Below are 56762 nucleotides of genomic sequence, written 5' to 3' on the forward strand. Positions count from 1 at the left end.
GTAGCGTGGCTGTTCAGAAGCAAAGGTGCACAACCCCACGGCATCGCCCTGGCGCAAGGCCACGTAACTGAGCAGCAGGCAGGCATTGAGTGCGTGGTCGAAATGGGACAGCTCATCATCCTGGCTCCGCATGCGTCGGCCGCAATCGAGCATGAACACGATCTGCTGGTCGCGCTCGTCCTGATACTCCCTTGCGATGGGGGTACGTTGCCGCGCCGTGGCTTTCCAGTCGATCTGCCGCAGGCTGTCGCCCTCACGAAACTCGCGCAGCTGATGAAACTCCAGCCCCAAACCGCGACGCTGACGTTGACGCACTCCCAGTTGACTCAACCAGTTATCCACCCCCAGCAGTTGTGCCCCGTACAGGCGAGCGAAGTCTGGGTAGACGCGGGTGGCATCCTCGACTTCGATGAAGCGCCTGGCGGACCAGAGCCCCAATGGGCTGGGCAGATGGATTTCGCAGCGGCTGAACGTAAAATGCCCTCGCCGCAGGGGCCGCAGGCGATAGCCCATTTCACTGCGTGCACCGGGGCGCAACTCAATGGATTGGGGCATGTTCTCCATGCTCAACCCATCGGGGACGTGATCGAACACCTGAACCGTCAGCGCCTGCGAGGAGTCGTGTTCCAGGGCCAGACGTACTTCGCCCCAGCGACCCAGCGCCAGGCTGCCGGGCATATGCCGATGCACACGAGGCGACGGTCGACGGCGCAGTCGCGCGGCGTCCAGCAAGGCCAGCAGCAACAGCGCCAGGAGCAAGCCCCACGCCACCGAGTGCAAGGTGGCGGGCACCTTGAACTGCAAGGCGGTTGCAGTGCCTAGCAGGATGCTCAAGCCCAGCAGTACGCCAAGCCAAGCTGATAACAGACGGGTCGGTTTCATGGGCGATTCATTGCCGGGGAGCTGCAATCTGGTCGAGTAACTGTTTGAGTACCTGGTCGACCTCCAGCCCGTCGATGTCCAGTTCTGCCGCTATACGTACGCGATGACGGAGTACTGCAAGAGCGCAGCTCTTGACGTCATCCGGCGTGACGAACTGGCCCCCGCGCAACAATGCTCGAGCGCGGGCGCCGCGGACCAGTGCGATGGAAGCTCGCGGGCCTGCGCCGATGGCCAGACCTGGCCAACTGCGGGTGGCTCGTGCAAGGCGCACGGCATAGTCGAGTACGTGTTCATCCAGGGCTAGCTCACTGGCGATCTGTTGCAGTTGCAGCACATCTTCGGCCTGTAGCACGGTGCGCAACGGTTGCACATCCAGCATGTCGGCCCGTGAAGAGCGTGTCACTTCGCGCACCATATCCAGTTCCTGCTGCGCGTCGGGATAGTCCATGCGTACCTTGAGCATGAACCGGTCCAGCTCGGCTTCTGGCAGGGGGTAGGTGCCTTCCTGCTCGATAGGGTTCTGGGTGGCCAGCACCATGAAGGGTTGCCCGATGGGCAGCGCTTCACCTTCGAGGGTTACTTGTCGTTCCTGCATGGCTTCGAGCAGGGCGGCCTGGGTCTTGGCCGGGGCGCGGTTGATTTCGTCGGCCAGCAGCAGGTGGGTGAATACCGGTCCCTTGCGCAGCTTGAATTGCTCGGTGTGCAGATCGTACACGGCATGGCCAGTGACATCGCTGGGCATCAGGTCAGGGGTGAACTGGATCCGCGCGAAGTCGCCGTCAAAGCAGCGGGCCAAGGCGCGTACCAGCAAGGTCTTGCCCAGCCCGGGTACACCTTCAAGCAATACGTGGCCGCCGGCGATCAGTGCAGTCAGCACATCATCGATCACCTGATCCTGCCCGATCACCGCCTTGCGCAGTTCCATGCGCAAGGCCTGGGCTTGCTGGCTGGCGTGCTGTAAGGCTTCACCGGACAGGGTGTTAGCGCTGGGAATTTCGCTCATAGGGCATTCCTGAGAGTTTGCAGGCATGCCACCTGCCGGCTGAAATCGGCGCTGGAAAGCCGTTTTGCCGGGAGTGGGCCGAGGGCCTGGCTGATGACGTGAGAGGGTTGGCGCGTAAGGTGTTCCAGTACCCGCCATTGTTCTGAGTTGTCGAGATGTTCGAAGCCTGGATGGCGGCGTCGGGCCGCACGTAGGATGTCGTGCTGCAAAGCCTTCAGTAGCGTGCCTTGGCCGCTGCGGCGCAGCAGGAAGTCGGCGCTGGCTTTCAGGTGTTCGTGCAACTGCCGGCGCGCCTTCGAGGCGGGGGCTTGGATCGGGCCCTGGCGCATACCCGCCTGCCAGAGTACGAGGGTTATCAGCGCAATGAGTGCTACCACCGCCTGGGGGAAATATCGCAACAGCAGGGTGAACAGATCATCCACGTCGCTGTTGAACAACAAAGTCACGGCAGTCCCCTGGTTCAGGTGCCACAGCAGCCAGGCATTGTCGTGTTTGCCGATATCGGGTGTTTTCCACAGTTCGCTGTCGGTGATTACCGTAACGCGGCCTTGCCCGAGGTTAAGTTGCATCAGGTGGCTAGACCTGGCGCTATTGGCTGAAAATTGTGCCATGTGCTTGGGGTCGATGAGGTTGAAGTCAGTGTCGAAGCTGAAGTAGGCCGGAGCGGTGTCATTGTCGACATAGAGCTTGGTCAGGTCTGGCGTTTTGTTTTTACGGGCCGGTGCGGGTTCTTCGGGGTCGTCACTCAGCGTCTGGTGGATATGCAGGCGATCTAGCAACAGGTCGCCGCTCTTGCCGGTCTCTTCATCCCACAGCGCTTCGGCCACTAACAATAGATGTCCGCCGGATTTGGCCCAATCCAGCAGTTGCCCGACCTGGCGTGGCGACATGTTGCTACGTTCGCCCAGTAACAACAGGCTATTGCCGGCGGCGGGCAGGGTGGCCAGGCGTTCGAGGCTATTGGCATGTGCCACGGCCAGGCCTTGCTGGCGCAGAAAATATTCGGCAGCCAGATAGGGGTTGGCAAGGGCTTCCGGGGCGGGGCCGCGGTCCACCACTTTTTCATAGGGGGTCGCTTTGCTCCAGGCGTAAAATCCGCCCGCAGTAAGCAGGCATGCCAGGAGCAATCCTATCCCTAATAAAAAACGGTTCATCGGGCGCCCTCCGAGCTGAACAGGGCACGCCAATCGCTGCATAATTTTTGCTGTGCTGAGGCGGGTGGGAGTTGATGGCCGTAGGCTAGGTTTTGCCAGTGCCGAGTCAACTCTTCACTGAACGCCAGCAGTTGCGGTTGCTGCAGCAGGTAAACGCGTTGCAGCACCTGGCCTTCAGTGTCGGCGTTTTTAAGTGGCAGGTTGAAGTCATGCAACAAGCGGCTCAGAAGACCACGATACAAAAGACCCAGGGCTTCCCGTGGTTGGCTAGGCCAGAGTTGTTCTGCAGTGCTGGCGATATCCGTGGGCAAGGTCTCGGTGCCCAATTCGAGGCCGAAAAGTTGTGCGGGCACTGGCCTGGCTGCTTTGGGGCCGCGTGGTCCGCGCCGGGTGACAAAGGTGCGTAGCCAGTCACGATAGCGCCACACCAACAGGGCCAGGCCGCAGATAAGTACGCTCCACAGCAGCACTTCCAGGCCTTGGGCCACATGCTTGAAAGTATCGCTGTTGAGGTTATCCAAGAGTGTCTGCAGCCACGCCGGAAGTTTGCCGTCACCGTGTGCCTTGTTTTTAACGGCGGGCTTTTCCTCACCAAAGCGATAGCGGGTGACGGTTTCCGGGTTTTTGAACGGGGGCTTTTCCAGCAGCGAATGGATTGACTGGCTTGCGCTTTCAGGGCTCAGCGGTTTGCTTTCATCAGCCATGGCGGGTGGGGTGTATGGCAGTAATGTCAGCCCTAACGCCAGTAATAAAAGTGACGCCACATTGCTCAGGCGCTGGTGTAGGCGGCGGAATACCAGTTCCAGGTCCCAGGCTTCCAGCACGGTGCGACGATTGAGATAAAGGCTGAAGCCACAGGCGACATAGACAGGTTCCCAAAACACCAGAATCAAGGCGTAGAACGCGTTGCCCAGATGCTCCAGCCACACCGCTTCGGAGCCGGTCGCCAGCGCCAACCGCTGCCAATCCCAATCCAGTTCAAGTTGTTGCGGGATGAGCAGATAGAACAGCGCCATGCAGCCAAACCATAGGCCGATTTCCAGGTGCACCCCGACAGTGGTTAACCAGCGAGCGGCGCCGGCGTTGCGCTGCAGCAGTACACCCAGGCGTTGCTGACGCGCCTGGCCGTCCATGCCTTCAAGCTGACTGACCGGCATCACAAAACTGCGGCTGAGGCTGAGTCGGCGCCAGGTCAGGCTGGCCAGCAGTTGGTTGTTAAGCAGTTTTGGCCATTGGCGCAAAGCCTGCTTGAGGCTAGGCGCTTCGCCGAACAGGGCTGTGGAGAGGATATATAAAGGTAAGCGGTCGAAAGCCGGTTTCAACCACCAGAACAGGAACATAGCCATGGAGGGGTAATTCCATAGCAGTGCGGTGAGCAACGCAAAAACCGGAAGGGTCACCAGCGCCCAGCTCCCCATCAACAGCAAGCGATGTTCCTGGGCCATTAATACGCCAAGATCCATGGCCTCCCAAGCGGTGCGTGGGCGAATCACTACGCTGGCATCACTCAGACGCATGGCGAGCCCTTCCGGCAAAGGTCAGGTAAGCGCCCACCAACAGCCACAGTGCAGCGCCCACCAGGTATTTGATCCAAGGGGCTACCTGGGTGGTGGAAGACCAGTAGGCTTCGATAAAGGCTGCGATCAGTAGAAACACCATGACGCCGCACAGGAGTTGCACGCTCTCGCGAGCGGCAAGTCGCAAGGATTCGCTTCGTGTCAGTTGCCCAGGTGCAATCAGCGCCCAGCCCAGTTGCAAGCCTGCGGCGCCAGCGAGGGCGATAGCCGTCAACTCAAAGGCACCATGGCCGATGACAAATGACCAGAAGGTCTGCCCATAGCCGATTTCAGTCAGGTGCCCGGAAATCGCGCCGATGATCAGCCCGTTGAATATCAGGAAAAACACACTGCCCAAGCCGAACAGCAACCCGGCGGCGAATGTCTGGAAGGCGATGCCGATGTTGTGCATCACGTAGTAGCCAAACATCATCCAGTCTTCGCTCGATGCTCGCTCGGCGGCTCGACCCAAGCGGCTGGCATCGGGGTCATACATGCCCTGCATCTCCGCCACTTGCTGGGGGCTGACAATGCTGTAGATCAGGTCGGGAAACAGATAGACCAGCAAGGCAATGCTCAGCAGGCTGCCAAAGAACAGCAGGCTGGCAATCAACACGAAGCGCCACTGTTCCCGCACCTGTCGCGGAAAGTCGGCCAGCACAAAGCTCAGCACTTTCGCCGCCAATTGGCTGCGGTGGCGATAGAGTTGTTGATGTCCGCGCAACGCCAGTTGTTGCAGCGGGTCCACCAGGTAACTGCTGTAACCGCGCTCCTGGGCCAGGGCCAGGTGCTGGCATAGACGCCGGTATTGGTGAGGGAAATCGGCCATGTCACCGGCCTTGGCCTTGCCTTGTTCCAACTGTTTCAGTTGTTCGGCAAAGGCTTGCCATTGCGGTTGGTAACGGCTTTCGAAGAGGCTCTGTTTCATGTTGGCCCCAACAGGCCACGGGCCAAGCCATTGAGTTGCTCCACGGCACGGGCGGGGGAGACTTGAAGCGGCGTTGCGAGGATGGAAGCGAGTTCGTGTACCCGCTCGGCGGAGAGTTCGCCTTGGCGTTCCGCGAAACCCAGGATCGCCCGCTGTTCACTCAGGTCCAGGGCAAACGGTAAGCGCAGTGCTACAGCTTGAGGCACCTGGGGGCGTTTCAGGGGCTGTTCTCGGTAGATCACCAGGGTGCCGGCGGCCAGGTCACCAAGGCGTTTGAAGTGAGGGTGTTGCAGGCAACTGATCGCGCCAAGAAAGTAGCCGAACGGCAGCATGTCGACAAACCGCAGCAAGTTGCGGATCAGCGAGGCTGACCAACTGATGGGCGTGCCGTCGTCCTGCACGACCCGCAAGCCCATAACCTGTTTACCCGGTGAGCAGCCCTGATTGAGCACCTCGAACAGCACCATGTACCACCAACTGACCAGGAACAGCAGCAGCGAGCCCAGGCCGATACCAATATTGCCGAGCAGGGCCAGTGGCACCAGAAGTACGCCCATTATCACTGCGCGGGCGACGAGGTCGAAGGCAAATGCCAGCGCCCGTGGCACCAAGCCGGCGGGGCGCAGTGGCAGGTCGATTCCTTCTGGGGTCTCGATCTGGTAGCGGGTATCCAATGGGATTGATGGCATCGCGATCCTTGGCAGTGCAGAGCGGCTGGGTGGCACGGATGCTAACAGCGTCGGCGATGGAAGCAACTATTCAAGGTTTTGCTGGATGTTTGTACAGGTTATTTGGTGCTGGCCCCGAACAGGGCTCAACGCCTAGACTTTGTGGATCTTCAGCACAGGAATAGCCCGTGACCTCCATTTTCTGGTACGACTACGAAACCACCGGCATCAACCCGCGTAGCGATCGACCGCTCCAGGTAGCTGGCATTCGTACGGATCTCGAACTGAACGAGGTCGGCCCACCTGTCAACATTTACTGCCAGCCCAGCGACGATATCCTGCCCCATCCCGCCGCCTGTGCCATTACCGGGATCACCCCTGCCATTCTGGCCGAAAAGGGCCTGGCGGAGGCTGATTTCATGACTCGCGTACATGCCGAACTGGCGGCTCCGGGGACGTGCGGTGCCGGCTATAACACGTTGCGGTTTGACGATGAAATGACGCGCTACAGCCTGTATCGCAATTTTTTCGACCCTTATGCGCGCGAATGGCAGGGCGGTAATAGTCGTTGGGACTTGATCGACGTGGTTCGCACCGCTTATGCCCTGCGCCCGGAAGGTATCGAGTGGCCGCAGCAGGACGGGCGCGTGACCCTCAAGCTTGAGCGTCTGACTGCCGCCAATGGTATCGACCATGGTCAGGCCCACGATGCGTTATCCGACGTGCGCGCCACAATCGCCCTGGCTCGATTGGTGCGCGAGAAACAGCCCAAGCTCTATGATTGGCTGTTTCAACTACGCAGCAAACAACGGGTAATGGACCAAGTGCGATTGCTGCAACCGATGGTGCATATCTCCGGGCGGTTTTCCGCCGAACGTCATTACCTGGGCATTGTGCTGCCCCTGGCCTGGCACCCCCGCAACCGCAACGCGCTGATTGTCTGCGACCTTGGGCTCGATCCTCAGGGGCTGTTGGATATGGATGCCGACATTTTGCGTCGACGCTTGTACACCCGCCGTGATGAGCTCGCAGAAGGTGAGTTGCCGGTACCGCTCAAACTGGTGCATATCAACCGCTGCCCCGTGGTTGCGCCCTTGAACGTACTGCGGGTCGAAGATCGTGAGCGCCTGCAATTGGACATGAATGTTTTCCAGTCACGGGCTCTGCGGCTAACTGACGCACAGGAACTTTGGCTCGATAAATTGGCAGTTATTTACGGCGAGGAAGATTTTGCACCGAGTGTCGATCCCGAACAGCAGCTTTACGAGGGTTTTATCGGGGATCGTGATCGACGGTTATGTGAGCAAATTCGCGCGGCTGAACCTGCGCAATTAGCTCGTCAGCAGTGGCCTTTTGATGATCACCGTCTGCCTGAATTATTGTTTCGCTACCGGGCGCGTAACTTCCCCGATACGTTGAACAGCGAAGAGCTACAACGCTGGAAATTTTTCTGTCAGCAGCGTTTGTCAAATTCCGAATTTGGCGCACCGAATACCCTTGAGGCATTTAATCAAGCGCGACTGGAGTTGATGGTTAGTGCGACGCCGTTTCAGCAGCAGGTGCTGGAGCAATGGCAGGAATATGCCGACTCTTTAGCTGCTCGTATGGACCTGTGATAGAGGTTTGTAAAAAATACGATCAATAAAAAACGCCAGCAAGCTGGCGTTTTTAATGGGTCGCGCATCAGGCGCAGACCTGGTGAAGCTTAGCCCAGCAGGGTAGCCCAACCTTCAACCACGTCACCGCCCCACTTGGCTTTCCACTCTTTCAGAGTTTTGTGGTTGCCACCTTTGGTTTCAATCACTTCGCCGTTGTGCGGGTTTTTGTATTGTTTGACTTTGCGAGCACGTTTGGTGCCGGTAGTTTTCACAGCGCCACGTGGAGCTTTAACTTTCGACTCTGGGTCCAGCAGCGCGATGATGTCACGCAGGGATTTGGAGTACTCACCCATGAGGGTGCGCAGTTTGCCTTCGAATTCCAGCTCGGTTTTCAGTTTGTCGTCTTGGGACAGGTTCTTCAAACGAGCTTGCAGCTCTTTGATAGCTTCTTCGGTGGCGCGGTATTCGTTGATCAGAGACATGTGGACTACCTTATGTAGAACGCTGATTGACAGGGATAGTGGCCTAATAATAGTCAGGCGATTTGCTCAAGTAAACATTTAAGACTGCATTTAGGTGAATTACTTTGAATGTTTGTGAATGCGCTATGCAATCGAGTTAATTAAGTAGGTGATGCACCTGAAGATAATGCCGTTAATTTTTTGTATAACTGCGTCAGCCTGCGCTGTTCGTTCATATAGGGGTGGTAAAACCATACGCTATTAAGGGATGTGCCTCGGGGGCGGATCAGAATAAGGCTCATTGAATACTGCAGTTTTTCTGCACAATCGCTAGAATGGCGGCCTTTGCGAAGTTCTGGAGTTTCCCCCTAATGCGCACTTTTCGGCTGGTGATTGCTTGCCCGGACCGGGTCGGCATCGTTGCCAAGGTCAGTAATTTTCTGGCCTCCCATAACGGCTGGATTACTGAGGCGAGCCATCACTCGGACAATCTCAGCGGTTGGTTCTTCATGCGTCACGAAATTCGTGCCGACACACTGCCCTTTGGCCTTGAGGCTTTTCGCGAGGCATTTGCGCCAATCGCTGAAGAGTTCTCGATGACTTGGCATATCACCGACACCGAGCAGAAGAAGCGCGTGGTGTTGATGGCAAGCCGCGAATCTCACTGCCTGGCCGACTTGCTGCACCGCTGGCACAGTGACGAACTGGACTGCGAGATCGCGTGCGTAATCTCAAACCATGACGACCTGCGCAGCATGGTCGAGTGGCATGGCATCCCTTACTACCATGTGCCGGTCAACCCTCAGGACAAGGAGCCTGCATTCGCCGAGGTTTCTCGCCTGGTGAAGCAGCATGAGGCTGACGTGGTGGTGCTGGCGCGCTACATGCAGATCCTGCCGCCGGAACTGTGCCGCGAATACGCCGGCAAGGTGATCAACATTCACCATAGCTTCCTGCCGTCCTTTGTGGGGGCCAAGCCTTACCATCAGGCGTCTCTGCGTGGCGTGAAGTTGATTGGTGCAACTTGCCATTACGTCACCGAAGAGCTGGATGCCGGCCCGATTATCGAGCAGGACGTGGTGCGTGTCAGCCATAGCGACAGCATCGAGGACATGGTGCGCTTCGGTCGCGATGTCGAGAAGATGGTGCTGGCCCGTGGCCTGCGTTACCACCTGGAAGACCGCGTGCTGGTGCACGGCAACAAGACCGTCGTGTTCTGATCAAGCCGTTTTGATTGAAGAAAAAAGGGCCTGGGCGTTAAATCGTTGCAGGCCCTTTTTCTTTGTCTGTCGTTGAGGATTGATCGATGAGTGACCCACTGGAAAAAGCCACCTCCAAAGCACCGTCGACACTAGGTGAGGGGTGCTTGAGCCGTTACGACCCGGAAGATCTGGACAGTGAGGACGGCACCGAATTTCCCGGTGCCGCCGAGTTATGGGAACGCGAGCAGGCCAAGTCAGATCCCGCCGCAAAATAAAGCGAATCAGATCCGGAAGCTGCCCACCAATTGTTTCAACCGTGCCGCCTGCTGTTCCAGGTCGGAGCACGCGCGCAGGGTCGATTGCAGGTTTTCCACGCCTTCCTGATTGAGGGTGTTGATTTCAGTGATGTCCATGTTGATCGACTCTACGACCGAGGTCTGCTCCTCAGTAGCAGTCGCCACTGACTGGTTCATGCCGTCGATTTCCCCAATACGTTGGGTGACGCTGTTAAGACGCTCACCGGCCAGGTTAGCGATTTCCACGCTGTCATGACTGTGTCGCTGGCTTTCGCTCATGGTGCTGACCGACTCTCGGGCGCCGACTTGAAGTTCCTCAATCATCTTTTGTACTTGTTGCGCCGATTCCTGGGTGCGGTGTGCCAGGTTGCGCACTTCGTCGGCGACGACTGCAAACCCGCGTCCTGCTTCACCGGCACGTGCCGCTTCAATCGCAGCGTTCAGCGCCAGCAGGTTGGTTTGCTGGGAAATGCTGGTGATCACTTCGAGAATCTGGCCGATGTTCACTGTCTTGCTGTTAAGCGCTTCTATATTGCTGCTGGAGGCGCTGATCATCGCGGACAACTCAGTCATCGCCTTGATATTGCGCTCAACCACCTGTTGACCGTCTTCGGCCAAATGCCGCGCATCGCTGGCCTGGTTGGAGGCTTGCGCGGCATTACGCGCGATTTCCTGAGCTGCGGCGCCCAGTTCATTGATGGCAGCAGCCACGCTGTTGGTGCGGTTGGCCTGTTCGTCGGAGTTGACCATCGACGAGTTGGATGCGCTGACAACCCGCAGTGCTACTTCATTCACCTGCTCGGTGGCCGAGGACACTTCGCGGATGGACGTGTGAATACGCTCCACGAAGCTGTTGAAGGCATTACCCAGGATGCCGAACTCATCGTGGTTCTGGATGGTCAGGCGACGCGTCAGGTCACCTTCGCCGTCGGCGATGTCCTGCATGGCGCGGGTCATCACATGCAGCGGTTGCAGCAGGACGCGAATCAGCATGCCCAGCAGGGCAATGATGATCACTACAGCAATGATCGTGGCGATCACCGCTGAGGTGCGAAATTCGCTGAGCATGGCGAAGGATTTGTCTTTATCCACCGAAATACCCAGGTACCAGTTCACCGACGGCAGGCCTTTGATCGGTGTGAAGGTCACGATGTTGTCCTTGCCATTGGCTTGAACTTCACTGAAGTCGCCGCTGATCTTCGGCGTGCTTTTTGGATACATGTCGGCCAGGGTTTTCATCACCAGGCTTTTGTCCGGGTGTACCAGCACTTTGCCGTCGGCGCTGACCAGGAACGCGTAGCCCATGCCACCGAAGTTCAGCGCGCCAATGTTATCCACCAGGGTTTGCAGGCTCAGGTCGCCGCCCACCACGCCAATGCTCTGGCCGCCTTTGGCGCTGGGGGTGGCGATGGAAATGATCAATTGACCTGTAGCGGCGTCGATATACGGCTCGGTCAGGGTCGAGCCGTTGCTGCTCTGGGCGCCCTTGTACCAGGGGCGAACACGTGGGTCGAAGCCATCCGGCATCTTGGTGTCGGGGCGAATGGTGAAGGCCCCTTTGCTGTCACCAACGTAGGTTGCCATGAAGGACGACGTCAGGGTTTTCTGTTCCAGCAGGCTGGCAACGGTCGAAGGCTCAGGGTTGATAGCGATGTTTTGTGCAGCGTTTTCCACCAGCGCAATACGCCCGGTGAGCCAGGTTTGAATGTTGCTTGCGGTGACATCGCCCATTTCGTGCAGGTAGCTGTTGAGGTCTTCACGAATGGCGTTACGTTGCAGGTAGTCGTTGTAGAGGGTGAATAGAGCGAAGGCCGCGATGACGATAAGGGAGGCTGCAAGCAGGATCTTGTGGCTGAAACGCAGATTTTTATTCATAGCTTGAAGGGTCCGCTAAGGTCTTAATATCCAAAGCGCGTCCTTGTGGAACACGCGGAAGGGTAGCGTAAAAAAGTTTGATATTTCCGTTGGTCCCTGTAGGAGATATCTGAGCGATTTTTAGACTTTATGGGTCTCACATCTCTCTTATCGACCTGGCGGCACTAAAGATTAACCATGGGTGACGAAATGCCTGACTCCACACAACTTCTTATCGGTGCCGGTCTTGATGGCCAGCCAATTGCCCAGGCCATGCGCCTTGCCAACCGCCACGGGTTGATCGCCGGCGCCACGGGCACAGGCAAGACCGTCACGTTGCAACGCCTGGCCGAAGCCTTCAGTGATGCGGGCGTCGCAGTATTTGCGGCTGATATCAAAGGCGACCTCTGTGGCCTGGGTGCCGCCGCCAACCCTCAGGGCAAGGTGGCCGAGCGCATTGCCGGGATGCCTTTCCTTAATTACACGGCCAAGGCTTACCCCGTCACGCTGTGGGATATCCATGGGCAGTCCGGTCATCCGTTGCGCACCACCATCAGTGAGATGGGGCCGTTGTTGCTTGGCAGTTTGTTGGAGCTGACTGACAGCCAGCAGTCGGCCCTTTATGCCGCATTCAAGGTGGCGGATCGCGAAGGCCTATTGCTGCTGGATCTCAAGGATCTCAAGGCACTTCTCAATCACCTTCGCTACCACCCGGAACTGCTTGGCGAAGACGCGGCGCTGATGACCACAGGCTCCAGTCAGGCGCTGTTGCGGCGCTTGGCTGTCTTGGAACAGCAGGGTGCCGAGGCGTTGTTTGGTGAGCCGGCCTTGCAGCTTGAAGACATCTTGCAGCCCACAGGCGATGGGCGCGGACGTATTCACTTGTTGGACGCTAGCCGCCTGGTGCATGAAGCGCCGAAGGTGTATGCGACCTTCCTGTTGTGGCTGTTGGCAGAATTGTTCGAACAACTTCCGGAGCGCGGTGATGCGGACAAACCGCTGCTGGCGCTGTTCTTCGACGAAGCGCATCTCTTGTTTGCCGACACTCCCAAGGCTTTGCAAGATCGCTTGGAGCAAGTGGTGCGGCTGATTCGTTCCAAGGGGGTGGGGGTGTATTTCGTCACTCAATCGCCGGGCGACTTGCCGGATACCGTGCTGGCGCAACTCGGTTTACGGGTGCAGCACGGCCTGCGGGCGTTCACCACGAAAGAGCAGAAATCCTTGCGGGCGGTAGCGGACGGCTTCCGCCCCAACCCGACATTCGATGCGTTATCGGTTTTGACTGAGCTGGGCACCGGTGAGGCATTGGTGGGTACGCTGCAGGAAAAAGGCACGCCGGAGGTCGTTCAGCGCGTATTGGTCGCGCCGCCGCAATCGCGCATCGGGCCGCTCAGTGCGGCAGAGCGTGCCGCATTGGTGGCCACTTCACCGTTGCAGGGTCGCTATGACAAGCCGATTGATCGGGAGTCCGCCTATGAAGTGTTGATGGCGCGCAAGGAGCTTGGGCCTAACGAAGAGCCCCGGCAGGGCGCCGAGGAGCCCAGCTTCACGGACAAAGCTGGGGCGTTCCTTGGAACAACCGCAGGCAAGGCGCTGAAGTCAGCGATGCAGCAGGCGGCCAACCAGATGGGGCGTCAATTGGTGCGTGGTTTGTTGGGGTCTTTGCTGGGCGGCAGTAAGCGCAAGTAGTGCCTCAGGCCTTGGGCTTGCCATGGGCGGCCAAGCGCTCAAGCGCGGCGCGCAAGCCTGGATCGTTGATGCCGTCGGCCGTGGCCTGAATCGTCTCGGCCGCATGCTCCGACAGGTCCAGAGTGTGTCCGACTGCGCCTTGCTGGACGGTCGGTGGCTGTACCTTGAACTGGATACGCGTCAAGCTGGCGAACTCATCGAATGCCATCAATTGACGCTGCAGGCGTTTTTGCTGATAGCGCAAACGGGTCGCCCAATGACCGTCTGTGACAATCAATAGCAAATTACCTTCACGCCACGACGCCACGTGGCAATGCTCGCGGGCGGCGGGTTGTAGTTGGCTTTCGAGCATGCGTTGCAAATGGCCCAAGCGTTGCGCATGGCCAAAGATGGCTTTCAGCGGCTTGGCTTCGCGAAGCAACACGCTGGGCGCGCGGGCTGTAAGAGGGCGAAATGCCATGATTGGACACCTTAAGTAACAGAGCGGCCATCTTAGCAGAATGCGTCTGCGCGGCCCCTGACAATGCATTGCCGGGCGGTTTCCCAGGAAATCAATCGGCTCCATGGGTTGAAGTTCGCGCAAAAGCCCTTATTTTAAACAAGCCCTCTCACAGCACCATGCCAGCATCGGGGAACAACGCCACTTTCCTCACCCACGATTCCGGGTAGAATGCGCGTTCGCATGCGGCCGTGAGGGCTGCTCGGGCCACTCACGGTGCGCCCTCCATCCCTATGTGTGGAAGAACCTGCCGATATGTTTGCGCCTTTGTTAAAGAAACTTTTTGGAAGCAAGAATGAGCGCGAAGTCAAACGCATGCTCAAGACGGTGCAGCTGGTCAATGCCTTCGAAGAGCAGATGGTTGCCCTGTCGGACGAGCAATTGCGCGCCAAGACCCAAGAGTTCAAGGCCCGCATAGCCAAAGGTGAAACCCTCGACAAGCTGCTTCCCGAAGCCTTTGCGGTTGCCCGTGAAGCCGGTAAGCGTGTCATGGGCATGCGCCACTTCGACGTCCAGTTGATCGGCGGCATGACCTTGCATGAAGGCATGATTGCCGAAATGCGTACCGGTGAAGGCAAGACCCTGGTAGCTACTCTGGGTGTTTACCTCAACGCACTGTCCGGCAAGGGCGTGCACGTTGTGACGGTGAACGACTACCTGGCTCGCCGGGACGCCAACTGGATGCGCCCGCTGTATGAATATCTCGGCCTGGCCGTCGGCGTAGTAACGCCGTTCCAGCCGCCGGAAGAGAAGCGCGCTGCTTACGCGTGCGACATTACCTACGGCACCAACAACGAATTCGGTTTCGACTACTTGCGCGACAACATGGCGTTCAGCATGGATGAAAAATTCCAGCGTGAACTCAACTTTGCCGTGATCGACGAAGTCGACTCCATTCTCATCGACGAAGCCCGTACCCCACTGATCATCTCCGGCCAGGCCGAAGACAGCTCGCGCCTGTACACAGAGATCAACAAGTTGATCCCGCGTCTGGAGCAGCACATCGAAGAAGTGGAAGGCGTTGTGACCAAAGAAGGTCACTTCTCCATCGACGAGAAGACCCGCCAGGTCGAACTCAACGAAGCCGGTCACCAGTTCGTCGAAGACATGCTGACCCAGATCGGCCTGCTGGCTGAGGGCGAGAGCCTGTACTCGGCGCACAACCTGGGCCTGTTGACCCACGTGTATGCGGGCCTGCGCGCCCACAAGCTGTTCCATCGCAACGTCGAATACATCGTGCAAGATGGCCAAGTGGTATTGGTTGACGAACACACCGGCCGTACCATGCCGGGTCGTCGTCTGTCCGAAGGCCTGCACCAGGCCATCGAAGCCAAGGAAATGCTCAACATTCAGGCCGAAAGCCAGACGTTGGGCCTCCACCACCTTCCAGAACTACTTCCGTCTGTATAACAAACTGTCCGGCATGACCGGTACTGCGGACACCGAAGCGTTCGAATTCCACCAGATCTACAACCTGGCCGTGATGGTGATCCCACCGAACAAGCCGCTGGCGCGTAAAGATTTCAATGACCTGGTGTTCCTGACCGCCGAAGAGAAGTACGCGGCGATCATCAACGACATCAAGGACGGCATGGCCCAGGGCCGCCCGATCCTGGTGGGTACCGCCACCATCGAGACTTCCGAGCACGTGTCTAACCTGCTCAACAAGGAAGGTATCGAGCACAAGGTTCTTAACGCCAAGTTCCACGAAAAAGAAGCTGAGATCATTGCCCAGGCCGGTCGCCCAGGCGCACTGACTATCGCCACCAACATGGCCGGTCGTGGTACTGACATCCTGTTGGGCGGTAACTGGGAAGTGGAAGTCGCCTCCCTGGACAACCCTACCCCTGAGCAGATCGCCCAGATCAAGGCTGACTGGCAGAAACGCCACCAGGCCGTGCTCGAATCCGGTGGTTTGCAGGTGATCGCGTCCGAGCGTCACGAATCGCGCCGTATCGACAACCAACTGCGTGGTCGTGCCGGCCGTCAGGGTGACGCCGGTTCCAGCCGCTTCTACCTGTCTCTGGAAGACAGCCTGATGCGCATCTTCGCCTCGGATCGGGTGAAGAACTTCATGAAAGCCTTGGGTATGCAGTCCGGTGAAGCGATCGAGCACCGTATGGTGACCAACGCCATCGAGAAGGCCCAGCGCAAGGTTGAAGGCCGTAACTTCGATATTCGTAAGCAACTGCTTGAGTTCGACGACGTCAACAACGAACAGCGTAAAGTGATTTATCACATGCGTAACACGTTGCTGGCCGCTGACAACATTGGCGAGACCATCGCCGATTTCCGTCAGGACGTGCTCAACGCGACCGTCAGTGCACACATCCCGCCACAGTCCCTGCCAGAGCAGTGGGATGTTGCTGGTCTGGAAGCCGCGTTGAAGAGCGACTTCGGTGTCGACTTGCCGGTCCAGCGATGGCTCGACGAAGACGATCACCTGTACGAGGAGACGCTGCGCGAGAAGCTGATGGCCGAGCTGCTGGCCGCGTACAACGAGAAAGAAGAGCAGGCGAGTGCCGAAGCACTGCGCACCTTCGAGAAACAAATCGTACTGCGCGTGCTGGACGACCTGTGGAAAGACCACCTGTCGACCATGGACCACCTGCGTCACGGCATCCACCTGCGTGGTTACGCCCAGAAGAACCCGAAGCAAGAGTACAAGCGCGAGTCTTTCACGCTGTTCTCCGAGTTGCTGGATTCGATCAAGCGCGATTCGATTCGCGTGCTGTCCCACGTTCAGGTGCGCCGCGAAGACCCGATCGAGGAAGAGGCTCGCCTGCGTCAGGAGGCCGAGGCACTGGCTGCGCGCATGCAGTTCCAGCACGACGAAGCGCCGGGTCTGGAAGCGCCTGAGGTGTTGGGCGAAGAGGTCGATGTGGCCTTGGCTCAGGCGCCGGTTCGCAATGACCAGAAGCTGGGCCGCAACGAACTGTGCTACTGCGGTTCGGGCAAGAAATTCAAACACTGCCACGGCCAGATCGAATAAGATTTTCGCCTGACGCTGCAATACCTAGCGCCGCGACCGGCCTCTGCCGTCGCGGCGTTTTGCCATTAATTTCACCGTCGATCACGACGGCACAGACATCATTTATCTTTAAGGAGCGCGTTCATGGCTGTTGGTCTTGGTCCTTTGCCCACATTGCACCCGGTTGCCGGTTTTGAGCTCGGTATCGCGTCGGCCGGCATCAAGCGCCCGGGGCGCAAGGATGTGGTGGTGATGCGCTGTGCCGAAGGTTCGACCGTCGCCGGTGTTTTCACCCTCAACGCCTTCTGTGCCGCTCCGGTGATCCTGGCCAAGCAGCGCGTTGCCGGCTCCATCCGTTACCTGCTGACTAACACTGGCAATGCCAACGCAGGCACCGGTGAGCCTGGTCTGGTCGCTGCTGCGCGTACCTGCGCCAAGCTGGCCCAGTTGACTGGCGTGGATGCCAGCCAAGTGTTGCCTTACTCCACCGGTGTCATCGGCGAGCCGCTGCCGGTTGAGAAAATCGAAGGCGCCTTGCAGGCCGCGTTGGACGACCTGTCTGTGGATAACTGGGCGGCCGCCGCCACTGGCATCATGACCACGGACACCCTGCCGAAAGGCGCGAGCCGTCAGTTCGTGCACGACGGCGTGACCGTCACCGTGACCGGTATCAGTAAAGGCGCGGGCATGATCCGCCCGAACATGGCAACCATGCTCGGCTACATTGCTACCGACGCCAAAGTTTCCCGCGACGTGCTGCACAGCCTGATCCTCGACGGCGCCAACAAGTCGTTTAACCGCATTACCATCGATGGCGATACCTCGACCAATGACTGCTGCATGCTGATCGCTACCGGCAAAGCTGATCTGCCGGAAATTACCGAGGCCAGCGGCCCGCTGTTCGCGGCATTGAAGCAGGCTGTGTTCGAAGTGTGCATGGACGTGGCCCAGGCCATCGTGCGTGACGGCGAAGGCGCCACCAAGTTCGTGACGGTTGAAGTCAACGGCGGCGGCAATCACCAGGAATGCCTGGATGTCGGCTACACCGTGGCCCACTCGCCGCTGATCAAGACGGCACTGTTCGCCTCCGACCCCAACTGGGGCCGCATCCTCGCCGCCGTTGGCCGTGCTGGTGTGCCGGATCTGGACGTGAGCAAGATCGACGTGTTCCTCGGTGACGTGTGCATCGCCAGCCGTGGCGCCCGTGCAGAGAGCTATACCGAAGCACAGGGCTCGGCGGTGATGCAGCAGGAAGAAATCACCATCCGCATCGAGTTGGGCCGCGGCGATTGCAGCGAAACCATCTGGACCACCGACCTGTCCCACGAGTACGTGAAGATCAACGCGGAATACCGTACCTGATAGAAGAGGATAACCGCGGTGAAACGAGTGCATGTAGCAGCAGCGGTGATCCGCGGTGTCGACGGCAGGATCCTGCTGGCGCGCCGCGCGGATACCCAGCATCAGGGCGGTCTCTGGGAGTTTCCCGGTGGCAAGGTGGAGGCCGGTGAGTCGGTCGCCTCGGCCCTGTCCCGTGAATTACAGGAAGAACTGGGTATCCAGGTCGCCAAGGCTCGGCCGTTGATCAAGGTGCAGCATGACTATCCGGACAAGCAGATCTTGCTGGATGTCTGGGAAGTCTCGGCTTTTACCGGCGAGCCCCACGGTGTCGAAGGGCAACCCCTGGAATGGGTGGCGCCTCGGGATTTGCTCAACTACGAGTTCCCGGCCGCTAACGCTCCAATCGTTGCCGCCGCGCGCTTGCCTGCCGATTACCTGATCACCCCCGGCGAACTCGAAACCCCGACGCTGTTACGCGGGATTCAGAAGGCTGTCGCGGGCGGCATCAAGCTGGTCCAACTGCGTGCGCCGAACGGTTACGATCCCAAATACCGCGACCTCGCGGTAGATGCGGTGGGTCTGTGCGCTGGCAAGGCGCAGTTGATGCTTAAAGGACCGTTTGAATGGCTGGGGGATTTTCCTGCCGCCGGTTGGCACATGACCTCGGCGCAACTGCGCAAATACGCGAGCAAGGGCCGGCCGCTGCCGAAAGACCGTTGGTTGGCTGCTTCCTGCCACAACGCTGAAGAACTGGCGCTGGCAGAAATGATGGACGTGGATTTTGTCACGCTGTCGCCGGTGCAGCCGACCCAAACCCACCCTGATGCCATGCCTTTGGGTTGGGAGCAGGCGGCAGAGTTGATCCGTGGCTTCAGCAAACCGGTGTTTCTGTTGGGTGGGGTTGGACCTGCTGATCGGGAACAGGCTTGGGAAGTTGGGGCTCAGGGTGTAGCGGGTATCAGGGCGTTCTGGCCACAAGTTTGAAGCTGCTCTGGCGGGCCTCATCGGGTGCGACGATTCGACTTGCCCCCGATCAGGCCCTGTCAGTCAGCGAATCATCATCAGTGTGGCTTAGCCGCCGCCTGCCACAAAATCTCCGCAACCCCCTGGCGCCTGGCAATCACCCGCGCCGCCACAAACAGCAAATCCGACAGCCGATTGATATACGCCAACCCCACTCCCTCTAACGGCTCCACCGCGTTGAGGTGCTGACAGCGCCGCTCCGCACTGCGCGCCAGGCTGCGACACACATGGGCCTGGGCGATCAACGCCGAGCCACCGGGCAGGATGAAGTTTTCCAGCGGCCCGACCTCTTCATTCCAGCGATCAATCGCGGCCTCCAGCCGATCCACTTCCGCTGCGTTCAGCGCCTTGTACACCGGCATCGCCAGCTCACCGCCGAGGTCGAATAATCGATGTTGGCATGGGGTCAGTACCTCGATCACATCTTTGAGTTCCGGATGCTTGCCACTCTGCTCTTCCAGGCCCGCCAGTAATAATCCCAGTTGGCTGTTCAGCGAATCGACTTCACCGATGGCCTCAACTCGCGGGTGGTCCTTGGGTACACGGCGACCGTCGCCGAGGCCGGTTTCGCCTGTGTCTCCAGTACGGGTGTAAATCTTCGACAGGCGAAAGCCCATGGTCAGTGCTCCAGTTGGGTCAGTTCATTGGGCGGCAGTTGGCTGCCCGCCAAGGGTAAGCGCAGGGTAAAACAGGTGCCTTGACCGAGGGTGGAATGCACCTCCATCTGCCCTTTGTGGTTGTTGGTGACGATGAAGTAAGAAACCGAAAGCCCAAGCCCAGTGCCCTGGCCGATCTCTTTGGTGGTGAAGAACGGCTCGAAAGTGCGTTTACGTACGTTCTCACTCATGCCGATACCATTGTCTTCCACCTGAATCTCTGCCCACGGCGGGTTAAGACGTGTGCGCAGGATGATGCGCCCCGGTTCGCGATCGTCTTCACGCAGATGAATGGCCTGGGCTGCGTTTTTTAGCAGGTTGAGCAGTACTTGTTCCAGCTCGTTGGCAGTGCCGGGCACCGGGCCCAGTTGGGGGTCGAACTGACGAATGATCGCCTGGCCCTTGAAGTCGAAACCGATGGCCAGATCGAAGTCGTTACCGGCAATTTCCACGGCCTGGTCGATCAGCGCCGGCAGGTCGCAAGGCGCCATCTGCCGGTTGCTGCGGCGGCTGAAGCTGAGCATGTGAGTGACGATCTTGGCCGCTCGCGCACCGGCTTGCTGGATGCCATCCAGCAGTTGTGGCACCTCACGGCCTTCCAGGTAGCGGTTGATCTTTTCCAGTTCGATACCTGCCTGCTCGGCGAATTCCAGGTTTTTGGGAAGGTCGGACGACAGCCGGCGCCGGATGTTCTGCACGTTATGCAGGATCGCCCCCAGCGGATTGTTGATCTCGTGAGCCATACCGGCGGCAAGCCCACCGACCGAGAGCATTTTTTCCGACTGCACCATCATTTCTTCCAGGGACAGACGCTGAGTGATGTCGTCGATACGGATCACCACGCCCCGCCCGGCACCGCCCATTAGCGGGTAGAAGGTCAGGGCGTAATGCTTGGGTTCATCATCCTTGATCCAGGTGACACGCTCGATGCGTTCTACCGTGTGCTGCTCCACCGTAGCCTTGATCTGCGGCAGGTACGGCTTGAGCGGTTGAAAAGCGAGGTAGATCGGCTGATTCAGCGCTTCATCCAGGCGCGTACCGGAAAGCGCGCTGGCCTCCTGATTCCACTGGGTGACGTAGAGTTGTTCGTCCAGGGCGATCAGCGCCGAGGGCATCGAGTCGATGATGCTGTTCAGGTAGTTTTGAAAACCGGTGAGTTTTTTCTCGATCTTGCTGCGAACCTGGACTTCCAGCTCCAACTTTCGGTTGGTATGGCGTGTTTCTTCGGCCAGGCCTTGGGCTTGGTCGTAAGCGGCCTGGGAGTCGTCCCGTGCGCGCTTGAGCTGCTGTTCGCGAGCTTCGATACGCGACAGCATGGTGTTGAAGGCTTCGGCCAGGCTGCCGATTTCATCGCGGTTACCACGGCCGGCGCGCAGGGCGTAGTTCTCTTCGCGGGTTACTTGGCGCGACAGTTCTTCCAATTCGTGGATCGGCCGGGTAATCAGGCGCTTGATCTGCCGGGCGATGATCAGCCATAGCAGCACACTGAAAATCAGGATACCCAGGCTGGCCGTCAGCGTGCCGGTGTAGAAGGCCACCGGCAGTTCGCTGCTGGCCACCAGCAGCAAATGCCCGGAAGGCTGGCCTGCCCGGGGCAGGGTGATGATCTGGTTACTGCGAAACTCGGTAACACGCCACGCCTCGATATGCCGATAGTTGTCCGGCAAGTGCAGGCGATCACCGTGTTGCATCTGCGCCAGGCGGTTGCCTTCGCCGTCATACAGGGCAGCGGCGCGTAATGGCGAATAGCTGGTCAGCTCACTGAGCAGGGCATCGGCTTGGGCGGGGGATTCGAGCGCTTCGGCGGCGAGGCCCGGGTTGGATACCAGGCGACCGATGGCCTGCAACGCCTGAGGTGCCATGCTTTCCTGGGAAATCCAGTACGCGGCGCTGATAAAGGTCAGGTTGGCCACCAGCAATACGGTGGTCAACAACACCAACAGGGCGGCCAGCAGTTTCTGCCCAACCGGTAGATTTTCGAGGCGCTGGCGCAGCGGCATCAGGGTTATCCCAGGTGATAGACAGGCGGGCAGGGTAGCGCGTGGCTCAGTCGCGGGGCAATCCGCGTGCAACTAACTGATCAATCAAACGCACCTGCAACTGCTGCAAATGCGGCAGGTTCAATTGGTGGCGTGCGGCCGCCTGGCAAGCATAGCCCAACAGGTAACTGATTTCGGTGCGGCGGGCGTTGGCGACGTCCTGGTACATGGAAGAGTAGTTAGCGGCTGTGGCGTGGATCACCCGTTCCACTTCGTGTTGCAGGTCCAGCGCGGCGGCGGGTTGGCCACAACATTCCAGCAGCTCACCGAGTTCAGCGCACAGGGTTGCCACTTCACATTGATGGGTTTGCAGTTCGCCGTTGCGGCACTGGTAAAGCACGGTCAGCGGGTTGATCGCGCAATTGAGCGCTAGCTTGCGCCATAGCCGGGTCAGAATGTCGGTGCTCCATTCGTGGGGGATCCCGGCGGCGTGAAGGTCGTTCAGCCACAGCGGTGGGGCAGGGTGGGCTGCATCTCCCAGCCAGGTGTAGCCATGGCCTGCAAACACTACGCGCCAGTCACGGTCGCGAAACGCGCCTTCGGTGCTGGAGGCGAAGATGCAGCGTGCTTGGGGGAACTGAGCAACCACTGCGTCCTGGCTGCCAAGGCCGTTTTGCAAAAGGACCAGCTCGGCGTGTGGCGACAGGCGATGCTGCAAATGTGCGACGGCGCTCTGGGCGTCGTAGGCTTTGCACGCAACCAGCAGGCGATGAATCGGCTCGGGGTTGTCAGGCGTTTCGCCAATCACCGGATAAGTCTTTTCTATACCGTGTTCGACCAACGTCAGCCCCTTACCGGCCTGATAGCTGGCAAGGCGCGCCTTATCGCGCAGGATCATCCTCACAGGCAGGCCGGCGCGAGCCAAGCGCGTGGCCCAGAGTGTGCCAAGGCTGCCGGCGCCGAGAATATGCCAGGTGGTCGACATCAGTTTGTGCTCCGTAGGGTCGCCTGCGGTGAACGGGGCGAAAGAACCGCTATAATGCCCCGGCATTTTAGCTCGGGCGCGCTCCATCTCTACTGAACCCGCCCCTTATATTGGAGAAATCACATGCCTTCGTTCGACGTGGTATCTGAACTGGACAAACACGAAGTCACCAACGCCGTCGAGAACGCCGTCAAGGAGCTGGACCGTCGCTATGACCTGAAGGGCAAGGGCAGCTTCGAGTTCAAGGAAAAGGAACTGACCGTCAACCTGACCGCTGAAGCCGATTTCCAGCTGGAAGCGATGATCGAGATCCTCAAGCTGTCGTTGGTCAAGCGCAAGATCGACGCGCAATGCCTTGAAATCAAGGACGCCTACGCTTCCGGCAAGCTGATGAAGCAGGAAGCAGTGTTAAAGGAAGGCATCGACAAGGAGCTGGCGAAGAAGATCGTCGCCCATATCAAGGACGCCAAGCTGAAAGTCCAGGCGGCCATCCAGGGTGAGCAGGTTCGCGTCACTGGCAAGAAACGTGATGACCTGCAAGAGGCCATCGCTGCCCTGCGCGCCAAAACCTTTGACATGCCGCTGCAGTTCAATAACTTCCGCGACTGATGGCATTTTGGGGAACCAGCGGGCGATTTTGACGTCCCACGCCCCATAACCTGTGCCTGCACTTGAGCCCTACGGGGCTCATTTGCGTTTTTAGGCCGTCAATAAAGCCGCACATCCGCCAAACAGGAGACGATAGATGGATTTCAATGCTGAAGTGGATCACCTGATCAAGACCTCACAGTCGTGGATCCCGATGATCATGGAATACGGCAGCCGAGTACTACTGGCAGTGATCACCCTGGCCATTGGCTGGTGGCTGATCAACGTATTGACCCACCGTGTAGGTCGCTTGCTGGCTCTGCGTAACGCGGACCTGGCGCTGCAACACTTCATCACCAGCCTGGCGAACATTGCGCTGAAGGTCATGCTGATTGTCAGTGTCGCGTCGATGATCGGCGTGGCGACTACCTCGTTCGTGGCGGCCATCGGTGCCGCGACCCTGGCCATTGGCCTGGCATTGCAGGGCAGCCTGGCCAACTTCGCCGGTGGCGTGCTGATTCTGTTGTTCCGCCCATTCCGCATTGGTGACTGGATCGAAGCCCAAGGCACCTCGGGCACTGTCGACAGCATCCAGATCTTCCACACCGTGCTGCGCACTGGCGACAACAAGACCGTGATCGTACCTAACGGCATCCTGTCCAACGGCATCATCACCAACACCAACCGTCAGCCGACCCGCAAGGTGGTGTTTGATGTGGGCGTGGATTATGACGCCGACCTGCAAAAAGCCCGTGACGTGCTTCTGGAACTGTCAAAAGATCCCCGTGTACTGACTGATCCTGCAGCGGTTGCGGTGGTCTCGACCTTGGGCGATAGCTCTATCACGGTTTCCCTGCGTTGCTGGACCAAAACCCCGGATTATTGGGATGTAGTCTTCATGCTCAATGAACTGGCGCGTGATCGTTTAAAGGCGGCGGGGATTGATATTCCGTTTCCGCAACGGGTTATTCGTGTGGTTCAGGAAGCGGCTGTGTAATCAGTTGCTTTATTAACTTGGCCGCTTGGTCAGCTATTGCTGTTAAAGACAAGGGGCTTCATGCCCCTTGTTTTTTGTCACTCCCCTTTGGCAACTATCAAGTTTTAATCGACGCCGAGTAACACAACTAGTAAGCCTAGGTTTTCTTAGTTAGCTTGCTATGTAAAATTGAAGCGCTTTTTGTAGGTCATAAAAAAACCGGCGACCTGATTAAGGGCGCCGGTTTTTATTAGCGTTACGCGTTAGCGCAATCAGCTGACCACTGAAATTACAAGATGCTCAGTGGGTATTCTACGATCACACGGGTGTCGACCAGGTTGTCGTAGTTGGTCGCGCGGTAATCGCTATTGGTGCCGCTGTAGATTGCGTTACGAACGCGGAAGGACAGACCTTTGGCCGGGCCTTCTTGCAGTACGTACTTGGCTTCCACGTCCCACTCGTGCTCTTTACCATCGCTGGAATCTGCAACGGTAACGTTGCTACCGCGAGTGTAACGGGTCATGAAGCTCAGACCTGGCACGCCGAACGAGGCCATGTTCAGGTCGTAGCGAGCCTGCCAGGACTTCTCGTCTTCGCCAACGAAGTCGGAGATTTGCACGGAGTTGGCCAGGTAAACGGTACCGCCACCGTCGACACCGTAGTTGTAACCGGTTTTACCAGAGGACTGCTGGTAAGCCAGGGTGAACTTGTGTGCGTCGATGCTATACGCAGCTGCCAGGCTCCAGACGCGGTTGTCCAGGTCGCCGTTCAGCTTTTTGCCGTCGTCCTTGCTGCGGTAGCCGTTGAAGTCGAAACTCAACGATTGCTTGTCGCTCAGCGGCAGGGTGTAGAAGACGTTGACGTACTGCTTCTTCCAGTAGTCTTCAACATCGGAGGCGTGGAACGCGAAAATGAAGTTCTCAAGGCCCGAGTAGGTAAAGCCAGCGATATTCGCTGCACTCAGCCCTGGGTTTTGCTTGCCGGTAACACGGCTGCGACCGTTGATGCTGTCACGGCCCATGCCGGTTTGCGCGCTCAGTGCGGTGAAGCGGCCAGCGGTCAATTCCAGACCTTTGATCTCGTTGCTGGTGATCAAGGTGCCGGTGGCGACTTCAGGCAGCAGACGGCCGTCGTCGGTAGTGAAAACCGGGCTGGATACGAACTGGTTACCATATTTCAGCACGGTGTCGGAGATGCGGAGTTTCGCTGCCCCAGCCACTTTGGACTGAGTGGATTCTGGCTCGCCAGCGCCATTGGTTGCGAACAGACCGTTACCGGCACGGCCCGCACCGCCATCAAGCTTATAGCTGCCCATGGCCATGGCATCGACGCCGAAGCCGACGGTGCCTTGGGTGAAGCCGGATTGGTAGGTGAGCAACTCGCTGATACCGGTGTCTTGACGGTAGCCGCTGACTTTGTCGTCGGTGCCGGTGGTGTAGGTACCGTTACCACGACGCACGTTACCCACGCCGTCCTTGTAGTCACGGTTCATGTACATTGCACGGGTTTTCGCGGTCAGGGTGCTATCTTCGATAAAGCCCTTTGCGTCGTCCTGAGAGGACGCGATTGCGAACTGCGAGGTGCCTGCAGAAACAGCCAGGGCGATCATGCTCCACTTCATCACGCGCATCGTGATTTGCTCCTTTGGTTTTCGGAAGAGTACTGCCGTCCCACCTGTATTTTTATCTGGGCGGCTCTTTCTTTTTTGTGTCGGCGCAAAGTTATATCACGCAGACTCTAATGACGATACTTACCAAACTTTCCTTTCAGCTTCTTTACGAGGCTGTCGTAAATTGCTAGCTCCATGTCGCAAATTCACAGTCCTGAATGTTACGGGACTGACAACTTCAATGCTGTTTTCAGACCTCTTTCGAAGTTTGAAACCTTCCGTGGGGCGCATCGAAACGCTGCTGTTCTTTTATCGCGAAACACCTGCTTCCAAACGGGTGTCGTTGCCGACGATGTGAGTGTGAATGCAACAAGCGCGCCCAAACCGGTAACCGAATGTCATTTTTTCGTGAAAAGCGTGGTGGGCGTGTAAAAACCTCATAAGTACGGGGTTTTTACGCCGTTTTGTTTGGGCTTGACGTGCATGGGTTACGCCTGTTCGGTGGTACTAAAACACTGTGCCAGAGAAAAACGTTACCGGTTCACCCTACAAGTGGGTAGTCGGCGGATCCCTTTGATGCACAAGTGGGTCATTTTGGTGCGCCCTTGAAAGGCCCGGATTAGCGTAGCTCAAATATTTGCCTGCCTCTTAAGAGTGCAGGTTTTTATCGGTTTGCGTTACGTTGCTGCCATTCGCCGTGAAGCCTGGCGCGTTCATAGGTATGCTGGCGCCTGAAACTGACCTTCCGAACGGAGTGCCCGTGGTGTTCGCCTTAGATCAACGTTTGCAACAAGACACACTGGTCATCGGGGACTTCCCGCTGTGCCGCCTGCTGCTGTCCAATGATTCGAACTACCCCTGGTTCATCCTGGTGCCGCGTATCAACGGTATCAGCGAAGTGTTTCAGCTGGATGTCGCAGATCAACATACCCTGTGGCAAGAGACCACGGCCTTGGCGCAGTGGCTGAACGAAGGGTTGGCCGCCGACAAGATGAACATTGGCGCGCTGGGCAACGTCGTCAGCCAATTGCATGTGCATGTGATCGTACGCAAGCGTGATGACGCTGCCTGGCCTGCTCCAGTGTGGGGCAAGCATCCGGCCCAGCCGTACACTGAAGAGCAACTGGCCGCCATTCGTTCGCGTCTGCGCGAGCTGCTGCCCGCCGACTTTATCTTTACCCAGGGCTGAACCATGGATCTGCAAGACCGCGTCACTGAACTGGAAAGCCGCCTGGCCTTCCAGGACGACACCATCGAAACCCTGAATGACATCCTGGTCACCCAGCAGCGGGCCGTCGAACGGCTGCAGTTGCAGATGACCGCGCTGCTTAAGCGCCAGGAAGAAATGGGCGGGCAATTCGAGTCATCCGAAGAAGAAGCGCCGCCGCCTCACTACTGATCGACAGGCAATAAAAAAACCGCGACCCAGCCAGGCTGGATCGCGGTTTTTTTGCTGCGACGGCTGGAATCAGCGACGCGGCAATGCAGCGATCACGTCTTCGGCTTGTAGGCCTTTGTCGCGATTCATCACGGAAAACTCCACGCGCTGGCCTTCAACCAGAACACGATGGCCTTCGCCGCGAATGGCCCGGAAGTGGACGAAGATATCGTCGCCCGAATCACGGGAAATAAAGCCGAAGCCTTTGGATGTGTTGAACCACTTGACGGTACCGGTATCCCGATTGGTCATGTCGTAGTTTTGCGACGCGGCCGCGGGGGACGAGCGGTAGAAGCTGATAGCCAGGTGAAGAGCGATGGCGACCACAGCAATTACCAGGCTGAGCAGGATGGCCGGGTGGCCGCCGACTTCAGGCATGGGTGCCAGGAGGGTGAGGGTTTGTACGACAACGGTCAGTACCAGCAGCGCGCTGACCAGGTTTTGCAGTTGATGGCGCGTGCCTTTGTTCCAGTAAGGGATTACTGGGGCGAGCGTCAGGTTAAGAAGGCCGAACAAGGCCAGGTACAGAGCGTCATGTTGTTGCAGGTAGGGCAGGCTTTCAGGCTGCAGGCTCGGGATAAAGGACAGCAGCAACGCTGCAACGCCCGTTAGCAGGTGGACGATTTTCAACATTTTGATTAACTCACGTTAAGACGGATCACAAGGAAGAGCTGACTGGCACGGTTCGCTTCTGAACAATGGGAGGCGTTGGGCACGTGCACGGGTATCAGCCTATGCCGCTCGCCGTGAAAAAACGGCGGCGACACGCTGCCTATTTAACAGCAAAGGCTGTGCCTACTCAAATCAAGCATTTTCGTGCTTTGCAGGGTGCGGGGCATTTCTGCGTGAAACGCTGGTCCTAGACAGGTGCAGGTGTTTTTTGGGCGGTTGGCGGGAATTTTCCTGCGTAGCTCAAAGGGCTTGGTTGCCGCCGAAGAGGGCGTAAAGCGCAGGACCATTTGCCGCACCGTGTCCTTGGCGGGCTGCGCGTCAGCAGCACTCTTGCTACAGTGGTCCTGCACCTGATCAATGAATGCTTGTCAATTGAAGGGGATAAACATGGCAATCGATATCGGTATCAGTGAAGAAGATCGTAAATCCATCGTCGATGGGCTTTCACGGCTGCTTTCCGATACCTATGTACTGTACCTGAAGACCCACAACTTCCATTGGAACGTCACGGGCCCCATGTTTCGGACGCTGCACTTGATGTTCGAAGAGCAGTACAACGAGCTGGCGCTGGCGGTTGACTCTATTGCCGAGCGTATCCGTGCCCTGGGTTTTCCGGCGCCGGGCGCCTATTCGATCTATGCCCGTCTGTCTTCCATCAAGGAAGAAGAGGGCGTACCCAGCGCAGAAGAGATGATCAAGCAGTTGGTGGCGGGCCAGGAAGCTGTCACACGGACCGCGCGGGGTATTTTCCCGCTGCTTGATAAAGTCAGCGATGAGCCGACTGCAGACTTGTTGACTCAGCGTATGCAGGTTCACGAGAAAACCGCGTGGATGCTGCGCTCTCTTCTCGAAAATCAGTAGTCGTTGACCCGGAGTGGCGCCATCGCGGCGCCACTTGCTTGTTTCCATGCATTTCCTGGCGTTGTCCTACGCCTTTCAACGTCCCGTCTTCTGGCTGCCTGCCTCGTCCTGCTGTTTTATAGGGTCACTGCCCAATGGGAGGACCCGTGGGCTGCTGTTTGGCAATGGAGTGTCAGGTGTATGTCACGTGGAGTGGATATTGGAGTAATGGAAACCGGTGGTTTTCATAAGATAAACGTCGACCCCTTCGCCAAGGGGTTCGATATGGGGCTGGCCAAGCCAATGTCCCGATCGGTACGGCTCAATGGGTTTTCCACTTGTCTGCGGCTCGAGCAGATCTATTGGAACATCCTCACGGAAATAGCCAGGATCAATGCCTGCTCTGTCAGTGCGCTGCTGTCCTATGTCGATCGGGAAGTGCACTTGCGGTATGGAGGTGTGAAGAACTTCAGTGGCTTGGTCAGGGTTGTGTGCGTGGTTCATCTATTAAAAGGCCGTGTTGCCTCGCCAAACCCTGAGTGATCGGTCGGCTTTGGGGCCGGTCCGCCGTCGAAGTGGACCAGGCTCCGGGCAGAAAGCCGGCTGCGCTGCCTCGATTTACCAGATATAATCTCGCGCTTTGCTGCTGCCGGGGCTTTCTCCCTCTGCTCTACTCCAAGAGCGGGCGCGGCACAGTAACGATCGATCGCCGAGACATCGCCATGCCCATGTACGACTATCAATGTGCTTCCTGTGGACATCAGTTGGAAGCCATCCAGAAGATCAGCGCCGCGCCGTTGGTCGATTGCCCGGCCTGCCAGGCACCCGAGCTCAAGAAGATGTTGTCCATGCCAGGCTTCCGCCTGAGCGGCAGCGGCTGGTACGAGACCGATTTCAAGACCGGCTCGAAGAAGAATCTGGCCGGCGGCGACAAAACAGACTGAGTTGAACTCCACGCGCAGGCTACTGCATTATCCGTCCCCTGCTTAACTGTGCGGTGACGAGGCAAGCCTCCACCGAATTTCGAATTACGAGAAGTGAAACCACGACCATGATGCGCAGCCACTATTGCGGCCAACTGAACGAGACCCTGGAAGGTCAGGAAATTACCCTTTGCGGATGGGTTCACCGTCGCCGCGACCACGGCGGGGTGATCTTCCTCGATATCCGTGATCGTGATGGTCTGGCCCAAGTGGTATTTGACCCGGACCGCGCCGAGAGCTTCGCCGCCGCTGACCGTGTGCGCAGCGAATACGTCGTGAAGATCACCGGCAAGGTTCGCCTGCGTCCGGCCGGTGCCGTGAACGCGAACATGGCGTCCGGTGCGATCGAAGTGCTGGGTTATGAGCTGGAAGTGCTGAACGAGTCGGAAACTCCGCCGTTTCCACTGAATGAATATTCCGACGTCGGCGAAGAAACCCGCCTGCGCTACCGCTTCCTCGACTTGCGTCGTCCGGAAATGGCCGAGAAGCTGCGTCTGCGTTCGCGCATGACCACCAGCATCCGCCGCTTCCTCGACGAAAACGGCTTCCTTGACGTAGAAACGCCGATCCTTACCCGGGCCACCCCGGAAGGCGCGCGTGACTACCTGGTGCCTAGCCGTACCCACGCCGGTTCGTTCTTCGCTCTGCCGCAATCGCCGCAGTTGTTCAAGCAACTGCTGATGGTGGCCGGCTTCGACCGTTACTACCAGATCGCCAAGTGCTTCCGCGACGAAGACCTGCGCGCCGACCGCCAGCCGGAATTCACCCAGATCGACATCGAGACCAGTTTCCTCGATGAAAAAGAGATCATTGGGCCTGACCGAGCAGATGATCCGCAACCTGTTCAAGGAAGTGCTGGACCTGGAGTTCGGCGAATTCCCGCACATGACCTTCGAAGAAGCCATGCGCCGCTACGGCTCCGACAAGCCAGACCTGCGTAACCCGTTGGAACTGGTGGACGTTGCCGACCAACTGAAAGAAGTTGATTTCAAAGTTTTCAGCGGCCCGGCCAACGACCCTAAATGCCGCATCGCGGCCCTGCGCGTGCCTGGCGGCGCGAGCATGCCGCGCAAGCAGATCGACGACTACACCAAGTTTGTCGGCATCTACGGTGCCAAGGGCCTGGCGTACATCAAGGTCAACGAGCGCGCCAACGGTGTTGACGGTCTGCAATCGCCGATCGTGAAAAACATTCCGCTGGACAACCTCAACGCGATTCTTGATCGCGTGGGCGCGGTCGACGGCGACATCGTGTTCTTCGGTGCAGACAAAGCCAAGATCGTCAGCGAAGCCTTGGGCGCGCTGCGCATCAAGCTGGGCCACGACCTGGACCTGCTGACTTGCAAGTGGGCACCGATGTGGGTTGTCGACTTCCCGATGTTCGAAGAGAACGACGACGGCAGCTTCAGCGCCTTGCACCATCCGTTCACCGCGCCGAAGTGCTCGCCTGAGGAATTGGAAGCCAACCCGGCTGGCGCACTGTCCCGTGCCTACGACATGGTGCTCAACGGCACCGAACTGGGTGGCGGTTCGATCCGTATCCATCGCAAAGAGATGCAACAAGCGGTATTCCGCCTGTTGGGCATCAACGAAGCGGAGCAGGAAGAGAAGTTCGGCTTCCTTCTCGACGCCCTGAAGTACGGCGCGCCGCCTCACGGTGGCCTGGCGTTCGGTCTCGACCGTCTGGTGATGCTGATGACCGGTGCCCAGTCGATCCGTGAAGTGATCGCCTTCCCGAAAACCCAGAGTGCTGCGGACGTCATGACCCAGGCTCCGGGTGTGGTGGATGCCAAGGCGCTGCGCGAACTGCACATCCGTCTGCGCGAGACGCCAAAGGCTGAGTAAGGCTGCTGCGTGAAAGCGCTATAGGGTTTTACGCAGTCAAAAAGGCGCATCTTCGGATGCGCCTTTGCGTTAAAGAGCTGTATCCCGCCTGGGGCGGGGTTGATCAAGGTTTCTAGAGAATTTCGGAGTTGTGTTATGGCTGGCCATTCCAAGTGGGCGAACATCAAGCACCGCAAAGAGCGTCAGGATGCCAAGAAAGGCAAGATTTTCACCAAGTGGATTCGCGAGCTGACCGTCGCTGCCCGTCAAGGCGGTGGTGATCCGGGCTCCAACCCGCGTCTGCGCCTGGCACTCGACAAAGCGCTCGGCGCCAACATGAGCCGCGACATTATCGACCGCGCTGTGGCCCGTGGTGCCGGCGCTGCCGATACCGACGACATGGTTGAGCTGACCTACGAAGGCTATGGCCCAGGCGGCGTGGCGGTGATGGTCGAGTGCATGACCGATAACCGCAACCGCACAGCCGCCGCTGTGCGTCACGCGTTCAGCAAGTGTGGCGGCAACCTCGGGACTGACGGTTCGGTGGCCTATCTGTTCGAGCGCAAGGGCCAGATTTCCTTTGCGCCTGGCACGGATGAAGATGCGCTGATGGAAGCCGCGATGGAAGCGGATGCCGACGACGTGGTGACCAACGAAGACGGTTCCATCGATGTATTCACCTCGTTTGCCAGCTTCTATGCCGTGCGCAACGCCCTAGAAGCTGCTGGTTTCAAAGGCACCGACGCGGAAATCGTGATGCTGCCGACCACCAGCGCCGAGTTGGACTTGGATGGCGCGCAGAAGGTGCTGAAGCTGCTGGATATGCTGGAAGACCTGGATGATGTGCAAAACGTGTATTCCAACGCCGATATTCCGGAATCCGTGGCCGAACAGCTAGGCTGAGGAATGACGTAGATCCAAATGTGGGAGGGGGCTTGCTCCCGATGGCGGTTGTCCAGTTAGACATAAGCTGACTGACACACTGCTATCGGGAGCAAGCCCCCTCCCACATTGGAACTACGGTGTATCAAAAAATGTGTTTATCCAACCTGCAGGCGTTATGACTTTAATCCTAGGTATCGACCCCGGTTCGCGCATCACCGGCTTTGGTGTGGTGCAACACACCCCGCGCGGCTGCGTCTATGTCGCCTCGGGCTGCATCCGCACCGGCGCGGGCGAGTTAGCCGAGCGCCTGCAGATTGTTTATCGCGGCGTGCGCGAAGTGATCCAGACCTACGGGCCGGTGACCATGGGCATTGAAAAGGTGTTCATGGCAAAAAACGCTGACTCGGCGTTGAAGCTCGGCCAAGCCCGTGGCGCTGCCATCGTCGCCGGCGCCGAAGAGAGCCTGGAAATCGCGGAATACACTGCTACTCAGGTCAAGCAGGCCGTGGTCGGCACCGGCGCCGCTAATAAAGAGCAGGTTCAGATGATGGTCATGCACATGCTCAAGCTCACCTCAAAACCGCAGATTGATGCCTCTGACGCCCTGGCTATTGCCATTTGCCATGCACACACTCGTTCCAGCCTGCTGCCCCACGGGTTGGGCACAGCACGCAGTCGTGGCGGGCGGCTGCGTCTCTGATAGCATCAGCGCAATCGAAATTTGCGGTCAGGCCTCGATCTGACCCCCACGCTTTAAGGATTTGAACCGTGATTGGACGCTTGCGCGGCACCCTGGCTGAGAAACAGCCGCCGCATCTGATTCTGGATGTAAACGGGTTGGGGTATGAACTCGAAGTGCCCATGACCACACTCTATCGCCTACCGTCGGTCGGTGAGCCGATAACGCTGCATACCCATTTGGTGGTGCGCGAAGACGCGCAACTACTCTATGGTTTCATCGGCAAGCGTGACCGAGACTTTTTTCGCGAACTGATTCGCCTCAATGGCGTAGGGCCGAAACTGGCGCTGGCCTTGATGTCGAGCCTGGAAGTAGACGAGTTGGTGCGTGCCGTTTCGGCCCAGGACACCTCGGCTTTGACCAAGGTACCGGGTGTGGGCAAGAAAACCGCCGAGCGCCTGTTGGTCGAGCTCAAAGACCGCTTCAAGGCCTGGGAGGTTGTGCCGAGCATGTTCGCCCTGGTGCCGAACCAACCGGATATGCCGGCGGGCCAAGTAGCGAGCGCCGAAAGCGATGCGGTCAGCGCGCTTATCTCTCTGGGCTATAAGCCGCAGGAGGCAAGCAAGGCGGTGTCGGCGATTAAAGACAAGAACCTGAGCAGCGAAGACATGATCCGCCGAGCCCTGAAGGGAATGATTTAAGTGATTGAAGCTGATCGTCTGATTGCGGCCACTGGTCCGCGCGACCGTGAAGAAGTTCAGGATCGGGCCATCCGCCCCCTGAGCCTGGCCGACTACATCGGCCAGCCCACCGTGCGTGAGCAAATGGAGTTGTTTATCCAGGCCGCGCGCGGGCGCAGTGAGTCCCTGGATCACACATTGATTTTCGGTCCACCGGGGCTGGGTAAAACCACCCTGGCCAATATCATTGCGCAGGAAATGGGGGTGTCGATCAAATCCACCTCCGGCCCGGTGTTGGAGCGTCCGGGTGATCTTGCGGCGCTGCTCACCAACCTTGAACCTCACGACGTACTGTTTATCGACGAGATTCACCGGTTGTCGCCCATCGTTGAGGAAGTGCTGTACCCGGCGATGGAGGACTTTCAGCTCGACATCATGATCGGCGAAGGTCCGGCGGCGCGCTCGATCAAGCTCGACCTGCCACCGTTCACCCTGGTGGGGGCGACGACTCGTGCGGGCATGCTCACCAACCCATTGCGAGACCGTTTCGGCATTGTTCAACGTCTTGAGTTCTATAGCACGGCGGATCTGGCGACCATCGTCAGCCGTTCGGCGAGCATACTTGGCTTGCCCCTGGACCCGGAAGGCGCGTTTGAGATTGCGCGTCGTGCCCGCGGCACGCCACGGATCGCCAACCGATTGCTGCGTCGTGTGCGCGATTTTGCTGAAGTGCGGGCCAAGGGGCATATCACCAAGGCAGTGGCTGACCTGGCGCTGAACTTGCTGGACGTGGACGAGCATGGTTTCGATCACCAGGATCGACGTCTACTCTTGACCATGATCGAGAAATTCGACGGCGGCCCGGTGGGCGTTGACAGCCTGGCTGCGGCCATCAGTGAAGAGCGGCATACGATTGAGGATGTTCTTGAGCCGTACCTGATCCAGCAGGGCTACATCATGCGTACGCCAAGGGGGCGGGTGGTGACGCGTCACGCTTATCTGCACTTTGGGTTAAACATTCCGTCACGATTGGGTGAGATGCCCGTGGTAGACGAATTCCTCGATGCAGTGGACGATTAAAAGCTTCATGGGAGTCGATTTATTCGATGTTTGTGCTGTCCCAGTGTCTGGCGTCGTCATTCAGTCACTGCAAATGTTTCAAAGAATGAAAAAACAGTTGCCCAGCCGGATTGGCAACCTCAGGAGTAAGCACTAGAGTATGCGCGCGCAAAACGGGGATCAGTCGTTCGCACATCGCTGTCGCGTTTATTACGAGGACACCGATGCCGGCGGCATCGTTTATTACGTCAATTACCTCAAGTTCATGGAGCGGGCTCGAACCGAGCGGCTACGGGAGCTGGGCTTTGCCCAATCCCAGCTGGCAGGGGAGGACCTGTTATTCGTCGTGCATTCCAGCGAGGCGCGTTACCACGCGCCGGCGCGACTGGACGACGAGCTTCTGGTTAGCGCTGAAGTAATCGAATTGAACCGTGCCAGCCTGCGTTTCAAGCAGCAGGTCAGGCGGGCAACGGATGCAACGCTGCTCTGTGAGGGGCAGTTCCTGGTGGCGTGTGTACGCACCAACAGTTTGAAACCTCGGGCCATTCCCGAAACTCTACGTGCGGCCTTTGCCGCCGTGAGCGGCGCGGGTAAACAATCAAAGCAGGAGATTTAGCGTGGAACCTACCGTCGTCGACCATTCCTCCATGTGGAGCCTGGTCAGCAATGCCAGTGTTGTGGTTCAACTGGTGATGCTGATCCTGGTAGCCGCATCGGTTACCTCTTGGGTCATGATTTTTCAGCGCAGCAACCTGCTGCGTGCCGGTCGACGTGCCCTGGAGAGCTTTGAAGAGCGCTTCTGGTCGGGTATCGACCTGTCCAAGCTCTACCGCCAGGCCGGCAGCAACCCGGACCCGGATTCGGGTGTGGAGCAAATCTTCCGTGCCGGCTTCAAGGAATTCTCGCGTCTGCGTCAGCAGCCGGGTGTTGATCCGGAAGCAGTGATGGAAGGTGTGGCTCGTGCCATGCGCGTCGCCATCTCCCGTGAAGAAGAGAAGCTGGAGCAGAGCCTGCCGTTTCTCGCCACCGTTGGTTCCGTCAGCCCTTACATCGGCCTGTTCGGTACCGTGTGGGGGATCATGAACTCCTTCCGAGGCCTGGCCCAGGCCCAGCAAGCTACCCTGGCCACAGTGGCCCCAGGTATCGCCGAAGCTCTGATCGCTACCGCGATCGGCCTGTTCGCCGCTATCCCCGCTGTTATCGCCTACAACCGTTTTGCCGCGCGCGGCGAGAACCTGATTGGCCGTTACTACACCTTCGCCGATGAATTCCAGGCGATCCTGCACCGTAAAGTGCACACCAGCGAAGAATAAGCAGGTACTCCCCGATGGCTTTAATCACTCGAGCTCGAACCAAGCGCAAGCCGGTCGCCGAGATGAACGTAGTCCCTTACATCGACGTGATGCTGGTGCTGCTGGTGATCTTCATGGTGACCGCGCCGATGCTCAACCAGGGTGTGAAGGTTGATCTGCCCAAGGTTTCCAGCGAAGCCTTGCCTCAGGACAACAATACCCAGGTCTTGACCATCTCGATCAAGGCTGACAAGACCTATTACTGGAACCTTGGCAGCGAAGTCGACACCCAGAAGCAGCAGGACAAGGCTCTGACCCTGCCGGCGATGACTGATGCTGTGACCAAGATCATTCGCTCCGGCAACGAAGGCGGCAAGCACACCCAGGTCTTCATTCGCGGCGACAAGTCGGTCGACTACGGCTCCGTCATGGGCGCCATGGGCGGGCTGCAGAAGGCCGGCGTCGGTAACGTTGGCTTGATTACCGAGGCGCCCTGATGCAGCAACAGCGAGAGCCGTCCGCCTCGGAAAGCTACTTCTGGCCTAGCGTCTGGGCAATTGCCCTGCACGTCCTGGTGTTTGGCATGTTGTTCGTCAGCTTTGCCATGACCCCGGACTTGCCGCCAGCCAAGCCGATCGTGCAGGCGACCCTGTATCAGCTGAAATCGAAAAGTCAGGCCACCACCCAGACCAATCAGAAGATTGCGGGTGAGGCCCAGAAGTCGGCTGCGCGCCAGACTGAAGTCGAACAGATGGAACAGAAGAAGGTCGAGCAGGAAGCGGTGAAGGCTGCTGCGGAACAAAAGAAAGAAGAGGCGGCTCAAAAGGCCGAGGAATCGAAAAAGGCTGACGAAGCGAAGAAGGCCGACGAGGCGAAAAAGGCTGATGAAGCCAAGAAGTCCGAGAAAGCTGCCGAAGCTAAAAAGGCTGAAGAGAAACAATTGGCTGATATAGCCAAGAAGAAATCTGAAGAAGAAGCGAAAAAAGCTGCCGAAGAAGAGGCCAAGAAAAAGGCCGCTGAAGAGGCCAAGAAAAAGATAGTCGAAGACGCGAAGAAGAAAGCCGCCGAAGACGCCAAGAAAAAAGCTGAAGCAGACGAGGCGAAGAAGAAGATCGCCGACGACGCGAAGAAGAAAGCTGCCGCCGACGCCACCAAGAAAAAGGCCCAGGAAGCAGCGCGTAAATCCGCCGAAGAGAAAAAGGCCCAGGCCTTGGCAGATTTGCTCTCCGACACGCCGCAGCGTCAGCAAGCCTTGGCCGATGAGCGTGGTGATGAAGTCGCGGGCAGTTTCGACGACCTGATTCGGGCACGGGCAGCAGAAGGCTGGACACGTCCACCTTCGGCGCGCAAAGGCATGACAGTAGTGCTGCAGATCGGCATGTTGCCGGACGGTACGGTGACTTCGGTCAGCGTGGCCAAGTCCAGTGGTGATGGTTCGTTCGACAGTTCGGCGGTTGCCGCAGTCAAGAACATTGGCCGGTTGACCGAGATGCAGGGAATGAAACCAAGCGACTTCGCTCCCTATCGTTCATTCAAGATGACATTCACACCTGAGGATCTAGCCTTGTGAGAAACCTTCTTCGAGGAATGCTTGTCGTTATTTGCTGTATGGCAGGGATAGCGGCGGCGGATGAAAAGAACATCCTGGTAACCAGCGGTAGCGACCGGGCCACCCCGATCGCTGTTGTACCGTTCGGTTGGCAGGGCGGCAGTGTGCTGCCGGACGACATGGCCCAGATCGTCAGCGACGACCTGCGCAACTCCGGTTACTACGCGCCGATTCCGAAAGGCAACATGATCAGCCAGCCGAACCAGGCCAGCGAAGTCGTGTTCCGTGACTGGAAAGCCGTTGGCGCCCAGTACCTGATGGTCGGCAACATCGTGCCGGCCGGCGGTCGCCTGCAAATCCAATACACCTTGTTCAACGTGGCCACCGAGCAACAGGTCCTGACCGGCAGCGTTTCGGGCACCACCGAACAACTGCGGGACATGGCCCACTACATCTCGGACCAGTCGTTTGAAAAACTCACCGGTATCAAAGGGGCGTTCTCGACACGCCTGCTTTACGTAACGGCTGAGCGTTTCTCTGTAGATAACACTCGCTACACTCTGCAGCGCTCGGACTACGACGGCGCACGTGCCGTGACGTTGCTGCAATCGCGTGAGCCAATCCTGTCGCCGCGCTTTGCGCCGGACGGCAAGCGCATTGCCTACGTGTCGTTCGAACAGAAGCGTCCGCGCATTTTCGTCCAGCACATCGATACTGGTCGTCGTGAGCAGATCACCAACTTCGAAGGCCTCAACGGCGCGCCAGCCTGGTCGCCGGATGGTTCGCGCCTGGCATTCGTGCTGTCTAAAGACGGCAACCCGGATATCTACGTGATGAACATGGCTTCGCGCCAGATCAATCGTGTTACCAGTGGCCCGGGTATCAATACTGAACCGTTCTGGGGCAAGGATGGTTCGACCATCTATTTCACCTCTGACCGGGGCGGCAAGCCACAAATCTACAAATCGAGCATTAGTGGTGGCGGCGCGGAACGAGTGACCTTTATTGGTAACTACAACGCTAACCCTAAGCTTTCGGCTGATGAAAAGACGTTGGTGATGATTCACCGTCAGGATGGCTTCACTAATTTCCGGGTTGCGGCCCAGGATTTGCAGCGTGGAACCGTAAAAATCCTCACAGATACCAACCTTGATGAGTCAGCTACTGTTGCGCCCAACGGCACCATGGTAATCTACGCCACCCGCCAGCAGGGCCGGGGAGTCTTGATGCTCGTGTCCATTAATGGACGCGTGAGGCTCCCGCTTCCTACCGCTCAAGGCGAAGTCAGAGAACCGTCCTGGTCCCCTTACCTGAACTGACGCGGCGCTACAAAAAGAAGTACTTAACACACTGGGGTTCATTAGGAGTTTCACGATGGAAATGCTGAAGTTTGGTAAGTTTGCTGCTCTGGCTCTGGCTCTGTCCGTAGCCGTTGGTTGCTCGTCTAAAGGCGGCGACAATGCCGGTGAAGGCGCAGCTGTTGATCCAAACGCTGGTTACGGCGCTAACACTGGTGCAGTTGACGGCTCCCTGAGCGAAGAAGCTGCTCTGCGCGCTATCACCACTTTCTACTTCGAATACGACAGTTCGGACCTGAAACCAGAAGCCATGCGCGCTCTGGACGTTCACGCGAAGGACCTGAAAGCTAACGGCGCTCGCGTTGTTCTGGAAGGTAACACCGACGAACGTGGTACTCGTGAGTACAACATGGCACTGGGCGAGCGTCGTGCGAAAGCCGTTCAGCGCTACCTGGTACTGCAAGGTGTTGCTCCAGGCCAACTGGAACTGGTTTCCTACGGTAAAGAGCGTCCAGTTGCTACTGGCCACGACGAGCAGTCCTGGGCTCAAAACCGTCGCGTCGAACTGCGTAAGTAATTCGTCATGCGAACGTGCCGTCGTGCTCTAACTGTATTGGCTCTCAGCTTCGCACCGCTTGCGGTGTGGGCTGCGGTTCCTGTGGAAGATAGCAACTCTGGCTATAACAATAGCGGGAGCAGCTATCCGCCAGCAGGTTATGGCACGAACGGCGCCTATGCTGGGGGGGCGGCTACGTCCGCCCCTTCGGCACAGGGCGAACTGTTCAACCAGCTGCAACGCATGCAGGATCAATTGGCGCAGCAACAAGGCACCATTGAAGTTCTGCAGAATGAAGTGCGTCAGCTGAAGCAAGAAGGCCTGGAGCGTTACCAGGATCTTGATCGACGCATAGGAGCCGGCGTTACACCTGCCGCTACTCCTGATAATTCTTCTGCCGGTGGCGCGCCAAGCGCCGCTGCCGGTGGTGCAGCAGTAGGGGCCGCGGCCGCGAGCCAAGCCCCTGCCGCCAGCAGTGAACCGGGTGATCCTGCGAAGGAAAAGCTGTATTACGATGCAGCCTTCGACCTGATCAAAGCCAAGGATTTCGATAAGGCCAGCCAGGCGTTTACCGCCTTCCTGCGCAAATACCCAAACAGCCAGTACGCGGGCAACGCCCAGTACTGGTTGGGCGAGGTGAACCTGGCAAAGGGTGATTTGCAGGGGGCGGGCCAGGCATTTGCCAAGGTCAGCCAGCTGTACCCCAAGCACGCCAAGGTGCCGGATTCGCTGTACAAACTCGCTGACGTAGAGCGCCGCCTGGGTCATACCGACAAGGTCAAAGGCATTCTGCAGCAGGTCGTTGCCCAATATCCGGGCACTTCTGCTGCACAGTTGGCTCAACGGGATCTGCAACGCTTGTAAGCGATGCTGCCCGTTTAGAAGAAACCCGCGCCTGGCGCGGGTTTTTTCGTTAGAATCCACCCCCTTTTATGACACCCGCTTCCTGGGGCCTACGCGTTGGCGGGGTTCCTTGAAGTGCCTGACGGAGGCGGACAGCCTGTTTAGCTGTTACGCCCGTGGCGACTATGCAAGACACATTACGCATCACCGAAGTTTTTTACTCGTTACAGGGTGAAACGCGCACCGCCGGCCTGCCCACAGTATTTGTGCGCCTGACCGGCTGCCCGTTACGTTGCCAATACTGTGACAGCGCCTATGCCTTCAGTGGCGGCACCGTTCGAACCCTTGAAGACATTCTGGAGCAGGTTGCCGGCTACCGGCCGCGTTACGTCTGTGTGACAGGCGGCGAGCCCCTGGCCCAGCCCAACGCCATTCCTTTGCTCAAGCAGTTGTGTGATGCCGGTTACGAAGTCTCCCTGGAAACCAGCGGTGCTTTGGATATCTCCGCGGTAGACCCGCGTGTGAGCCGAGTGCTAGACCTCAAAACCCCAGGCTCCAAGGAAGCGCACCGCAACCTTTACGAGAACATCGAACTGCTGACGCCCAACGATCAGGTCAAGTTTGTCATCTGTTCTCGTGAGGATTACGACTGGGCTAACTCCAAGTTGATCCAGTACGGCCTCGAACGCCGTGCCGGTGAAGTGCTGTTCTCCCCCAGCCACCATGACCTGAACGCACGCGATCTGGCCGACTGGGTGGTTGCCGATAACTTGCCCGTACGCCTGCAATTGCAGCTGCATAAATACCTGTGGAACGACGAGCCGGGGCGCTGAGATGACTGATCAAAAGCGCGCAGTCATTCTGCTATCCGGTGGTCTCGACTCCGCCACATTGGTGGCCATGGTGCGAGCGCAAGGCTATAGCTGTTACACCATGAGCTTCGATTATGGCCAACGTCACCGCGCCGAGTTGAACGCGGCTGCGCGTGTCGCCCGCGACCTCGGTGTGATCGAGCACAAGGTGGTTGGCCTGAATCTAGGCGGCATGGGTGGTTCGGCGTTGACCGACAACACCATCGACCTGCCAGAAGCGCCCTCGGAAGGCATCCCGGTCACTTACGTACCGGCACGCAACACAGTGTTCCTGTCCCTGGCCCTTGGCTGGGCCGAAGTGCTTAACGCCCGCGACATCTTTATCGGCGTCAATGCGCTGGATTATTCCGGTTACCCGGACTGCCGTCCGGAGTTCGTCGAATCCTTCGAGCGCATGGCCAACCTGGCGACCAAGGCCGGCGTAGAAGGGCAGGGGTTTCGTATTCAGGCGCCGCTGCAAAACATGAGCAAGGCCGATATCGTGAAGGCTGGCGTAGGACTTGGCGTCGATTACGCGCTGACTGTTTCCTGCTATCAGGCAGACGAAGGCGGTAGTGCCTGTGGGAAATGTGACAGCTGCCGGCTGCGTGCAGAGGGCTTCAAAATGGCCGGAATTACGGACCCAACGCGTTATTTCTGATTTATTTCAAATAAGGTGTTGAATAATCCTTAGAAATCAGTATTATACGCGCCACCACACAGCGGGTCGTTAGCTCAGTTGGTAGAGCAGTTGGCTTTTAACCAATTGGTCGTAGGTTCGAATCCCACACGACCCACCATTTTTGGCGGTTTAGAAAATCCGGAAGGCCCACGTAAGTGAGGATTTCCGGGTTTTTTTTTGCCTGCGATTTGGAGCTTACCTGCCGGTGCGCAATGCACCCGGCTATACCAGCATTTGGCAAACCTCCCTGTTGACTCTCCCGTTACGGGCACACCCTATTCTGAACGCTCAACTTTCAGGATGAAGTGATGATGAGTAAGCGAGTTCTGGTGATTTTGGGGCATCCCTCAACCGACAGTTTCTGTGGAGCACTGACCGACACTTATGTGGAGGCGGCTACACGTGCGGGGCATGAGGTGCGTCTGTTACGGCTGGATGCGCTGCGCTTCGATCCCGTGCTGCACGATGGCTACAAGCAGGTTCAGCTCTTGGAGCCTGATCTGCTCAAGGCGCAGGCCGATATCACATGGGCTGAGCACCTGGCGTTTGTGTATCCCATCTGGTGGGGAGGGATTCCGGCCTTGATGAAAGGCTTTTTCGATCGGATATTCCTTCCCGGTTTCGCCTTCAAGTACCGCGAAGGCAAAGCCTTTCCCGACAAGCTCTTGAAGGGGCGCACCGCTCACCTGCTGGTCACGATGGATACCCCGCCGTGGTACTACAAATGGTTCTATCGCATGCCGGGGCTGCACCAGATGCGCAAGACCACGTTGGAGTTCTGCGGCATCAAACCGTTGAAGACCCTCACGTTCGGGCCGATCCTCGGTTCCGGCGATTCCCAGCGGCAAGCCTGGCTCAAGCAAGCTCAGGAGATCGCTGCTCGTTGACACACCGCTGTACAGCATCGCCTTGCAACAGGCGATGCCTGCTTCATCTCTGCCACTGCATAGCCTTTTGACACTGTCGGGTTTCAGACGCCGCACACATGTGTGAAGATGCGGCGCGCCAAAGTGCGCACCCCGCGTCTGTGCCATAAAAAAGGACTTTTACATGTATATCGGCAAAGCAGCCCAGCTGTCGGGCACGACAGTCAAGACCATCCGCCACTATGAAGACATTGGTTTGCTGCCACCGCCTGCGCGCGAAGGTAAGTACCGGGTCTATAGCCAGCAAAGCGTTGAACTGCTGACGTTCATCAAATGCGCGCAGCAGCTTGGCTTCAAACTCAAGGAAATGCAGGCGATCCTTCAGGATCACCGCGGCCAGGAGTTGCCGTGGGATTTGGCCAACCAGGCCATTGCGGATAAAAAGCTGGAACTGAAGACTCAGATCGAAGGGTTGCAAAGCATCTACGACGGCCTTGAACAGTTCGAAAGCAGCCTCAAGGACGCCCAGTACCAGTGCCAGTTTGAACATCTGTCCAAAACGGCCTGAACGAACGTGCTGCACAATCTCATGAAGCGGTGTGTGCGCTTCGCAAACGCCGGCAATCCGTGGTTGCTCAATGGATATGGCCGGCGTCGTCCTCTTCAGCGTCTATCCCAAAGCGCCCTGGCGTTCTGGGTGTTCGCGTTCATCTCCCCGTTGCTCGGGCACAATGGCTGCGAAGAACCACGGAGATATCAGCGTTACTAACAAAATGGTCATCACACCGCTGGAGAACAGAGCCAGCGCGACCAGCGTGCCCAAGTCAATGACCGGCTTGTAGGCGGAAAACAGCAGGGCCAGGAAACCTACGGAGAAAATCACCACGTTGACCACCGTCGAACGCCCGACACTGTGCATAGCCGTCAAAATCGCCTCGTCCACGTGGATACCTTCCTGGACCAGCAACTTGATACGCGACAGCAGATGCACCGCGTAATCCACCACGCCCACTACAAGGAACGTTACCAGTGTCGTGCCAATGTTCAGCTCAATGTTCAGCAGGTACATAAAGCCGTACACCGTCACCGAGGTGGTCAGCAGCGTCAGCATGCCCAGAATCCCCAGCCGGACGGATTTCAACCAGAACATCATCATCAGCGTGACCACCAGCAGCGCGAGCGAGAAGCTCAGGACTTGGCCCTGGGTGATCTCCGCCAGGATGCCGGTCCAGATTTTCGGCGTACCGGCATGGGTCACCTGCAGGTTGGCCGGCTTGTTCACCAACAGCCAGGCGTCCAGGCGATCAAGCATGTCTTTGTAGTCGCTGGCCACCGAAGAGGTCATGGTGTAGAGCGTCAAGGCCTTGGAGTAGTCGGCATTGAGCACGTTCTGCAAGTCTGAGCCGCCGCCGTTCTCGAACATCATGATGTGTTGCTCGATCAGCGAGTTTCCGTCGACTTCAAAGGTTTCCGCCTGCCCCTCATCGTTGACTGACGTCACCTGCTCCACGGCTTGCGGTACTCGCAGGTATTCGGGGTTCATGTCATTGAGCACAAGGTTCATGCGCTTGACGTAGGCCGCCACCGAATAGGTATAGCTGACGTTGGGCTGGGACTTGAGAAAGTGGTCGAGTTTGTCGAGGAACTGCACGGTCTCAGTGGTCAGCGCGCCACGCGGAGTCTTGGTATCGAACGCAATCCAGCCAGGGGAAGTGCCCGCGATCCGTGAGCGGTTGATGAACTCATCGGAAACACGCACTGGGCTGTCTTTCTTGAAGTAAGCGATGCCCGAGTCTTCGATATCGACCATGAAGGTAAACACCGTCATCAGCGCCAACATCGGCAAGCTGACCAACAGCACCGGTTTGCGCCAGCGGATCAGGCGGGCACAAAAAGCCACCAGGTAGCGCGAGATAATCGACTCTTTGTGTACGGTTTTACGCAACGGCTGGTCTTTACCCCAGATGGAAATCCACGCCGGAATCAACAGCAGCGAGATGATCAGCGCGGCCGTCAGCCCGATGGACATGAATACCCCGAAATTGCGGATGCTGACGATGTTGTTGGTGGTGGAGATCATGAACGTGGCGATGGTGGTCACGGTGGTCAACACGACCGGGACCACCATGCGGCGCATAGTCTCGCGGTTGGCCTCGCGGTACGTCTTGCCCGCATTGAGTTGCTCATAGTACTCAGCCATCACGTGTATCGCGTCGGCACAGCAGATCGTGAACAAAAATACCGGCAGCACACTGGTAAGCAGGTCGATGGGCACCTTCAACAATGCCATCAGCCCCAGCGTCCAGATTGTGCAGAAGAGGATATTGAACAGCGGCAGGAACACGCCCAAGGGCTTGCGGAAAAAGAACACCAGCATGGAGGTCACGAGCAGGAACACGATCGGAAACAGCAGCGCCAGGTCGTGATCGATGATCTCTTGTTGGGCGGCGATGAAGATCGGGGTTCCGGCGATAAACACTTCATCGGTGAACTGCGGATGTTTGCTCTGATAGTCAGCGACGATCTGGCGAACCTGTTGGTAAGCCCGCAGTTGCGCCTGAGCATCGTCTTGCTTGGTGCCTAACTCGGCCACCACCACCGCGACTTTCCTGTCAGGGGAAACCACTCCACCGACCATTTGCTCATTGCCCATGATCTGGGCTTCGACGAGTTGCGGGTCCATGTCCAAGGCGTGCAGTGTCTTGTGAATCCACAGTTCGCCGTCAGCGCTCAGGCTGATGTTTTCCAAGTCCGCCATCGAGGCCATTTCCTGGATCGGATTGATCCGTTCTGCCAGGAAGGCTAGAAACTGCTGATCGCGCTCCTCCCAGCCCTGGCTGCGGGCGTGATCGCGCAGGGCCTTGGCTTGGGCGTAATCGTTCTGGCTGAACCCGTCGCCGAGGATATCGCTGGCCAACAGCTGGGCGCGACTGTCGCTTTCGTGTTTGCCGACAATGCGGCGCAACTCGACCTCATCGTCGGCATTGGCCAGCATCAGCCGGCGAAGGGCCTGGGAGATTTCGAACTGGGCGTTAAGCGACTGAGTGTTAAACACACTGTGCGCATTACTCTGGGCCACCATGACCGAGTCATAGGTGCCGGTGAACTCGTGTTGCAGTTCAATAATGGTTTTTCGCGCTGGATGGCTTTCCTTGAGCAAATAGGGATTGGTGTCCGACATCAGCGAGCCGAGGGCATAGGTGAAGTAGGCCGTGATCGCCACCAGCACAAATACAATCGTGCGCGCATAGCGCTCAACGAAGTTCAGGTATCGTTCCATAGTTCAATCGGTTCCACGAAAGGCAGGCGCAGTATTCAGCGAGCGGAGACGGCAAATTCAGGCAGGTCGCCAGTTTTGAGGCCGCGTTTGATCGCGGTCTGGTTGAACAGCCAGTCGTCCAGTTCGACGTTGTACTGCAACTGGTTGAACTTCAGTTGGGAGCGCGTGCCGGCGATGAAGTCTTCGGTTTCGCTGAGGGTGATGCTGTCGATTTGATCGACTGTCTCGACTTTCAGCGTCCGCATCTGCTTGAACATCACGCCTTTGACGTCGAAGAAATCCTGACGCATGACCAGCCTGTTCTGCTTGTCGATCCAGACCTTGAGTTGGTTGTAGCCGGTTTTGGCCAGGATCTGCGCAGACACCGGCGTGCGCTCGATGACGTAGCATTCACGCCCGTTAATGGTCTCTTCGCCTACCAGTGTCTGGCTGTAGTCATCGGCCCGGATCTTGTCCAAATCCGCGTAGGAGTAATCACTGCCCATGAATGCGCCACGCTTGTCGGTGGTCGAGATCCGGCGGGTTTGCCGGCTGACCGGCAGGTACATCCATTGGCTGTCCTCGGCACTCAGGGCTTCGTGGGGGTTTTCGATGTGGAAGGCGACGTTGCGGACATCGTTGGGGGCCGAGAAGTACATGGTGAACTTGTCACTGTCCGGGTAATCCTTTTGCAGGTAGCTGAACTCGCGCACCCGGCTGTTGCCTTGCTTGTCCAGCAGGATCAGCGAAACCTGCGACATGAAGCTTTTGCCGTCATTGCGGTCACGGGCCTGACGAATGATTTCGTCGGCGTTCGGGGCGGCCAGTGCCCCCATGCTGGTGACCATCAGGAGGCTGGCGGTCAGGACCTTGAGGGGCGGCAACATAGAAATTTCCTTTTCTTGAAGTGGTTTTTTTATTGAGGTCGGAACGGGGCTCAGAACAGATAACCCGCCGACACACGCAGTTGGTCGCGCTGGCTGTATTGGCCAAACGTGCGGTCTTCTTTGCCAAAAAACACATCCACCTCCAGCCCCAGCTTCAGCCAGTCCACGGGGGTGTACGTGAAGATGCCTTGCAGCAAGGCGTCGTCCTTGGCGGGAGGGGACATCGCCAGTACCAGGCGGGATTTGAGGCGGTCACGCAGGTGGGTGCCTTCGGCGGACAGCGTGAACAGCGGCTCGCGTTTGTCCTGCACCATGCCCTGCTGCCAGTCGAGCAATTGCTGCTCCTGCCATTGCACGGAGATCAGCCAGTTGCGCAGCAGGTAGTCCACGCCCAGCAAGGACTTGACCATCGGGCTCTGGCTGCTGCCGTGGTTACGGTACGGATTGGTGACGTGCCAGCGGTCGAAGTAGGCCACCTCACTGCGCACCACGATGCTGTGGCCGGCGTCGATCGCCAAGCCGGCACCGCCCATGCTGTAGCGGGGGAACTGGCGCTCCAGAACCACGCGCTGATCGTCAGCGATACCTTCGACGGCATACACCGGGTCTTGCTGGCGGGCGTTGAGGGCGACAAAGCTGGCGTCCACCGAACCGATCCTGCCGTTGGCGCTCATGCCATAGGAGAATCCCTTTTGCCCGCTGTAGTCCGGCTTTGAACCGACCAGGAACAGGTCCGGGTCCGGTACTGCGAACAACGGAGCGTCGAATTCGCTGCCTTGGGCCGGCGCCTGGTTTTTCAGGAAATCGGTTATCCACAAGGCTTCTACTTCCCACTCGCCCACGGGTTGGGTCAAACGCACCATTGGCACCGCGATGCGGCTGTCTTCAAGCAAGGCCGTCACGCCTTCGCGGTAATCGATAGGGTTGACCTGGTCCAGCACCCGCAACTCATCGGCGCGGCCCCAGACGACTTGCTGCCAACCCACGGTGACCTCACCGTCACCCAGGTAATGGCCCCAATACAGATGCCGCCAGTCGGCACTGAAACGGTAGTCATCCCGTGCCTCCTGGCTATAAGGGTTATGCCCGTCATAGCGCGCGTCGTAGCGTACCCGGCCCTTGGCCTTGTAGTAGCCGCTGTCCCAGTTGTCTTCCAGGTTGGCCTTGAAATACACCGCTTTCTGCGTGACCGGATCATCCCCGTGCAAGCGCAGGGCACTGGCCAATCCCACTTCCGCGTCGGCATGGGTCGGCAGCAGGTCCGCACCCGCCAGGCGTGGCGCCAGCGACATCAGGCCAAGCAACAGGCTGCGTGTGAGCAATGCTGTGTTCATGGCTACATCCCCAACCCGGCGCCGCCGTCGATCATCAGGCTCTGGGCCGTGACGCCGGAGGCCTCCGGGCTGACCAGGTAACGCACCATGGCGGCGACTTCATCAGCCTGGATAAAACGGCGCAACGGCAGCTTTTTCTTGGCATTGCGCAGGATCTGCTCCTGACTGATTCCGGCAATACTGGCTTGAGTCGCCAATTCGCCTTGAAGCATTGGCGTATCAATCCAGGCTGGCAAAATCGCGTTCACGGTAATCCGGCGCGGTGCCAGGTCCAGCGCCAGTGCTTTTGTCATGCCGATAATGCCGTGCTTGGAGGCGCAGTAAGCGGTGTTGCGGACCTTGCCGATGCGGCCCAGGATCGACGACAAATTGATGATTCGCCCTCGGTCCGCCAGCAGTGGCAGGCACAGCGAAGTGACATAAAAGGTGCCGTTCAGATTGACCGAAATCACCTTGTGCCAGTTGTCCAAGTCCTCCGGTTCGTTCTCGTTGCAGACACCGGCGCTGTTGACCAGGACATCGATGTAACCGAGGCGCACCGACAGGTCGTTGAATAACGCTTGCACGCTCGCAAGGTCGGCGATATCGACGCCATGGGTTTCGATGCTTGCGGCAAATGCCCCGTTGCCGACCCAGCTTTGTAGCTGGGCCAAGTCACGGTCCACCAGGATCAGGCGATGGGCTTCGTCGGTGGCGAAGTGTTCCGCGACTGCGCGGCCAATGCCGTTGGCGGCACCGGAAATCAAAAAAGTTCGAGATGCGTTCATGGCATTTTCAACCCGCCATTGACCGACAACACTTCGCCGGTCACATAGGTGGCGCGGTCGGCCAGGTACAGCACGGCCTCGGCGATATCCCCTGGCACGGCAAAGCGCTTGATCAGCAGACGCGACTGGACCTCCTGCTCGTGGGTTTCGAGCAAGGCGGCGGTCATGTCGGTGCTGACGATCCCCGGCGCCACCGCGTTGACGCGGATATTGCGCGGCGCCAACTCGACCGCCAGGGCACGTGTCAGCGCCTCCACACCTCCCTTGGCGGCGGCGTAGCTGCTTTGGCCTTTGCCGGGCTTTTGCGCCGCCACCGAACTCAGGTTGATGATGCAGCCTTGACGCTGGCGCATCATGCCGGGCACCACCTGTTGGCAGCAGAGCAGTGTGCCGATCAGGTTGGTCTGGATCACCTCGCTGATGGCCTCGACCGAGAGCGTTGCCAGCAAACCATCCCGAGTAATCCCGGCGTTGTTGACCAGCAGGTCGATGCGTTCGAAGTGTTGTTCAACCTGTTCGAAAAACGCCTTGATGCTGTGGGCGTCGCTGATGTCGCACTGCGCGGTAAGGCATTCGCCGCCCATCTTTTCGACTTCATCGCGCACCGCCAGGGCCGCCGCTTCGTCACGCACGTAGTTGAATGCAACCCGGTAGCCGGCCTCGGCCAGTGCCAGGACAACCGCTTTGCCGATGCCGCGACTGCCTCCGGTGACTACCGCTGTTTTAGTGGTCATGGCCGTTCCTTAGAGTGAGTTGTGGGTCTTGAACTGCGCCAGGCCAAAGCCATGGATCGCCGCCAACGCACGAATCTGCTGCACTTGTTCGCGGCTGATGTCGCCGTAGGAGTAATGCTGGGTAATTCCCGCAAGCCCCATCAGCACCGACTCGGCCATGCAGGCATACAACTGGCCCTGTTTCAGGTAGGCCCGCACATTCGGCGCGAGCCCGTCGTCGAACGGCGTCTGGACAATGCCACCGTGCATGTACAGCACGTCGCTGCGCTGGGTGCCGATCGCTTGGTCAACGTTCAGCGGCACGGCGATGTCGCAGATCACGCTGTGTTCGGCGAAATGCCCAGCGTCGAGAAACGGCTGCGCTGCGTTTGCCGCACACAGCACGATGCGTGCGCGCTTGAGTGCTTGCAGGTCATCGGTGACGGTAATGAAGGCGTTGGCCCCCAGGCGTTCTTGCACCAGGCGCGAGACCTGCAGGCCCAACTGCGAGCTGCTGCCGAAGTCCTTTAGCAGCGCGTGAATGCCGTCGATGTCGAGCAGGCGCTGCGCCAGCAAGTCGTCGCTGGCCGTGCCCTTGAGAATCGAGCGGGCCGCGTCGGCGTAAATCAGATGGGCGGTTTTTTCCAGACGGCGCAGCGAGCCATCGCGGCCGCTGCCAATCAGGATCACGTGGTCGACAGCGGCTGACAGCAGCGACGCATAGGTCGACGCCACGTTACCGGCCGCGCCGACCACGGCTGCCGTTTGTGCGTGCAACTCAAGCCCCTGTTGTTTGCAGCCTTGCTCGATGGCCTCAAGGCCCATGCCGATGGTCAAGGCGTTACCGGACGTCAGCGCCATGTCCGGAATTTTCAGGGCCTGGCAGTTGTTGGTCACGATGGAGGTGTACATCCCCAACCCGGCAACGCGGTAGCCATCGGCGCGTGCGTCCAGGATGCGATTGCCGACTTCTTTGCGAATCACGTCGAGATCGCCGCTGATGATGTAGTCCGCCATGGCGTTGGAGTCCATGCACAGTGGGTACAACGTGAACTCCACGGCCATGCCCAGCTTCGAGCGGATCACCACCGGGCCCACGGGGGCCGCCCGGCGTTCCGGTGCGGTGCGTTGCATGAACACACATTTTTGTTCGGTGCTCAGTTGGCCGAGTGAGGGATCGACATCACCGAGGATGTCGGCATCGATCAAGTGATTGATAAAGGCCACGCGGGCGACGATGGGGGTGTCCTGCGGGGCGTTGGGCAGGGCGTTGACCTGGAAGCCGGTGTCGCGCGGCGCGACCGCCGGGATCAGGTCATTGCAAATGGTAGCGGCCAACGGGAACGCATCTCCGCGTTGCAGCATGTCGCAGACCTTTTGCAGGGCTTTGATCAGCCCGTCGATCTCGGCGAATGTGATGCAGGCGGGCGGCTCCAGGCGGATCACATTGGAGTTGCTGCCCGAAGGCGCCACGCGCAGGGCTTCAAACTGCAAGAGGTAGCCGGCAATCAGGTAACCCAAGGCGTCGTTGTACTGGGCTGAAGCCTGCACCAGCGAGCTGTTGGTGCTTTGGTCATGCAGCTCAAAGCCCAGCAACAGGCCGCGGCCCCGCACATCGGCGATCACCCCCGGGTAGGCCGCCTTGAGCTCAAGCAGTGAGGCCTTTAGGTATTCGCCCTTGGTGTGCACGTCCTTGAGCATCGCTTGGTCATCGGCAAACAGACGATTGAGCGCCGAGAGGGCGATGTGGCAGGAGGCATCGTCTTCGGCGAAGGTCGAGCTGTGGATATAGCTGAAGTCTTTTTCATAGTGGCTGCTGCGAATCACGGTGGCCGCGATCTTCATCAGGCCACCGCCCAGCGCTTTGGACAGGCAGTAGTAATCGCCTTGCAGATTGAAATGACTGCTGGCCAGGAAGGTGCCGGTCCGTCCGAAGCCCGACTGCACTTCGTCGATAATCAGCGGGCACTGCTGCTCGTTACACAGGCGACGCAACGCCCGGTAAAAATCAGTCGAGAATTCGATGATGCCGCCTTCGCCCTGGATCGGCTCCATCAGTACGGCGGTGATCGCGCTGAACGCATCGCGCTTGACCAGCAGTTGATCCCCGCTCCATTGCAGGCTCAGCCAATGTCGGGTGTGGCGCGCGGGCAGCTCCTGGAGTTGATGGGGTTGCTGGGGGTCAATGAACTCCACGTTCAGGCCGAAACGCGCGAACGGCTGGCGATACTGGCGGCCGTACGTCAGTTGCACAGTGTTGACCAGCTTGCCGTGAAAACTGCCGCGCAAAGCGACAAAGACCGGCTCGACATGCAATTCGGCGAGGTTGTGCTGGCGCACCGCTTCAACCACCTGGCGCACCGTGGCCGTGTTCAGGTGCGCGGGCAGCAGGCCTGCCGGCAAGTCGAGGTCAGCGACATCCACTTCGCGGTAGGCGCGGTCGCTGGAGGTCAATTGGGCCAGGGTGAAGTCGAGTTCGTCGAACTGGCGTTGCAGGTTTTTCTGACGACGAAACTCGGCATGCTTGACGGCAATTTCGACCGCTTCGGCACCACTGTTGGAAAAGGTCGAAATGTATTGTTCGTTGTTCTTCAGCTCGCGATTGAAGGCTTCGCTCAACGCGCGCGCTAGGGCTCCGGCCGTGCCGCGGATCGACATCTGGGCGTTAAAGGGCACGTCATTGCGCAACAGTGTGCAGAGCTGTTCGACAAACTGCGGGTCGTTGTGACCAAACAACGCCGCGCCATAGCCACCGAGAAAATCCGTCACGGTGACCTCGTCACCCTTGCGGTTGCGGTAGAACAATTGACTGCCCAGTGCGCGTTTGAACTCACACTCAAGCCCCAGGGCCTGGAGCAGATCTACAAACTTTGGGCGAACAAAATCACGGTAATCCATCACATCCATGTCCTATAAAAGAGGAGGGTGTTGTACAAAAAACGTCAGGCGTTATTGGCCTGCTCGCTGTACTTCAATTGGTAACAAGCGCTGAAACCGTTGTCGTCGCGGTTGAGCACCAGGCAATCGGTGAGCGTCGTTGAATAGGGAGCGCCCATCACAAAGGGCAGGTGCGCGGCCACGGGTTGGCTTAGCCCGGCAATCGGTGGCACACGCTGGGCGAGCAGGGCGCAGCGGGCCAGGATCAGGTCCGCCAGGCTGGGAGCCGCACTGAGCAGGCCGGTCACCGGCACGCCACTGGTGATGTGGGCGCCGCCGGTGCGGCCCAGTACGTGGCTCAATTGCCAATCTTTGTCGGGCGTGCCGGTGCCAGTGCACACCAGCAGATCGGTTGGCTGGTCTGGCAGGTTCAGTGCCTCGATAGAGACATGGGCGGTCATTGTTTGCAGGCAGACCTGGGGTTCGTCCCCCAGATCCTCGCGACGGCGCAACACCAGGGCTGCCGCGCCTTCACCCGCGATACCGCCCGTGCCTTGCGCGTCGAAAGCTCGCAGGGTCTCCGAGCCGTCCGCACTGATAGTGCCGGCCTGTACCAAGGCACTGAGTGCCAGGGCATCGAGTTCGCTGCCCGCACCGACAATGATCGCTACATCAATGCGCCCGCTCTGCAACGCGGCACAGGCTTCACGCAAGGCTGCCAGGTTGCCGGAGACGCCCTGCATGTAGGCGTTGCATTCACACTCCAGCTTGAGCGCCAGGCTGGTCACGCCCAGCAGGATATTGCTCAGGCCCTTGAGCACCAGGAAGGGATCCTGCGCCCGCTCCTGCAAAATACGTCGGGCCAGCAGGTGCATGTCTGCCCCTTCGCCCTGGCGGCATTCGTGGAGCAATTCGCCGTAGGACGCCAGAGAAGGATGGGTGTATCCACCCTGGCAGCAATAGAGCCCATAGGTCAGGCCGTCTGCACCGGGTGTCAGGTCGGCATCGGCCAGTGCCTGACGAACCGCGCTGACACCCCAGATGACGGCGGGCGTGCAGTAGCGTTGCAGGTTCTGCGCGAGGTCCTGACGACTGCGTTGATGATCGTCATAGTGGATCTGGCCAAAGGCCGTGACCCGCTCGCTGTGAAACTGCAAGGAGCGCAATGGCTTGATCCCGCTGCGCGACTCGCAGGCCGCAGTCCAGAACGCGTCCACGCCCCATCCGCTGGCCAGGACACAGCCGCTGCCGGCGATAGCGATGGGTGTTTGTGCGGCACTCATTGTGCGTGCTCCTGGTATTTGCCCAGCACCAGGCAGGTATTGAGCCCACCGAAGCCGAATGAATTGCTCAGCGCCACGTCAACCCGGCGGTTGACCGTCTGATGGGCGCAGTAGTCCAGATCACAGTCGTCGGCGGCGCTGTGCAGGTTGAGGGTCGGGGTAATCCGGTCGTGCTGGCAGGCCAGTGCGGTGACGATGAACTCGGGTGCGCCAGCGGCCGCGATCAAGTGCCCGAACTGGGACTTGTTGGCGCTGATTGCCAGCCGTCGATAGTGCTCGTCCTGGGCGAATACCGACTTGATGGCCAGGGTTTCGGCGGCATCGTTGAGCGGGGTGGACGTGCCGTGAGCGTTGATCAGGTCCACCTGTTGCGGGCGGATGCCGGCATCGTGCAAGGCCGTCTGCATCGCCAGGGCGGCGCCTCGCCCTTGCGGGTCGGGTGCGGTGACCTTGTAGCCGTCCAGGCTGCTGCCAAACCCCAGCACTTCGGCATAGGGCACGGCGCCACGGGCAAGGGCGCTCTCCAGGGTTTCGAGCACTACAAAACCACCGCCTTCGCCAGCAACCAGGCCGCTGCGATGGCGATCGAATGGACGGCAAAGCCCGTCGCCCCAGCGTTGCTCGCTGCTGGCTGCGCCCAACAGGTAAAGCGCGGTCATGGTGTCCAGGCTCAACACCGAGTCGGCCCCGCCGGCGACAGCGACGTCGACTTCACCCCGGCGGATCATCTGGAAGGCATTCCCGATGGCCTGGGACGCCCCGGCGCAGGCGCTGCTGATGTTGATCACCGGGCCTTCGCAACCGCTGTCGTCAGCGATCACCCTGGCCAGCCGGTCGTTGCTCTGGCACAGCGAGTGGGCCGCACTGACCTGGTCAGCCTTGGCCATCAAGTGGCGCCATGCAGGGCAAGCCTGCTGCTCGCCGGACACGGTCAGCAGCATGTCCTGAATGTTGTGGGCCGGTGCGCCGGACGCGCACAGTACGGCCGCATCGCGCAGTTGTGCGGCGCTCAGGCCGCTGTCGGTGATCGCTTGGCTGGCCGCCACCCAACCCAACTGGCTGCGTTTTTCCAGGGGCATCTGCCAGGCGCGATGGCCTTTCAAGTAGTCCGGCAGTTGGCGGGTGTCTACTGGCGCGGCGTAACGCACCGGGAAGCTACCGTCGGCCACGCCTTCGGGTTGCCATGGGCGGATGCAGTGCTCACCGCGCAGCATCTGCGCCCACATTGATTGCCATTCGAAACCGAAACCGGTCACGGCACCCAGGCCGGTTATCACAATCCTTGGTGGGCTCATGCCTGTTTCTCCATGGCTTCTTTGGCCAGTAATACGGCGCCCCAATGACCCGCACGGCTGTGATTGAGCAGCAATGTGTACCCATCGCGCTGGTCGTGAAGGGTCAGGGCGATTTCAGTCAACAGGGCGCTTGCTCCCAGGTCGCCGGTCATGGGCCGGGAGCTGTGAAGCGTCGCCTGGGTGTCTGCGAGCAGAAGCCGCAGGAAGGGGGTGTCCGGCGCGGCGACGACGTGTGCTACGTCGCGCAAACCTACTTTCTCTCGGCTTAATGCTTGTTGGATGACCTTGTGCGCCACGGCGTTCGAGCGTTCGGGGCAAGCACTGTAACCACGGGCGAACCCGGCGATGCGCAAGGCGCCGTGGGTTGGCGTGCACGACGTCAGCAACAGGCACGCTGCGCCTTCCCCATAACGATCCGGCGCCGGGAGTGCAGGCTGTTCGGTGCTGTCGCGCAGGTACAGCGCAGGCGAGAGGTTCGGGCTACTGCTGACCACAACCCCGGCGTCGGCCCGGCCACCGGCGATGTGTTCGAACGCCTCAATCAGCGCATCGACTCCCGCATTTCCCTGTGAGCAGAAACCGCCCATCGGGCCACGGCAGTGCAGCGCCTCGGCTACATAGGCCATGACGCTGCTGTTGAGCATCATCAGTGCGTGCAGCGGCGGGGTATAAGCGAAGAGTTGTGCGAGCAGTGCGTCCGGTTGTTCGGCGATGGCCTGCACGGCTTCCCAGCAGGAACTGGGGCCGTCCACTTCCGGAATGGCGGCCATCAGCGCCACGCGCTCGCCAGGCAGCTGCAAGTCATTCAACGGGCCGGCAAGCTGCCCGGCGCAATACAGCAAACGGGCGCCCTGAGGTTCGACGCTGCGTTGAATCTTGCGGTCGAACACCGTGGTGGGCAGTCGCGGTACGGTCACGGGATAGGCCAGGTGGTCCGGGGCAAAATCCAACGGCTGGGCGGCCCGCACCGGGCCATGTAAATCGGCGCACTCAGTGCCTGCGTGGTTGAACACCGACGCAGCGATCAAGTAGACGGGTTTTGTCTGGAGGCTGTTCATTTCATGCATTTCCCAACACCAGCGAACTGTTGACGCCGCCGAAGCCGAACGAATTGGACAGCACCACCTTGATGGGCTGTTGCTGGGCTTCGGTCAGGAAGTTCAACTCAGGGAACTCGGCATTTGCCGGGTCATAGTTAAGGGTGGGGAGCAGCACGCCTTGCTGCAGACTCATCAGTGACAGCACAGCCTCAATGGCGCCGCTGGCCGCCAGGGAGTGGCCAATGGCCGATTTGTTGGCGGTGAATGTCATCGTGCTCACGGCGGTGCCGAATACCCGCTCAATCGCCAGGGCTTCACTGCGATCGTTGGCCTGGGTCGAGGTGCCATGGGTATTGACGTGATCGACGGCGTCGCAGTCCAAGCCGGCATTC

At 58.8% G+C, this 56762-nt stretch carries 52 protein-coding genes, 1 tRNA gene and 3 pseudogenes (2 of these 56 only partly in view); 31 read left to right on the forward strand and 25 right to left on the reverse strand.

Features of this window, described 5'->3' with window-relative positions; translation table 11 throughout:
- The 6 genes in view from ACVWXD_RS01350 to ACVWXD_RS01375 are tightly spaced (at most 7 nt apart) and all read right to left on the reverse strand, a layout consistent with a single transcriptional unit that may run on beyond the window.
- A protein-coding gene (locus ACVWXD_RS01350; protein ID WP_457370608.1) for a DUF58 domain-containing protein crosses the window boundary here: on the reverse strand, positions 1 to 882 show its 5' portion. Its footprint begins 450 nt before the window's first position; only the first 882 of its 1332 coding nucleotides appear in the window; it begins with the start codon at positions 880 to 882; its stop codon lies beyond the left edge, outside the window.
- Positions 883 to 889: 7 nt separating this feature from the next.
- A complete protein-coding gene (locus ACVWXD_RS01355; protein WP_095185772.1) occupies positions 890 to 1885 on the reverse strand; it encodes an AAA family ATPase in 996 nt (331 codons plus the stop codon).
- The gene (locus ACVWXD_RS01360) at positions 1882 to 3039 is read right to left on the reverse strand and encodes a DUF4350 domain-containing protein (RefSeq protein WP_099602758.1); all 1158 of its coding nucleotides are present in this window, start codon (positions 3037 to 3039) and stop codon (positions 1882 to 1884) included. Before ACVWXD_RS01360 ends, ACVWXD_RS01355 begins: the two co-directional genes overlap by 4 nt.
- Positions 3036 to 4556 (reverse strand): DUF4129 domain-containing protein, encoded by a 1521-nt coding sequence (locus ACVWXD_RS01365; RefSeq protein WP_457370609.1) that lies wholly within the window; start codon positions 4554 to 4556, stop codon positions 3036 to 3038. The genes ACVWXD_RS01360 and ACVWXD_RS01365 overlap by 4 nt, the downstream gene beginning before the upstream one ends.
- Positions 4543 to 5523, reverse strand: a complete 981-nt coding sequence (locus ACVWXD_RS01370) for a stage II sporulation protein M (protein ID WP_099602760.1) — start codon at positions 5521 to 5523, stop codon at positions 4543 to 4545. Before ACVWXD_RS01370 ends, ACVWXD_RS01365 begins: the two co-directional genes overlap by 14 nt.
- Positions 5520 to 6212, reverse strand: coding sequence for an RDD family protein (locus ACVWXD_RS01375; protein WP_099602761.1), 693 nt, complete (start codon positions 6210 to 6212; stop codon positions 5520 to 5522). The genes ACVWXD_RS01370 and ACVWXD_RS01375 overlap by 4 nt, the downstream gene beginning before the upstream one ends.
- A 167-nt stretch (positions 6213 to 6379) precedes the next feature.
- Here ACVWXD_RS01375 and sbcB point away from each other — a divergent pair, with 167 nt between their 5' ends.
- On the forward strand, positions 6380 to 7807 hold the full coding sequence (gene sbcB / locus ACVWXD_RS01380; protein WP_095185768.1) for an exodeoxyribonuclease I: 1428 nt from the start codon (positions 6380 to 6382) through the stop codon (positions 7805 to 7807).
- Positions 7808 to 7896: 89 nt separating this feature from the next.
- On the opposite strand, the gene mvaT is transcribed toward sbcB, so the two are convergent.
- Entirely contained in the window at positions 7897 to 8271 is a 375-nt protein-coding gene (gene mvaT / locus ACVWXD_RS01385) for a histone-like nucleoid-structuring protein MvaT (protein ID WP_003175830.1), read from the reverse strand.
- A 350-nt stretch (positions 8272 to 8621) separates the two neighbouring features.
- On the opposite strand from mvaT, the gene purU reads away from it, so the two are divergent.
- Complete coding sequence (gene purU, locus ACVWXD_RS01390) at positions 8622 to 9470, forward strand: formyltetrahydrofolate deformylase (RefSeq protein ID WP_015885632.1); 849 nt, start codon at positions 8622 to 8624, stop codon at positions 9468 to 9470.
- Positions 9471 to 9556: 86 nt separating this feature from the next.
- Positions 9557 to 9727, forward strand: coding sequence for a hypothetical protein (locus ACVWXD_RS01395; RefSeq protein ID WP_163033193.1), 171 nt, complete (start codon positions 9557 to 9559; stop codon positions 9725 to 9727).
- 6 nt (positions 9728 to 9733) lie between these two features.
- Here the strand turns inward: ACVWXD_RS01395 and ACVWXD_RS01400 are convergent, their stop codons facing one another.
- Both ACVWXD_RS01400 and ACVWXD_RS01405 read right to left on the reverse strand, forming a co-directional pair.
- Positions 9734 to 10498, reverse strand: coding sequence for a methyl-accepting chemotaxis protein (locus ACVWXD_RS01400; RefSeq protein WP_371260758.1), 765 nt, complete (start codon positions 10496 to 10498; stop codon positions 9734 to 9736).
- Positions 10499 to 10591: 93 nt separating this feature from the next.
- Positions 10592 to 11623, reverse strand: a pseudogene (locus ACVWXD_RS01405) (HAMP domain-containing protein); the annotation flags it as partial.
- 189 nt (positions 11624 to 11812) lie between these two features.
- Between ACVWXD_RS01405 and ACVWXD_RS01410 the strand changes: the two are divergent.
- Entirely contained in the window at positions 11813 to 13291 is a 1479-nt protein-coding gene (locus tag ACVWXD_RS01410) for a helicase HerA-like domain-containing protein (protein WP_032891084.1), read from the forward strand.
- Between the two features lie 4 nt (positions 13292 to 13295).
- Here ACVWXD_RS01410 and ACVWXD_RS01415 read toward each other — a convergent pair whose 3' ends face one another.
- Positions 13296 to 13751 carry a DUF721 domain-containing protein gene (locus ACVWXD_RS01415; protein ID WP_401382306.1) on the reverse strand — a complete coding sequence of 152 codons (456 nt, stop codon included), beginning with the start codon at positions 13749 to 13751 and terminating at the stop codon, positions 13296 to 13298.
- Positions 13752 to 14045: 294 nt separating this feature from the next.
- On the opposite strand from ACVWXD_RS01415, the pseudogene secA reads away from it, so the two are divergent.
- The 3 genes and pseudogenes from secA (at position 14046) to ACVWXD_RS01430 (ending at position 19086) form a co-directional block, all read left to right on the forward strand.
- Positions 14046 to 16782 (forward strand): annotated as a pseudogene (secA, locus tag ACVWXD_RS01420) (preprotein translocase subunit SecA).
- Positions 16783 to 16905: 123 nt separating this feature from the next.
- Entirely contained in the window at positions 16906 to 18123 is a 1218-nt protein-coding gene (gene argJ, locus ACVWXD_RS01425) for a bifunctional glutamate N-acetyltransferase/amino-acid acetyltransferase ArgJ (RefSeq protein WP_032890890.1), read from the forward strand.
- A gap of 18 nt (positions 18124 to 18141) precedes the next feature.
- Complete coding sequence (locus ACVWXD_RS01430; RefSeq protein ID WP_457370610.1) at positions 18142 to 19086, forward strand: Nudix family hydrolase; 945 nt, start codon at positions 18142 to 18144, stop codon at positions 19084 to 19086.
- 77 nt (positions 19087 to 19163) lie between these two features.
- Here the strand turns inward: ACVWXD_RS01430 and ACVWXD_RS01435 are convergent, their stop codons facing one another.
- Genes ACVWXD_RS01435 through ACVWXD_RS01445 form a run of 3 tightly spaced genes read right to left on the reverse strand, consistent with a single transcriptional unit; the run spans position 19164 to position 22745 of the window.
- Positions 19164 to 19742, reverse strand: coding sequence for a cob(I)yrinic acid a,c-diamide adenosyltransferase (locus ACVWXD_RS01435; RefSeq protein WP_457370611.1), 579 nt, complete (start codon positions 19740 to 19742; stop codon positions 19164 to 19166).
- A gap of 2 nt (positions 19743 to 19744) precedes the next feature.
- Positions 19745 to 21781: a sensor histidine kinase gene (locus ACVWXD_RS01440; protein ID WP_032890895.1), complete on the reverse strand. Its 2037-nt coding sequence runs from the start codon at positions 21779 to 21781 to the stop codon at positions 19745 to 19747.
- Positions 21782 to 21827: 46 nt separating this feature from the next.
- Entirely contained in the window at positions 21828 to 22745 is a 918-nt protein-coding gene (locus ACVWXD_RS01445; protein WP_181639789.1) for a putative 2-dehydropantoate 2-reductase, read from the reverse strand.
- Between the two features lie 123 nt (positions 22746 to 22868).
- On the opposite strand from ACVWXD_RS01445, the gene ACVWXD_RS01450 reads away from it, so the two are divergent.
- The gene (locus ACVWXD_RS01450) at positions 22869 to 23354 is read left to right on the forward strand and encodes a YajQ family cyclic di-GMP-binding protein (RefSeq protein ID WP_003175814.1); all 486 of its coding nucleotides are present in this window, start codon (positions 22869 to 22871) and stop codon (positions 23352 to 23354) included.
- Between the two features lie 136 nt (positions 23355 to 23490).
- On the forward strand, positions 23491 to 24330 hold the full coding sequence (locus tag ACVWXD_RS01455; protein ID WP_032890899.1) for a mechanosensitive ion channel family protein: 840 nt from the start codon (positions 23491 to 23493) through the stop codon (positions 24328 to 24330).
- A 268-nt stretch (positions 24331 to 24598) separates the two neighbouring features.
- Here ACVWXD_RS01455 and ACVWXD_RS01460 read toward each other — a convergent pair whose 3' ends face one another.
- Positions 24599 to 25939: an OprD family porin gene (locus ACVWXD_RS01460; protein ID WP_032890901.1), complete on the reverse strand. Its 1341-nt coding sequence runs from the start codon at positions 25937 to 25939 to the stop codon at positions 24599 to 24601.
- A gap of 742 nt (positions 25940 to 26681) precedes the next feature.
- On the opposite strand from ACVWXD_RS01460, the gene ACVWXD_RS01465 reads away from it, so the two are divergent.
- Entirely contained in the window at positions 26682 to 27107 is a 426-nt protein-coding gene (locus ACVWXD_RS01465; protein ID WP_099602811.1) for an HIT domain-containing protein, read from the forward strand.
- Positions 27108 to 27110: 3 nt separating this feature from the next.
- Positions 27111 to 27317: a SlyX family protein gene (locus ACVWXD_RS01470; protein WP_032890904.1), complete on the forward strand. Its 207-nt coding sequence runs from the start codon at positions 27111 to 27113 to the stop codon at positions 27315 to 27317.
- Between the two features lie 69 nt (positions 27318 to 27386).
- On the opposite strand, the gene ACVWXD_RS01475 is transcribed toward ACVWXD_RS01470, so the two are convergent.
- Positions 27387 to 27989 carry a cold-shock protein gene (locus ACVWXD_RS01475; protein WP_032890906.1) on the reverse strand — a complete coding sequence of 201 codons (603 nt, stop codon included), beginning with the start codon at positions 27987 to 27989 and terminating at the stop codon, positions 27387 to 27389.
- 426 nt (positions 27990 to 28415) lie between these two features.
- Here ACVWXD_RS01475 and ACVWXD_RS01480 point away from each other — a divergent pair, with 426 nt between their 5' ends.
- The 20 genes and pseudogenes from ACVWXD_RS01480 to ACVWXD_RS01575 all read left to right on the forward strand — a co-directional run bounded on the left by ACVWXD_RS01480 (position 28416) and on the right by ACVWXD_RS01575 (position 43483).
- Positions 28416 to 28889, forward strand: coding sequence for a Dps family protein (locus tag ACVWXD_RS01480; protein ID WP_003193874.1), 474 nt, complete (start codon positions 28416 to 28418; stop codon positions 28887 to 28889).
- Positions 28890 to 29069: 180 nt separating this feature from the next.
- On the forward strand, positions 29070 to 29411 hold the full coding sequence (locus tag ACVWXD_RS01485; RefSeq protein ID WP_095185763.1) for a ribbon-helix-helix domain-containing protein: 342 nt from the start codon (positions 29070 to 29072) through the stop codon (positions 29409 to 29411).
- 179 nt (positions 29412 to 29590) lie between these two features.
- Positions 29591 to 29812, forward strand: a complete 222-nt coding sequence (locus tag ACVWXD_RS01490; protein WP_401382289.1) for an FmdB family zinc ribbon protein — start codon at positions 29591 to 29593, stop codon at positions 29810 to 29812.
- A 107-nt stretch (positions 29813 to 29919) separates the two neighbouring features.
- Positions 29920 to 31696, forward strand: a pseudogene (gene aspS, locus ACVWXD_RS01495) (aspartate--tRNA ligase).
- A 135-nt stretch (positions 31697 to 31831) separates the two neighbouring features.
- Complete coding sequence (locus tag ACVWXD_RS01500; protein ID WP_032890912.1) at positions 31832 to 32578, forward strand: YebC/PmpR family DNA-binding transcriptional regulator; 747 nt, start codon at positions 31832 to 31834, stop codon at positions 32576 to 32578.
- Between the two features lie 157 nt (positions 32579 to 32735).
- The gene (gene ruvC, locus ACVWXD_RS01505) at positions 32736 to 33260 is read left to right on the forward strand and encodes a crossover junction endodeoxyribonuclease RuvC (protein WP_032890913.1); all 525 of its coding nucleotides are present in this window, start codon (positions 32736 to 32738) and stop codon (positions 33258 to 33260) included.
- A gap of 68 nt (positions 33261 to 33328) precedes the next feature.
- A complete protein-coding gene (gene ruvA / locus ACVWXD_RS01510; RefSeq protein ID WP_003175802.1) occupies positions 33329 to 33940 on the forward strand; it encodes a Holliday junction branch migration protein RuvA in 612 nt (203 codons plus the stop codon).
- Entirely contained in the window at positions 33941 to 34999 is a 1059-nt protein-coding gene (gene ruvB / locus ACVWXD_RS01515) for a Holliday junction branch migration DNA helicase RuvB (protein WP_003175801.1), read from the forward strand.
- A 139-nt stretch (positions 35000 to 35138) separates the two neighbouring features.
- Entirely contained in the window at positions 35139 to 35594 is a 456-nt protein-coding gene (gene ybgC / locus ACVWXD_RS01520) for a tol-pal system-associated acyl-CoA thioesterase (protein ID WP_032890914.1), read from the forward strand.
- A gap of 1 nt (position 35595) precedes the next feature.
- Positions 35596 to 36291: a protein TolQ gene (tolQ, locus tag ACVWXD_RS01525; RefSeq protein ID WP_032890916.1), complete on the forward strand. Its 696-nt coding sequence runs from the start codon at positions 35596 to 35598 to the stop codon at positions 36289 to 36291.
- A 23-nt stretch (positions 36292 to 36314) separates the two neighbouring features.
- Entirely contained in the window at positions 36315 to 36767 is a 453-nt protein-coding gene (tolR, locus tag ACVWXD_RS01530; RefSeq protein ID WP_160384999.1) for a protein TolR, read from the forward strand.
- Positions 36767 to 37840, forward strand: coding sequence for a cell envelope integrity protein TolA (gene tolA, locus ACVWXD_RS01535; protein ID WP_032890917.1), 1074 nt, complete (start codon positions 36767 to 36769; stop codon positions 37838 to 37840). The genes tolR and tolA overlap by 1 nt, the downstream gene beginning before the upstream one ends.
- A gap of 17 nt (positions 37841 to 37857) precedes the next feature.
- Positions 37858 to 39138, forward strand: a complete 1281-nt coding sequence (gene tolB, locus ACVWXD_RS01540; protein ID WP_032890919.1) for a Tol-Pal system beta propeller repeat protein TolB — start codon at positions 37858 to 37860, stop codon at positions 39136 to 39138.
- A 55-nt stretch (positions 39139 to 39193) separates the two neighbouring features.
- Positions 39194 to 39694 (forward strand): peptidoglycan-associated lipoprotein Pal, encoded by a 501-nt coding sequence (pal, locus tag ACVWXD_RS01545; protein WP_003209827.1) that lies wholly within the window; start codon positions 39194 to 39196, stop codon positions 39692 to 39694.
- Between the two features lie 6 nt (positions 39695 to 39700).
- Positions 39701 to 40537, forward strand: a complete 837-nt coding sequence (gene ybgF, locus ACVWXD_RS01550; protein WP_032890921.1) for a tol-pal system protein YbgF — start codon at positions 39701 to 39703, stop codon at positions 40535 to 40537.
- Positions 40538 to 40701: 164 nt separating this feature from the next.
- Entirely contained in the window at positions 40702 to 41349 is a 648-nt protein-coding gene (gene queE / locus ACVWXD_RS01555; RefSeq protein WP_095185762.1) for a 7-carboxy-7-deazaguanine synthase QueE, read from the forward strand.
- A 1-nt stretch (position 41350) separates the two neighbouring features.
- Positions 41351 to 42028, forward strand: a complete 678-nt coding sequence (queC, locus tag ACVWXD_RS01560; protein ID WP_032890925.1) for a 7-cyano-7-deazaguanine synthase QueC — start codon at positions 41351 to 41353, stop codon at positions 42026 to 42028.
- 63 nt (positions 42029 to 42091) lie between these two features.
- A tRNA-Lys gene (locus ACVWXD_RS01565) sits at positions 42092 to 42167 on the forward strand.
- A 190-nt stretch (positions 42168 to 42357) separates the two neighbouring features.
- Positions 42358 to 42936: an NAD(P)H-dependent oxidoreductase gene (locus tag ACVWXD_RS01570; protein ID WP_032890927.1), complete on the forward strand. Its 579-nt coding sequence runs from the start codon at positions 42358 to 42360 to the stop codon at positions 42934 to 42936.
- Positions 42937 to 43099: 163 nt separating this feature from the next.
- A complete protein-coding gene (locus ACVWXD_RS01575; RefSeq protein WP_032890929.1) occupies positions 43100 to 43483 on the forward strand; it encodes a MerR family transcriptional regulator in 384 nt (127 codons plus the stop codon).
- Positions 43484 to 43585: 102 nt separating this feature from the next.
- Here ACVWXD_RS01575 and ACVWXD_RS01580 read toward each other — a convergent pair whose 3' ends face one another.
- The 10 genes in view from ACVWXD_RS01580 to ACVWXD_RS01625 are tightly spaced (at most 50 nt apart) and all read right to left on the reverse strand, a layout consistent with a single transcriptional unit that may run on beyond the window.
- Positions 43586 to 46195, reverse strand: coding sequence for an efflux RND transporter permease subunit (locus ACVWXD_RS01580; RefSeq protein ID WP_095185760.1), 2610 nt, complete (start codon positions 46193 to 46195; stop codon positions 43586 to 43588).
- Between the two features lie 35 nt (positions 46196 to 46230).
- Entirely contained in the window at positions 46231 to 47061 is an 831-nt protein-coding gene (locus tag ACVWXD_RS01585; RefSeq protein ID WP_457370612.1) for an outer membrane lipoprotein-sorting protein, read from the reverse strand.
- A 50-nt stretch (positions 47062 to 47111) separates the two neighbouring features.
- Positions 47112 to 48353, reverse strand: a complete 1242-nt coding sequence (locus tag ACVWXD_RS01590) for a DUF1302 family protein (RefSeq protein WP_401381162.1) — start codon at positions 48351 to 48353, stop codon at positions 47112 to 47114.
- Between the two features lie 44 nt (positions 48354 to 48397).
- Positions 48398 to 49162 carry an SDR family NAD(P)-dependent oxidoreductase gene (locus ACVWXD_RS01595; protein WP_122756135.1) on the reverse strand — a complete coding sequence of 255 codons (765 nt, stop codon included), beginning with the start codon at positions 49160 to 49162 and terminating at the stop codon, positions 48398 to 48400.
- Positions 49159 to 49896 carry a 3-oxoacyl-ACP reductase family protein gene (locus tag ACVWXD_RS01600; protein WP_032890939.1) on the reverse strand — a complete coding sequence of 246 codons (738 nt, stop codon included), beginning with the start codon at positions 49894 to 49896 and terminating at the stop codon, positions 49159 to 49161. The genes ACVWXD_RS01595 and ACVWXD_RS01600 overlap by 4 nt, the downstream gene beginning before the upstream one ends.
- 9 nt (positions 49897 to 49905) lie before the next feature.
- On the reverse strand, positions 49906 to 52773 hold the full coding sequence (locus tag ACVWXD_RS01605) for an aminotransferase class III-fold pyridoxal phosphate-dependent enzyme (protein ID WP_032890941.1): 2868 nt from the start codon (positions 52771 to 52773) through the stop codon (positions 49906 to 49908).
- A 44-nt stretch (positions 52774 to 52817) separates the two neighbouring features.
- Complete coding sequence (locus tag ACVWXD_RS01610) at positions 52818 to 54035, reverse strand: beta-ketoacyl synthase N-terminal-like domain-containing protein (RefSeq protein WP_457370613.1); 1218 nt, start codon at positions 54033 to 54035, stop codon at positions 52818 to 52820.
- Positions 54032 to 55330 carry a beta-ketoacyl-[acyl-carrier-protein] synthase family protein gene (locus ACVWXD_RS01615; RefSeq protein WP_032890943.1) on the reverse strand — a complete coding sequence of 433 codons (1299 nt, stop codon included), beginning with the start codon at positions 55328 to 55330 and terminating at the stop codon, positions 54032 to 54034. The genes ACVWXD_RS01610 and ACVWXD_RS01615 overlap by 4 nt, the downstream gene beginning before the upstream one ends.
- Positions 55327 to 56388: a beta-ketoacyl synthase gene (locus tag ACVWXD_RS01620; protein WP_457370614.1), complete on the reverse strand. Its 1062-nt coding sequence runs from the start codon at positions 56386 to 56388 to the stop codon at positions 55327 to 55329. Before ACVWXD_RS01620 ends, ACVWXD_RS01615 begins: the two co-directional genes overlap by 4 nt.
- Position 56389: 1 nt before the next feature.
- On the reverse strand, positions 56390 to 56762 hold the 3' portion of the coding sequence (locus ACVWXD_RS01625; RefSeq protein ID WP_260367579.1) for a beta-ketoacyl-[acyl-carrier-protein] synthase family protein. 902 nt of this gene lie beyond the right edge of the window; 373 of the gene's 1275 nt are visible here — the last part of the coding sequence; its start codon lies beyond the right edge, outside the window; its stop codon occupies positions 56390 to 56392.

It is taken from the genome of Pseudomonas sp. TE3911, from assembly GCF_054062775.1.

What these genes read in the sequence shown, in the direction of transcription:
- ACVWXD_RS01355 (WP_095185772.1), bottom strand. Translation starts at nt 1,885, where the DNA reads ATGAGCGAAATTCCCAGCGCTAACACCCTGTCCGGTGAAGCCTTACAG.
- ACVWXD_RS01360 (WP_099602758.1), bottom strand. Translation starts at nt 3,039, where the DNA reads ATGAACCGTTTTTTATTAGGGATAGGATTGCTCCTGGCATGCCTGCTT.
- ACVWXD_RS01365 (WP_457370609.1), bottom strand. Translation starts at nt 4,556, where the DNA reads ATGCGTCTGAGTGATGCCAGCGTAGTGATTCGCCCACGCACCGCTTGG.
- ACVWXD_RS01370 (WP_099602760.1), bottom strand. Translation starts at nt 5,523, where the DNA reads ATGAAACAGAGCCTCTTCGAAAGCCGTTACCAACCGCAATGGCAAGCC.
- ACVWXD_RS01375 (WP_099602761.1), bottom strand. Translation starts at nt 6,212, where the DNA reads ATGCCATCAATCCCATTGGATACCCGCTACCAGATCGAGACCCCAGAA.
- mvaT (WP_003175830.1), bottom strand. Translation starts at nt 8,271, where the DNA reads ATGTCTCTGATCAACGAATACCGCGCCACCGAAGAAGCTATCAAAGAG.
- purU (WP_015885632.1), top strand. Translation starts at nt 8,622, where the DNA reads ATGCGCACTTTTCGGCTGGTGATTGCTTGCCCGGACCGGGTCGGCATC.
- ACVWXD_RS01395 (WP_163033193.1), top strand. Translation starts at nt 9,557, where the DNA reads ATGAGTGACCCACTGGAAAAAGCCACCTCCAAAGCACCGTCGACACTA.
- ACVWXD_RS01400 (WP_371260758.1), bottom strand. Translation starts at nt 10,498, where the DNA reads ATGGTCAACTCCGACGAACAGGCCAACCGCACCAACAGCGTGGCTGCT.
- ACVWXD_RS01410 (WP_032891084.1), top strand. Translation starts at nt 11,813, where the DNA reads ATGCCTGACTCCACACAACTTCTTATCGGTGCCGGTCTTGATGGCCAG.
- ACVWXD_RS01415 (WP_401382306.1), bottom strand. Translation starts at nt 13,751, where the DNA reads ATGGCATTTCGCCCTCTTACAGCCCGCGCGCCCAGCGTGTTGCTTCGC.
- argJ (WP_032890890.1), top strand. Translation starts at nt 16,906, where the DNA reads ATGGCTGTTGGTCTTGGTCCTTTGCCCACATTGCACCCGGTTGCCGGT.
- ACVWXD_RS01435 (WP_457370611.1), bottom strand. Translation starts at nt 19,742, where the DNA reads ATGGGCTTTCGCCTGTCGAAGATTTACACCCGTACTGGAGACACAGGC.
- ACVWXD_RS01440 (WP_032890895.1), bottom strand. Translation starts at nt 21,781, where the DNA reads ATGCCGCTGCGCCAGCGCCTCGAAAATCTACCGGTTGGGCAGAAACTG.
- ACVWXD_RS01445 (WP_181639789.1), bottom strand. Translation starts at nt 22,745, where the DNA reads ATGTCGACCACCTGGCATATTCTCGGCGCCGGCAGCCTTGGCACACTC.
- ACVWXD_RS01450 (WP_003175814.1), top strand. Translation starts at nt 22,869, where the DNA reads ATGCCTTCGTTCGACGTGGTATCTGAACTGGACAAACACGAAGTCACC.
- ACVWXD_RS01455 (WP_032890899.1), top strand. Translation starts at nt 23,491, where the DNA reads ATGGATTTCAATGCTGAAGTGGATCACCTGATCAAGACCTCACAGTCG.
- ACVWXD_RS01460 (WP_032890901.1), bottom strand. Translation starts at nt 25,939, where the DNA reads ATGCGCGTGATGAAGTGGAGCATGATCGCCCTGGCTGTTTCTGCAGGC.
- ACVWXD_RS01470 (WP_032890904.1), top strand. Translation starts at nt 27,111, where the DNA reads ATGGATCTGCAAGACCGCGTCACTGAACTGGAAAGCCGCCTGGCCTTC.
- ACVWXD_RS01475 (WP_032890906.1), bottom strand. Translation starts at nt 27,989, where the DNA reads ATGTTGAAAATCGTCCACCTGCTAACGGGCGTTGCAGCGTTGCTGCTG.
- ACVWXD_RS01480 (WP_003193874.1), top strand. Translation starts at nt 28,416, where the DNA reads ATGGCAATCGATATCGGTATCAGTGAAGAAGATCGTAAATCCATCGTC.
- ACVWXD_RS01485 (WP_095185763.1), top strand. Translation starts at nt 29,070, where the DNA reads ATGTCACGTGGAGTGGATATTGGAGTAATGGAAACCGGTGGTTTTCAT.
- ACVWXD_RS01490 (WP_401382289.1), top strand. Translation starts at nt 29,591, where the DNA reads ATGCCCATGTACGACTATCAATGTGCTTCCTGTGGACATCAGTTGGAA.
- ACVWXD_RS01500 (WP_032890912.1), top strand. Translation starts at nt 31,832, where the DNA reads ATGGCTGGCCATTCCAAGTGGGCGAACATCAAGCACCGCAAAGAGCGT.
- ruvC (WP_032890913.1), top strand. Translation starts at nt 32,736, where the DNA reads ATGACTTTAATCCTAGGTATCGACCCCGGTTCGCGCATCACCGGCTTT.
- ybgC (WP_032890914.1), top strand. Translation starts at nt 35,139, where the DNA reads ATGCGCGCGCAAAACGGGGATCAGTCGTTCGCACATCGCTGTCGCGTT.
- tolA (WP_032890917.1), top strand. Translation starts at nt 36,767, where the DNA reads ATGCAGCAACAGCGAGAGCCGTCCGCCTCGGAAAGCTACTTCTGGCCT.
- tolB (WP_032890919.1), top strand. Translation starts at nt 37,858, where the DNA reads ATGCTTGTCGTTATTTGCTGTATGGCAGGGATAGCGGCGGCGGATGAA.
- pal (WP_003209827.1), top strand. Translation starts at nt 39,194, where the DNA reads ATGGAAATGCTGAAGTTTGGTAAGTTTGCTGCTCTGGCTCTGGCTCTG.
- ybgF (WP_032890921.1), top strand. Translation starts at nt 39,701, where the DNA reads ATGCGAACGTGCCGTCGTGCTCTAACTGTATTGGCTCTCAGCTTCGCA.
- queE (WP_095185762.1), top strand. Translation starts at nt 40,702, where the DNA reads ATGCAAGACACATTACGCATCACCGAAGTTTTTTACTCGTTACAGGGT.
- queC (WP_032890925.1), top strand. Translation starts at nt 41,351, where the DNA reads ATGACTGATCAAAAGCGCGCAGTCATTCTGCTATCCGGTGGTCTCGAC.
- ACVWXD_RS01570 (WP_032890927.1), top strand. Translation starts at nt 42,358, where the DNA reads ATGATGAGTAAGCGAGTTCTGGTGATTTTGGGGCATCCCTCAACCGAC.
- ACVWXD_RS01575 (WP_032890929.1), top strand. Translation starts at nt 43,100, where the DNA reads ATGTATATCGGCAAAGCAGCCCAGCTGTCGGGCACGACAGTCAAGACC.
- ACVWXD_RS01580 (WP_095185760.1), bottom strand. Translation starts at nt 46,195, where the DNA reads ATGGAACGATACCTGAACTTCGTTGAGCGCTATGCGCGCACGATTGTA.
- ACVWXD_RS01585 (WP_457370612.1), bottom strand. Translation starts at nt 47,061, where the DNA reads ATGTTGCCGCCCCTCAAGGTCCTGACCGCCAGCCTCCTGATGGTCACC.
- ACVWXD_RS01590 (WP_401381162.1), bottom strand. Translation starts at nt 48,353, where the DNA reads ATGTCGCTGGCGCCACGCCTGGCGGGTGCGGACCTGCTGCCGACCCAT.
- ACVWXD_RS01595 (WP_122756135.1), bottom strand. Translation starts at nt 49,162, where the DNA reads ATGAACGCATCTCGAACTTTTTTGATTTCCGGTGCCGCCAACGGCATT.
- ACVWXD_RS01600 (WP_032890939.1), bottom strand. Translation starts at nt 49,896, where the DNA reads ATGACCACTAAAACAGCGGTAGTCACCGGAGGCAGTCGCGGCATCGGC.
- ACVWXD_RS01605 (WP_032890941.1), bottom strand. Translation starts at nt 52,773, where the DNA reads ATGGATTACCGTGATTTTGTTCGCCCAAAGTTTGTAGATCTGCTCCAG.
- ACVWXD_RS01610 (WP_457370613.1), bottom strand. Translation starts at nt 54,035, where the DNA reads ATGAGTGCCGCACAAACACCCATCGCTATCGCCGGCAGCGGCTGTGTC.
- ACVWXD_RS01615 (WP_032890943.1), bottom strand. Translation starts at nt 55,330, where the DNA reads ATGAGCCCACCAAGGATTGTGATAACCGGCCTGGGTGCCGTGACCGGT.
- ACVWXD_RS01620 (WP_457370614.1), bottom strand. Translation starts at nt 56,388, where the DNA reads ATGAACAGCCTCCAGACAAAACCCGTCTACTTGATCGCTGCGTCGGTG.